Source organism: Terrilactibacillus laevilacticus (assembly GCF_006517395.1).
In the GTDB taxonomy this organism is placed as follows: Bacteria; Bacillota; Bacilli; order Bacillales; family Sporolactobacillaceae; genus Terrilactibacillus; species Terrilactibacillus laevilacticus.
In genome coordinates, this window is sequence record NZ_VDCY01000003.1 from 115,343 (window position 1) to 173,013 (window position 57,671).

Consider the following 57,671-nt stretch of genomic DNA (forward strand, 5'->3'; position numbering starts at 1 on the left):
GTGGTGTATGCAATTTTCCAAGTCTCGCCCCAGATTGCTTACAAACCTTAATTAACTCATAAGTTACAGCACTCATACTTTCCTAATCCCTTCTGTAATAAACATCGCATCTCCAAAGCTGAAGAAACGGTATCTTTCTTTGACGGCGACTTGATAAGCGTGTAAAACAAAATCTCGCCCCGCAAACGCACTAACAAGCATGACCAAAGTTGATTTTGGTAAATGAAAGTTTGTAATCATGCCATCAATCGCAAGATAAGTATAACCTGGATAAATAAAAATATCCGTCCAACCTGAATCTGTTTGAAAGGTTCCATCAAATTTAGCTGTAATGGTTTCTAATGTCCGTATAACTGTTGTTCCTACGGCAATAATTCGATAACCCGAAGCTCTTGTTTGTTTCAGCAAGTTAGCTGTTTCCTCCGACATTTGATAGAATTCAGCATGCATTTTATGTTCTTCAATGTGATCCACTTTTACAGGTCTAAAAGTACCAAGACCAACATGTAGTGTGATATAGGCGATGTTGACCCCTTTTTCTTTTATTTTTTCAAGAAGTTCTTCTGTAAAATGAAGTCCTGCGGTAGGTGCCGCAGCTGAACCCCGATGTTTTGCATAGACCGTTTGGTAGCGTTCACTATCTTCTAATGTTTCTCTTATATACGGTGGTAGTGGCATTTTGCCAAGTTCGTCGAGAATTTCATAAAACACACCTTCATACGAAAATGTCATCAGACGTCTACCTTCATCTAATTCCTTTGTACATACGGCTTTTAACTTTCCATCACCAAAGGATATGGCAACATCAAGATGCACACGTTTCGCTGGTTTGACTAGACATTCCCACGTATCCCCTTCAACTTGCTTTAATAACAAAATCTCAATATGAGCCCCTGTCTCTTCTTTTTGACCAATAAGGCGTGCCGGAAGGACTCGAGTATCATTTAAGACGAGACAATCTCCTGGATTAAGATAATCTATAATATCTGAGAAATGATGATGTTGTAATGATTGTTCATTTGGATTTAGTACCATTAATCGAGAAGCTGCTCGATCTTTTAACGGGGTTTGAGCAATTAATTCTTCAGGCAATTCATAATCAAATGATGAAACATCCATAGTTTAAGACACACTCTCTTTCAAAAATTAAACAATTAAAATTTATGTTTATGGTAAACTCATTTTGACTTAGATTCTATTGATCATGAGAACTGATTTTAACACCTATCGTTTTAAAAAAACATTGATAATATAAAGAAGGAACGATACTCCAATGCCAAGGATAATCGATGTTACTATTGGAAAAAAGAAGACTGTATTTCCTTTTTTAAAAACGATATCCCCTGGAAGTTTTCCAATAAATCTCCAGAGAAGTCCAATGAGAAAGATAATGGCACCTACAACCATCAACATTTTCCCTACAGAACTCATTTAACTATCCCTTTCTTTCTAAATTAAAATGATGATAGCCAGCATTTGTCACCATACGACCCCTTGGTGTCCTTTGAATAAAACCAATTTGAAGTAAATAAGGTTCATACACATCCTCAATCGTATGTCGTTCCTCACCAATTGTCGCTGCAATCGTATCAAGCCCAACAGGACCACCACCAAATTTTTCAATAATACCTAATAGTAATTGATGGTCAACATGATCAAGACCTAATTCATCAACCTGCAGGCGAGATAATCCTTTCCTCGTCACTTCTTGATCAATAACTCCTTTATTTGTGACTTGGGCAAAATCTCGGATACGACGAAGTAAACGGTTCGCAATACGTGGGGTTCCTCTTGAACGTCTCGCCATTTCACTCGCTGCTTGTTCGTCCAACTCAGTATTCAACACCTGGGCAGTTCGTTTCAGTATTTGAGCAAGTTCATCCACGTCATAAAATTGTAAACGACTCATCACACCAAATCGATCTCGTAAAGGCGGAGATAGAGCCCCCGCTCTTGTTGTTGCTCCAACTAATGTAAATGGTGGCAAATCGATACGAACGGAATGCGCCGTTTCTCCTTTACCTAAAATGATATCGAGGCAAAAGTCCTCCATGGCAGGATACAACACTTCCTCTACATGGCGGCTTAAGCGGTGAATTTCATCAATAAAAAGGACATCTCCTGGCTCAAGCGCCGTTAATACTGCTGCTAAATCTCCTGGTCTTTCAATAGCTGGCCCAGATGTTGTCCGTATGTTGACCCCCATTTCGTTCGCAATAATCATGGATAGAGTTGTTTTTCCAAGGCCGGGAGGACCATACAATAAGACATGATCAAGTGGTTCGCTTCGCTGTTTTGCTGCTTGAATAAAGACACGTAAATTAGCTTTCACCTGTTCCTGCCCAATATAGTTTTCCAATGTATGTGGACGAATCGTTGTTTCTTCAAATTCATCATCGGCGATTGTACGGCTTGAAACCATCCGATCGTTATCCAAAGGCTTTCCCCCTCCTATCTTATCCATTTAGCATGAGTTTCAATGCTTCTTTGATATACTGCTCAGCTGTATAATCTTTATCTTTGAGTTTTGGAACAACACGTTTAACCTCTTTGTCTGAATATCCCAAGGCCTTCAGAGCTTCTAAAGCTTCATCCAATCCATCGTTTTGAACGTCATGATCATTAAATAGACCTGTTTTAGTTTGATCAAGTTTGCCTTTTAAATCTAATATAATTTGTCTTGCTGTTTTTTTACCAATGCCAGGGAATTTTGTTAAATAGGATTCGTTTTCTGCATCAATCGCTTGAATAATACTTTCGGGCTTGCCTGATGCGAGTATTGCTAGCCCACCTTTGGGCCCGATACCTGAAACACTTAACAGTTGAATAAAAAGTTCTCGTTCTTCTCTACTCTTGAATCCATAAAGTGCCATCATATCTTCTCGAACGTAATGATATGTATAAATCGTTGTTTCTTCACCAAATACATCTTGATACAAAAAAGGATTGGCACATAGAACTTGATAGCCTACTCCTTGATTTTCAATGACAATGTATTTGCTTGAGATATATGAAATTTTTCCTTTTATATAATCAAACAATTTATTTCCCCTCAATAATGACGAATTAAAAAAGACAAGAAGTACAATATATTGTCTCACCATTATCATACCATAAAAGTTTCAAGCATGATAACTGCTTAACTTCAATGTTAAAAACGCTCTTTCTCCAAAAAAAAATAAGAGGGCATAAAATATCGCCCTCACATCTCCATTGTTTACTCTTCTTCTAAATTATGATAAATATCTTGCACATCATCGTTGTCTTCTAGCATATCAATGAGACGGTTCATTTTCGCTTGATCTTCATTTGATAATGATGTCGTGGTTTGTGGTATATTGGATATTTCGGATTCTTCAATTGCATACCCTTTTTCTTGAAGGGCATTTTTTACATCAGAAAAAGCTTCAGGGCTTGTTAAAATCACAAAGCCTTCTTCTTCCGTTTCGAGTTCATCAGCGCCTGCATCTATCGCATCGAGCATGAGTTCCTCTTCATCTATATCCTCAGATGCAAGAATGGTGATAACACCTTTTTTTTCAAACATAAAACCGACGCAGCCTGTTTCACCAAGATTACCACCATTTTTAGAAAAAGCATGTCTGATCTCGGAAGCAGATCGGTTTTTATTATCTGTTAAGACTTCAACAATGACAGCCACTCCACCAGGTCCATATCCTTCGTACGTAATTTCTTCGTACGTGACACCATCTAAGTTCCCGGTTGCTTTTTTAATTGCACGGGAAATATTATCATTAGGCATGTTGGCGGCTTTTGCTTTTTCAACGGCTAGTCTTAGAGACGCATTCATTTCGGGATCGCCTCCGCCCGTTTTGGCTGCCAGAAAAATATCTTTAGCAAGTTTCATGAATATTTTTCCACGTTTTGCATCTTTAGCATTTTTTTTATGTTGAATGGTTTTCCATTTTGAATGTCCTGACATTTATTTGACCTCCCCACTGTTGATTGGTAAATGTCATGTATCTTAGTAACTCTAGAAGGATTAACCCATTATATTATACATGTAATGAACCAATAAAAAAAGAGCTAGGAATCGATGCCCTAGCCCTTTTTTGTGATTGTCACTATTTTGCATTATTTTGAAATGGTCTTTGAATAGCATTTCCCAAATCATTTAAAATCCCAGTAATATCGGAACCCACTTCATTTGTTACATTACCACCAGCATTGATAATTCGATTATTAACATTGGTGATACGATTGACTGTTTTCCGATCAGTCGCTACTCTCACTTGTTTATTCGGTGTTATCGATTTTGCTCTATTGGATACACGATCACGTAATTGGCTTAAATCCTGATTGTTTTCAGCTGTTACACCAATGAGGACGTTATTATTATAAACCACGACATTTGCATGACGAACGCCGTCAATTTTTCCAACTGCTCGTGCAATTCGTCTAGCGTCCCTTTGGTCATTTGTTGGGTCATATGCCATATTGTTATTGTTAATGTTATTATTGTCGTTAAATCCAAGATCATTATCACGAGCTACACGGTTATTAAAGTTATCCGTATTTTGCATATTTCTTCCGTTTCGTCTAGTAACATCATTGTAGTCAGCATTTCGATCCGTGTAATACCCTACATCTCGCATATTTTGTCCATTATTGTCAAAGGCTGCATTACGATCATTATTGGCTCCACACCCTGCAAGTACACCAGTCATCATTAATGCTGTCGAAAATGTTAAAATGGTTTTTTTCATTTTTAAAAAATACCCCCTTTCACACACTATCTTGTGTAAAAGGGGATTTTCTTAGTCAGTTATTGATAGGATACATAGTTAAAATTTAGGAGGTGCAGCAGCGAGTGAGCGTTTATGTTCTGTTCGCACATGCATTTCTTCTATGATTTCTTTATCTTTTTCAGGTATTTCTTTTCCTTCTAAGTAAGCATCGATCATATTATATGTTGTACCCATTTCATTTTCATCTGTTTGTCCTTCCCATAAACCTGCAGATGGTTTTTTGTTAAGAACGGATTCTGGTACACCAAGTACTTTAGCCATTTGACCAACTTGTCCTTTTGTAAAGTTAACTAAAGGAACAAGATCCACACCACCATCACCGTATTTTGTGAAATAGCCCGTATACCATTCGTCGGCATTATCAGTACCTACAACTAAATAATTTTTTTGAGAAGCAACAGTATATAATGTACTCATTCTTAAACGGGCTCTTAAATTTCCATCACCTAACCTAGCTCTTGTTTCATCCCAATTTTCGCCAAATTGTTCTTTAACCTGATTAAAGAGAACATGATGTGTTTCAGTTAAATCAACTTCGATAAAATCGATACCCGCACTATCAATAACTGCTTTAGCATCTTTTTTATCTTGAGGGTTACTTTTACAAGGCATAATGACGCCCAGGCTATTTTCTGGAAAAGCTCGTTTGATTAAGTGAGTGACTGTTGCCGAATCGATACCGCCACTTACTCCAACAAGAAGGCCATCAGCATGGGCTTCTTGTGCTTTTTCTCTAAGCCAAGAAATCGTATTGTCGATTGATTTTTCAATATTCAAATGATTTCGCTCCCTTCTTCATCTTCCTTAGTTTATCACAATCAGGAAATGAAAACCAAAAAAAAGAGTGACGATTTCATATCGTCACTCTTTTTTTGATTTATCTTCGCTATCCTGTGAAAGCGAGGGTTGTAAAGGATGTTCTGAGTGGTTATCATAACTATACCATCGCTCTTCAGGGGATTTTGTTTGACCATCCCAATGAGTATATGACCCAGCTATTAAGGGTGTTTCTTTGCTTTCGTTTGAACGACTTACTGGATGAACATCCGCTTTTCCATAATAAGGTTGTTGATTAGAATAAGATGGAAAAGGTGTTAAAATCGGATTAAATCCTTGATCTCCGCATCCACAGGGTTGTTGTAGTTGTGTATATCCACGATATAAATCAGGACTTGGATAAGGTGACATCGGACCTTGATATGTTGGACCTGCACTACCTGATTTTCCTCCTTTTGGTGGCCGAGGTGGTTGGTAGGCTGGGCTAACATCGCTTGGATAACCTGGATTCGGCGATGCCGGTCCTTGATACGCCGGACTTACACTACCTGGTTTTCCTCCCTTCGGTGGCTTAGGAGGCTGGTAGGCTGGGCTTACACTGCTTGGATAACCTGGATTTGGTGATGCTGGTCCTTGATACGCTGGGCTTACACTGCTTGGATAACCTGGATTCGGTGATGCTGGTCCTTGATACGCTGGGCTTACACCGCTTGGATAACCTGGATTCGGTGATGACGGACCTTGATACGCTGGACTTACACCGCTTGGATAACCAAGATTTGGTGATGCTGGTCCTTGATACACTGGGCTTACACTGCTTGGATAACCTGGATTTGGTGATGACAGGCCTTGATACGCTGGACTTACACTGCTTGGATAACCTGGATTTGGTGATGACGGGCCTTGATACGCTGGACTTACATTGCTTGGATTAGCAGGACTTTCATTCGTTATAGGCATAGTAGGCATTAGATTTGAAGATATGGGGCTTTCCATTGGTTGACTTGGATTCAATTGGGTACCAGAATGTTCTCCTCGCTTCATCTCTTTTCCACTTTGTAATGGAGAAGTAGTAGGATATGGCGCTGGGTAAGGTAGATTCCAAGGTGCACCTTGATTTATTGATTCTGGATAATTTTCCAAGTTATCATAATATTTGTCGTTACCTTCTGAACCGACTGGGTAAAGTTGAGCAGCATTAGCTTCATCATTCCAACCACCAAGATATGATGGTTCTTGATGACTTTGGTTAGGCTTATTAGGAATAGAAGTTTCAGCCAATGAATACAACATTTCATTATTAACCTGCTGTGTATAGAACGGATTTGTTTGAGGCATTTGATTTATATTGGATAATTGTTCTGGCATGGTTTGATTAGTTGAAGTCATATCTGGATTAGCTGGTGAGGGAACATTTGGCCATTGATACATCGGCACTTGCTCTTGCTCAGACTCAAGCATTGGATAATTTGTTGATTGAGTAGGCATAGGACTAGGTGAAGGAGGTGTTAGGTTGGTTTGGCCTTGTTCTGTTCTAGGACTTGTTTCAATAGTAGGCTGTGTTTGGATTCCTTGTTGGGCTTCTGAACGAGTTTCTACCTCAATTCTTTCTTTAGTTCCTTTTTTTATTCCTAAAGGAACTTTTACTTTTGAACCCGGTATAAGCTCATCAGTCTCATTAAGTGAAGGATTTAATTTTTTTAAAGTTTCAATCGTAGTCCCTTGTTTTTTAGCGATAATCGCTAGCGTATCACCTTTTTGCACGACATAGATTTTCACGACATCTATACCTCCTAGGAAAATTTCATTTGATCATTATATGTGTGCATGGTCAGATTGCCACACTTTCACAAATAAAGAAATCTTCATTAAAGCCTCTGTTCTGAGACTTGCCCCGCAATCGGCAAGTTTTCTTTACACTGATTTTTATTTATATATTTTGGTAATCAGTATAAGGGCAACCAGCATCACTTCTCGAATTTGCTTCGAGTTGTCACGAAAGCGAAGCTGAAGTGACACACTAAGCCTCTGTCTGCGCCTGCGGCCCCGCAATCGGCAAGTTTTCTTTATACTGATTTAAAATTTATATATTTAAATAATCAGTATAAGGGCGGGCTAAGCCTCTGTCTGCGCCTGCGGCTTGCCAATCGGCAAGTTTTCTTTATAATGAAAGTGTGTTTGTTCGTATGAGAATATGAAGAATGAAGTATGTTTTCTTCCTCACTTTCGAACATCCTTTTCCATTATATTGTTTCAGGGGTTGTTTATATGCGTGATCATGCAAAACAAAATGGTTCAGACCGAAGAGCCTATTTATTAAGGTTATTAAAATCTCATCGTGAACCGATAACTGGCAGTGAACTTGCCAAGCGTACGAATGTCAGTCGCCAAGTGATTGTTCAAGATATTTCTTTACTTAAAGCCAAGAATCATCCCATCATCGCAACCTCACAAGGATATCTTTTTTTATCTCAATCCGATTCTACAACCAAACATCGTGTCATTGCTTGTCAGCATCAGCTTGAAGATACACAAGATGAACTAAACATTATTGTTGATTGTGGAGCCGTTGTAAAAAATGTGACCATTGATCATCCTATCTACGGTGAGATGACTGGATCTCTAATGATAAAAAATCGTCTGGAAGTGGCCCATTTTATAAATAAATTAAAAGAGACAAACGCTCCTCTCCTCTCAACATTAACAGAAGGCGTTCATCTCCATTTGATTGAAGCTCCAACCGAAGACATTCTTAATACTGTTTGTGATGCTTTGGCAGAAGCGGGCTACTTATTGTAGCCTCCTGTGCCAATTATATCGACTTGATCTACAGAATCTAAGTTTTTCAGTTCATCAATAAATTGATTGAAATTCCAAACCACAGCACTCGTATCAAGTGACAAGGTTACATTTGCTGATCCTTGTAATGGTATCGTTTGATGGATCGTTAAAATATTACACCCTGCTTTTGCAACAATTTCCAATAATTGTGTCAAACTCCCTTTTTGATCTTCTAAATGAATTAATAAAGTGACAATATTTTCTTTCATAATTTGATGAAATGGAAAAATTCCATCACGATATTTATAATAGGCGCTACGGCTTAAACCTACCATCTTTACCGCTTCCGTTACGTTTTCAACTTTCTTTCGTTCGATTAAATGCTTAACTTGCAACACTTTTTGCATAGATTCTGAAAGTACATCCTCACGAACTAAATAAAATTGTTGCTTCTCTTTCATTGTACAAATCCTCTAATCCATAAATTCAAACTCATAATCTAAAATGCGTACGATGTCTCCATCTTCTATTCCTTTTTCACGAAGAGCATCGTCAACGCCCATACCTCTAAGTTGACGGGCAAAACGCCTGATGGCTTCATCATGACTAAAGTCCGTCATTTTAAAGAGCTTCTCAATTTTTGGACCACTTATAACATAGGTTCCTTGATCATCTCTATTAATAATAAAAGGCTTTTCTTCTTCCTGCATCCTATAGACAACACGTTTTTTCTCGTTTTCCTCTGCATCATATATAGGAATGACTGGTGCCGTTTTTAGAGTTTCAGATACAGCATGAAGTAAGTCGTCTAAGCCTGCTTTTGTTAGGGATGAAATTGGAAAGATAGGAATATCTTCATTTAATTGAGATTTAAATTTCTCCAAATTCTCTTCACTTTCTGGCATGTCCATTTTATTCGCTGCAATAATTTGAGGTCTATCTAGCAAGCGCCATTGATATTCTTTTAATTCATCATTAATTTTCACAAAATCTTGATAAGGATCACGACCTTCACTTGCAGACATATCAACGACATGCACAATGACTCGTGTTCTTTCAATATGTCTTAAAAATTGATGCCCTAAGCCGGCTCCTTGACTTGCTCCTTCAATTAATCCTGGTAGATCAGCGATAACAAAGCTTTCTGTCTCACCAACAGAAACCACTCCGAGATTAGGTTTAATCGTCGTAAAATGGTATGCGGCTATTTTCGGCTTGGCTGCGGATACAACCGATAGTAGAGTGGATTTACCTACACTTGGAAACCCAACTAAACCAACGTCCGCTAATAATTTTAATTCCAATCGGATTTCTCGTTCCTCACCAGGTTCTCCATTTTCAGCAATATACGGAGCAGGATTTTTGGGTGTCGCAAAGCGCGTATTTCCACGGCCACCACGGCCACCTTTTGCTATAACAGCTTCATCCCCTTGTTCGACTAAATCAGCTATCACGCTATCCGTTGCTTTGTCTTTCACTATTGTTCCCGGTGGAACTCTCACGATCATGGGTTTTGCTTTCCTACCATGCTGATTTTTTGATCCTCCATTTTCTCCTCTTGGTGCTTTAAAATGGCGTTGAAAACGAAAATCCATTAATGTGCGTAATCCTTCATCGACACGAAAGATAACATCTGCCCCATTTCCTCCATCTCCACCAGCTGGCCCACCATCAGGCACATATTTTTCTCGCCTAAAAGCAACCATGCCATTTCCGCCATCGCCACCTTTAACATAAATATCGACTTGATCTACAAACACACTGAAACACCTCATTTATTCTAATTCTAAAACTACATTTGCCTTAGTCTCATTGATATAATGTTCAACAAATCGAACTAAACCATACATTTCGGATGAATGAATCCAATTCTCTATAACCTTAACATTCTCAATTTCGCCTGTAAAATCAAAGATTAAAATCGGTTTTTTTTGACTGACATCTAATGTTAAAAACATCCGATTGTCCTTATATTCTAAAACGTTTTTATCAAATTGACGAAGTGTTTTTTTTATTGCCTGTAACATCTTACGATCATGCTTTGATATGTCAAAATCATTTTTACCAATAACTTGAAAAGAAAGATGGAGATGATGGTCTAACCAGTTATATGTCATAATGTAAGTTGTTAAAACAGGAACTTGTAAATTAGATAATTTTGATTCATTTTTTGCTTTCGTAATAATTTGATCAATGACTCGATCAACTTCATGGTATTTTCCAAGCGATAAGTAACCTTTAACGAGTTGCACATCATTTAACCAATCATGTCGCATATGACGAAAATAGTCGATTAATTTCTTTTCATTAATCATCAACAAATCCCCTAAGGTATCACTTTTTCAAGGTAAATATATAACAGAAAGGAAATCAAACTGTGTATGCGGTAACATAATTATTGATTCATTATTGTAGCATTAAAAAAAACATCATTTAAATATTAGAATATTCCAATCTATTAAGACAATCTTCGCCCTTATGGCTATTTTATGTCTCATTTATTCCTGAACCTCTCATGACTAAAGTCACGAGTGTTCTCGGCTATTTCATAAAAGCTATAGCCCAAAAAGACGGTACCACATATTCTTCCAAATGATCGAATATGTATAAAAAAACAGTGGATGTATTATCCCGTTACAAAGGAAAACATCCACTGCCTGCCATTTACATTATAATGAAAATGGGCTTATGCTTCTTTCACTTCTGGATATACACTTACTTGTTTGCGATCACGACCAACGCGTTCAAATTTAACAACGCCAGCTACTTTAGCAAAAAGAGTGTCATCTCCACCACGACCTACGTTAACACCTGGATAAATTTTTGTTCCACGTTGACGGAAAAGAATAGATCCACCTGTAACGAATTGTCCATCGGCACGTTTAGCTCCAAGACGTTTGGCAATAGAGTCACGTCCGTTTTTCGTGCTACCTACACCTTTTTTAGATGAAAAGTATTGAAGATTTAATTTTAACATGCGAAAGCACCTCCTTAAGAATGAATTTGAATATGTTGACCGTAGGATTCTTCAATCGTTTTAAGAGAAACAATCATGCCTTCTAACAAAAGTTGAACCTTCACCCAAGCTTCTTGATCGATATCTTTAGAAAAACGGCAACTTAGAAAACCGCCATTCTCAACATCTTGGACATCTGGAGTAATTCCTGTCAATGCTTCGATGGCATTTAGTGATCCAAAGGATACAGCCGAAACACCCGCACAGACAAGATCATATCCATAGGGACCGCTATCGGCATGTCCTTTTATCGTAAATGATAAAATATCTCCTGTATTGTTACGCTTGATATCTACCTCAATCACGAATGAATACTCCTAGGCATTAATTTTTTCAATCGTTACTTTAGTAAAAGGTTGACGGTGACCTTGTTTTTTGCGATAATTTTTTCTTTTTTTGAATTTAAAAACGACAACTTTTTTATCGCGGCCATGAGCATCAACTTTTGCTGTAACTGTAGCTCCTTCTACTGTTGGGGCACCAACTTTAACATCTTCACCACCAACGAAAAGAACTTTGTCAAAAGTAACAGTTTCTCCAGCTTCAGCTTGAAGTTTTTCAATGTAAAGAACTTGACCCTCTTCAACTTTAAATTGTTTTCCACCAGTTTCAATAATTGCGTACATCTCTGCACCTCCTAATATCTCAGACTCGCCAAACTCTAAGGTAGCACTTTATCCGTGCATTTATAGGACCTCGTTTGTGCGGTTGGAGCAGGGGCTCCACGTAGTTATCATCAGTAGAAGACAGACTTTTACCTTTAAACACTACTCAAATAGATTATCATAGTGGGGGCGGGCTGTCAATCATCTATTTAAATCTTTCTTTTCTATGACAGCATCTTGAATTCCATATCTCTTTTTCTTTCTTGTAAGTTCCATAAGTCCGAGATTAGAGTAGCCAAGAACTTTTGTCGTCGTAAAATCATTTAGAAAACAAGATCTAACGTATTGAAGCAATTGCTTTTTATGATCTTCGTTTGTTAAACGGATGAAATCGATAAGAATCATACCACCAATTTGTCGCAATTTAATTTGATTTGCTATTTCAAAAGCAGCCTCTAAGTTGATCGCATAAGCTGTTTCTTCCCAGTTTCTCTTAGGTGTTACTCCAGCTGAATCAATATCTATGATGGTTAATGCTTCCGTATAATCAAACATACAAACAGCTCCTGAATGAAGAACTAATTTTCGATTGATTGCCTTGGCATAAGCCCTATCAATGATTCTTCTTTGCTCCAACCCAACTTTGCTTCTATTAATGGTGACCTCTGGTAAGAACTCTTTACTTATTTTCAGCGGATGATCGGTATATAGATTTATATCACCTGACATATGATGCTCAGAAATGATTTCTTGAAGCAGTTGATTCTCTTTTTTATGGATAGGCCCTAGACGATCCATGTCGATTGTCTTTGTCAGTTTGATCCACTTCTGCTTTAAGGTTTTTAACTCATGGATGAGATCACTTTTTTCTCTATTCGCAGCAGATGTCCGGATAATGAAACCTTCAGGAGCCTGACATTGGTCTTGAAGGTGAAATTTTAGTTTTTCACCTTGATCGATCGAGAGTTGATGTGAAACAGCCATATAATGACTATAGGGTAAATAGATGAGATGACCCCCGCGAATTTGAATATGCTGGGTTAGTCTAGGTCCCTTACTGCGAACAGCTTCTTTTTCAACTTGAACAATCATTTTTTGTCCTTTTTGAATGTTCCCCTGTTGCAATGGATTCATATTCACATCATAAAGAAGATCCTTCAAATGAATAAACCCCTTTTGAGAAGACCCTAACTCAACGAACACTCCCTGTAGCCCTCTCACCATATTGGTCACCTGTCCTAACAAAATATCCCCTATATGACCGGTGGCATATCTCGGTTTCAAATAAAACGTTTGAACGTTATCATCAATAAGGACGGTCCATTTCTCAAATTCTTTATTATTTTCCACCACAATTGTGTATGTATGTCTTTCCATTACTATTCTCCCATCAAATCATCTGTAAGTATTATTTCAAAAAAAAAGACGGGGGGCAACTCAAGTTACCACCCCGTTTTTTAGATCATTCAATGTCTTACCGTTATATTGGCCATTAAAATAGGCATTTAAAATATCTCGTTCGTCTATTTCGTTTATAGTATTGTGCGATATACCCGTAATACGGTATCGACTTTGTGAACTTTTATAGAGAAGATGAAGGGCTTTTACAATGGACAGATTACCTTGTATATATCGTGTCTGGACTTTCTTCACTTTTACCGTATTGTTCCATTTCGATAATAAAAAGCGGATAAAGATAAAACGTCGCTCGATCCAATCACGATAGATGGAGATTAAGATAAAACCACTAATAACAAAGTAATTTAATGTGAAAGGGAAATTCAAAAGGACAACTACCGATAAACAACCTAATTGTAGACACGATAAGAGGAGGGTCCATGTGTAAGCTTTCATAAAGGGAAGATAATTCTGCAAGATAATACGCAAGATTTTTCCACCATCTAATGGCCATATCGGTAACAAGTTAAATAATAGAATCATTTTATTATAATACAAAAAAAGTTGATGATTTTCAGGGTTCCATACGTCCGTTTTAAGCATTAAATAAGAAACCAATGGTAACCACAAATGCTGAATAGGCCCCGAAATGGTCACAATAAATTCCTGATAGGCCGGCTTATCGACATGATTATCCACTTTCGCAACGCCACCAAAGGGCAATAATTGAATGGATTCTACACGCCAACCAAAAATTAAAGCTGAGATCCCATGACCGCATTCATGAATAAAGACAATAAAAACGATGGTACTAACTTCCCAAAAATGCCCCGTAAAAAGGCCTATTCCAACGACTATCCAAAAAACTGGATGAATCCTGATTTTTAAGAATAAGTGGCGAATGATAGCCATCATTGAAATAAGGTTGCTGGATCAACAAATTTCCCGTTTTCTTTCAATGCAAAATAGAAAGAACCATATTTGTCATTTGTATCTTCAGAGACAATCCCTAGATCCTGCCCTTTCTTTACATTATCGTATATTTTTACGTGAACTTTATTTAACCGACCATACCAAGATTCAGCTCCATTTTGATGTTGAACTATAATGGTTTTTCCAGTTTCTTTTTTCTCTCCAACAAAAACCACCATACCATCTTTCACTGCTTCAACTTTTGATTTTGGGGTTGTTTGGACTAAAATACCTGGTTTTGAATTTGAAAACTGCTCTTTTACTTCACCAGCAACAGGTTGAGAGAACCTACTAGCGTTTGAACTGGCGCTCTTAGTTGTCTTTTGTTCAGACTGTTCATCTGTTTTCGTCTGACTTGGAAAAAAGGCCAATGGTTGTCCAAATTTAGACTCATACCATTTTGATACTTCGGTAAATTGAAAATCATTTGCGAATGATTTTTCCATAACGCTTCTTACGGTATTAAATCGACTATCCATCGATCTTTCTGCAATTATGGCCACTAATATGAGTAAAGCTGCCACTAAACATTTGAATAGAAAGCGATTGGTTTTAAAAAGTGGATATGATTCACCTGTTTTTTGACCTTCTTTCCCATAAGGAACCTTTCCTGATATAGCAGGATCATTCATTCTTATCGGTCTAATGTCGCTCTTCATCTTCTTACGATTAAGATGACGTTTTTTAATTTCTTTGAGACGACTCATACGCACCCTTCCTTTAACAATATATCTAAAAGTACAACCAGTGATTGATACATTGTATGAAAAAAAGGGACAAGTTAGAACATGTCACTTAATAGAAAAACCACTAGAGAATAATCTAGTGGTATAAACAATCCTTAATCAATATATGATTACCGCATGCCTAATAATTGTTTTACTTTTTTAAAAAAACCAGGTTTGTCATCAATCGTTAATAACGGAACTGTTTCACCTAGAATTCTTCGACCAATGTTGCGATAAGCTAAAGAAGATTTTGATGAAGGGTGTAGGGCAACCGGTTCTCCCTTATTTGTTGCTGAAATGACAGCATCATCATCAATGACAATACCTAAGAGATCAATAGCAAGAATATTGATAATCTCATCAACCTCTAACATATCTCCAGTTTTGACCATGTGACTTCTAATGCGATTAATGATCAATCGTGGTGAAGAAATGTTCTTTTCTTGTTCTAATAAACCAACAATCCGATCCGCGTCACGAACGGATGAAATCTCGGGTGTGGTAACGACGATGGCGTGATCTGCCCCGGCAATCGCATTTTTAAATCCAGATTCAATCCCGGCCGGGCAATCAATGATGACATAGTCGTAATCCCGTTTTAATTCTTCTATCATCCACTTCATTTGTTTTTGATCAACAGCGGTCTTATCACTTGTCTGAGCCGCTGGAAGTAAACTTAAATCTTCAAATCGTTTGTCCTTAATTAAGGCTTGATTCAATTTACAACGTCCTTGAGCTACATCTACAAGGTCATATATAATTCGATTTTCAAGTCCCATAACAACGTCTAAGTTGCGAAGTCCAATATCTGTATCGACAAGACAAACTTTTTTTCCTTGAAGTGCAAGAACTGTCCCCAAGTTGGCTGTTGTTGTTGTTTTACCAACGCCGCCTTTTCCTGAAGTTACAACAATCGCTTCCCCCATGAGTCAAAACACCCCTCTCGTAATTATTGCCACATAAACGCAAAATTTTTCTTTGATAGTGACTGAATACGGTCAATGACAATTTGATTAAGTGAGGAATCAATAAAAGCATACTCCATGGTATGATCTCTTTTATCTAATTCTTGATTATCGTCTGAACGACTAATAACATCATCAATACGTAATTGAGTTGGCCTCATTACGGATGCAGCAATGATCGCTGATCTCTCGGAATTAACACCGGCATGTGCAACACCTCGTAAAACTCCCATTATATAGATATTCCCAGTTGCAATAACCTGCCCACCTGGGTTAACATCTCCAAAAAGCAGAAGATTGCCTTCCACTTCAAGAATTTGACCAGAACGGACGATACGATGCATAGTCATCATCTTACTTTTTGCAAGTTTTTCCTCACACTCAGCTTTTGTCATGACATCTGATTCTATAGATGCCACAAAAAGTTTATCTTGTGAACGTATAATTTCCGTTATTTCTTTTTTTTGTTTTTGAGACAAGTAGCGATGGCCTGTTTGTACTTTGACAGAGATAAGCGGACCGTCTTGATACGGTTTTTGGTTGTTTACTAGTTTTTCTTTTAGCTCATGAACTAACCGATCATAAGCACAATTTTCATCTAACTCTAGTATTAAACCGTCTTTTTTCCCTTTAATCGTCACAAAAGGCTGTGTCTTTGACATAAGATCCGTTCACCTCAAAAAGATATATTCAACAATATGCACATAAAATCCTTCTTTTTTAGTCGCTTGATTTATCAATTTTAAGCAAAAGTCGCTGAAATGGATAATAAAAGAGGATGATAAAAACCCCATTCAGCAAAAGAGTTGCTGGAAGACGCCACTTTAAAAAATCTGTAAATGATTGATTCGTCACGCCTATGAGCGAATAGATCATATAGACTTCAAATTGAAAAACACTTATTCCAAGTAAAGTTAAAATTAAAATAATAAAGAGATTCAAATGGAATAATCTTGCTAAGTAACTGAAAAGATAAGCCGTTAGTCCCATACAGAAAGCATAGACACCTAGAATAGATGTATAAACCATGTCTGTAAGAAAACCAAATACAATAGCATACAACAGGCTAAGGTTACGGCTTAAGAAAAATGAAATAAACAGGATAAAAATAAAGACAAAGACGGGAACCATTTGAATAGGTTTCCACTGAAAATCTGGCAAAAACACAGGCATAACAGATCCTTCAATGATTAACAACAAAAAAAGGACAAGAAATAATTTTAAGTGTTTCATTTATTTATTCCCCGAATCGGTCGCTGCTGAACGAGCGGACCTTTCGACAATCACGACATGATTTAGGTCGTTAAAGTTTGCAGAGGGTTGAACTTGTGCAATTTTAGTTAATCCATATGGATCCGTTGTTATGCGGGTGATTTTCCCTATTGGGAGTCCACTTGGGAATAACTGACTATATCCAGATGTCGTAACAATTTGTCCTTTTTTCACTTTCGATTTGATCGGAATCTTTTGAAATAAAAGAGTTCCATGTTTGCTGTCATAGCCTTCAACCATACCATAAACGTGATTGCTCATAGCAGAAATCTGATTTTGTTGTTCCATATTGGTAAGTAAAATCACTTCACTCGTAAATTTACTTACTTTTCCTATTTTTCCGACCAAACCATCTGAGGTAACCACAGCCATATCTGACTTTATCCCATCATTCTCACCTTTATCTACGATAACAACTTGATTCCAACCATCATTGGAGCGACCGATAACAAGCGCATGTAGCTTTTTGAAATCCGAAAGTTCTGGCATATTACTTAAATTCATTTGTTTTTTTAAGTCTTGATAATCATGTTTTAAATCTCGATTTTCCTGTTTCACTCGTGCATAGTCACTTAAACTTTCCTTGAGAGCTTTATTTTCTTTATACGTATTTTCAATATCTTGGATAGTCCCAAAGAAACCCGCTACATAATGAGCGGGTCTATTAAAGATATATTGAAACAGTCCAACTGTATCGTGTGCAAATTGTTCAGGCCATGACATCTGTTTTCTTTCTTTTATAGAATATCCGATGAGTGCACCCAGTACAATTATACTAGCTAGAAGAACAATAAGCCTTTTATTTGAAAAAAATGAAGGCAATAGAGACACCTACTTCTTATTCACTTTACTTTTTTCTTGTCGAAGAGATTCCTACTTTTGATCTAAATAAATGTAAATTTTCTAATGATTTACCAGTTCCAATGGCTACACAGTCCATTGGGTTATCCGCAACGATAACTGGCATTTTAGTTTCTTCGCTCAATACACGATCAAGATTTTTCAAAAGAGCACCGCCGCCGGTTAACACAATTCCACGGTCCATAATATCTGCAGCAAGTTCCGGTGGTGTATTTTCAAGTGTTGTTTTAACAGCTTCTACAATTTGCCCCACCGTGTCAGATAAAGCCGAAGCTACTTCTTTGGCTGTTATGTTAATCGTTTTAGGTAGACCCGTCAGAAGATCTCGCCCTCTAATTTCCATATCCTCGTCATCGTCTGTTGGGCCTGCGGAACCAATTTGAAGTTTAAGGGCTTCAGCCGTACGTTCACCAATCATTAAATTATAGTTTTTCTTTACAAACTGTATGATATGTTCATCCATATCATCTCCGGCAATACGAATCGATTGACATGTGACAATTCCACCAAGAGAAATGATTGCCACTTCGGTCGTACCTCCACCAATATCAACAACCATGCTCCCTGTCGGTTCCCATACCGGTAAATCAGCACCTACGGCTGCAGCAAAGGGTTCTTCAATTGTATAGGCTTCTTTCGCACCCGCTTGTTTAGTTGCGTCCTCAACTGCTCGTTTTTCTACTGCTGTAATACCGGAGGGTACACAAACCATAACATTCGGTTTGCGTGAGAAATAGGATCGCTTTTTTTGTGCCTCATTGATAAAATACTTCATCATAGTTGCCGTTGTTTCAAAGTCAGCGATGACGCCGTCTTTCATTGGACGTACTGCAACAATATTTCCTGGTGTTCTTCCGATCATGTTCTTCGCTGGGTTACCTACTGCCTCAATTGTTCCAGTGTCCGTTCTGAGCGCCACAACGGATGGTTCTCGAACAACTACACCCTTTCCTTTAACATATACTAGGGTATTCGCCGTACCGAGGTCGATTCCCATATCTCTAGAAAATCCGCCAAACATCTATGTAATCTCCCTTCATGCTATAAGAGCTTGTTAAAAAGTATTAGTACTTTTTGACAACCGTTATAAAGCTCATAATTATAATTATAGACTAATATTTTATAAAAAAACAGGGCTAAAATATACCTTTTTCTTTTAAACTAACAAACCGTTTATCACCAATGATGATATGATCAAGAACATCAATTCCTATCATCTTACCACATTCTACAAGTCTTTTTGTAACAACAATATCTTCTTGACTTGGCGCCGGATCACCACTTGGATGATTATGGAAACAGATCAAAGATGCAGCCGATCTACGAAAAGCCTCCTTAAATACTTCCCGTGGATGAACAATAGACGCGTTAAGACTTCCAATGAAGATTGTTTTTCGATGAAGAACTTGATTTTTCGTATTCAAATATAAGCATACAAAATGTTCTTGAGTTAGGAAACGCATGTCTTCCATGACATAGTTTGCCCCATCTTCAGGCGAACGAATCGTAAATCGTTCATTGTTTTTTTCTTGAAACATTCTTCTGCCAAGTTCAAGGGATGCAAGGATTTGAACAGCCTTAGCCTGGCCGACTCCTTTTACCTTTTGTAATTCTTGAACTGAGGCATTTTTCAAATAGGCAAGACCTTCAAAATGACACATAATCCTTTGAGATAGTTGCAGAACCGATTCGTGCTTTGAACCTATTCTTAAAACAATCGCCAATAGTTCCGTATTAGACAGTGATTCCGCACCATCCCGTATGAGTCTTTCTCTTGGCCTTTCCTCTTTAGGAACGTCTCGAATCATCATATGATCTTGCATAATATCCATCCTCCTCCATCAACGGCTGTTTAGATCATTGACTTAACATAATAAAATGACCGTTAGTCTTTCCAAATAGCATAGGATAAGGTAATGAAGGATGGCAACTTAACAAAAGTATGATAAATGCATCGATAATCAAACAATTTTCGAGATATCAATTATATTTTCGACATGAATAAAGCTTTTATGAACTAAAATTTTAAAAAGCACACAAATTTTAAAGAAAACTTGATTATTTAGCTTTCATTCAAAATTCTTTCATATTTTGACAAAGCTTGAATGATATTTTGCTCACATTGATAACCCCTTTGATCATTCCAGTCATCCTTTAGTGCGTTAACTTGTATGATCGCGTTGGTCAAATTGTTATAAAAAGATTTTATATCCTGCTGATTTTGGGATGACATGGTTTTAAGTTTGGCAGATGACGGAAGTTCCCACTTCACTTTTGAAACTGTTATTTTCTTTACTTTTTGTGATACGTCTGTCTTCCCACCAGAAAGCCTCATGGTTTGAATAACAGACATAAGTTGCTGCACTAATCCTTTTCCTGAGTACATGAAAGATGCAACAGAGTTACTTTTTAACAAAGTTGAATTGTTATTTTTAATGGTGAACGATTTCGTATAAATAGAGATATGCTTTTTCTTGTATAGTTTGGCTAGTTGATCATTCTGTTTCTGATTCGTTGACATTTGTATCATGACGGAATATTGTCTGTTATTTTCAAATGGGGCTGCAGATACTTTCTTCCTATTTAATTGTTTGATTTTTTTATTTGCTTGAGCTGAATCACTAAAAACACCCGCTTGGATGACATACAACTCTTGGTTCAAATCATAGGTTTTTGAAGCTGCTTGTGCTTCGTTAGAATTTGGCGTCCCATTTACAGTTTGTGCCTCCAGCGCTTTTTTTGAAGCATCTTGTTGACTTGAAAAATACAAGAGTAAAGAGAAGCCTAGACCAAGACCTACAATGACGGCAGCAAAAATAGGAATCCATGAATGTATTGAAATTGAAGGTGAATTCATTATATTTTTCTTTTTGTGTGCATACCCATTATAAACCTTTTTTCGTTTGGTTAATGACTTTCTTTTTTTCTTATTTAATTGATAATGTTGGTTAAATTCGTGACTGGTCGCAAAAGGCTCTTTTTCTTTCCCTTTATAAGCATCTTGATCTTCCTTAAAAGACTCTCGCCAATTCAATGTTTTTTCAGACTGTGTGGCCGCTGTTTCCGAATTGACCCAATCAACCATGTCATGTTCTTTTCCATTGATCAAAATGGTAATATCCGATCTTTTTTTATCTTTATCGAAAGTCATGAATGAACCATCCTTTCTGTTATTTGCAATTCGTTTCTAAATCTCGAAAAATCTTCACAAATCTCGTAATATCGAAGAGACTCTTCCCAGAATCATGATTTATCATAAGTCATCTCGTATCGGATTGACCTTAACCTATCAATGGTCTTTCAAACTTTAGATAGGATGATTTAAATAAGGAAATCTAACTATTAACCAGAATTTTAATGTTGATCAAACAAGTCCGTACAATGACATCTTCATTTTATAACGAAGAATATCATAAATAGACAAAAAAAAGACAAGACTTTTGTCGTCTTGTCCATAATTCTTTTCGTCAAAGTTTTACACTTTTTGTTTTTAATCTACTTTTTAAATGAATATAGAGATAGATGACATATTGCCTGTACATTCCCACTTGACCATCCACTAATTTCTAATTTATTGATTGAAAATTCACGTTTTAAATTCTCCAGATCATGGATAAAATCTTTTATGTTTTGTTTGTTCTTAGCTTGAATCGTTAAGGTATATGTGTCCTGGGTCACATGGGACGGTATACTAGAGCTTGATTCCTGATCGTTTTTTATAATCGATAGAATCCCGATCTGATTTGCACTCGCGATGCGATGGACATCTACGAAAAATGTTTCGACATCAGGTGAGGAAGGGAGTGCCTTATTCGACGATAGATGGTTCTTTTGTTTAGAAGGTTTTTCTTTTGATAATTCGTGATAATGATTTAATGTTGACTTTGTGTAAGCTAAATCATCTTGCATCGGTATTAAATATTTAAAGTAGAAAAGGACAAAACCAAAGATGACGATACATATTGCTGCTATAGTGACCATAATCGTTTGTCTCATGTTCTACTGCTCCTTACTCTTCGGTAGTGTCAGCTCGATTTGCACAGAATAAGTTCCATCTTGATTAGGCTTTGTATTCACCGTTTGTTTCATCACAATATTTTCAAAAGATGCCTTTCTTAGCTGATCAATATACACCTTCATATTATCAAAATGATCAACAGTATAATTCAAAAGAACTTTTGTTTCGTCATAAGAAATAAAATCAATGGTACTCCCTTTAGGCAACGGTTTATCTAAAGCGACAAGGCTCGAATACAAACGAGTTCGATTTTGCTCTAATGTCATAAGCGCAGATTCTGGCGTAACTTCTTCGGATCCGATTGAAGACGGCTCTAGTGCAGATGCTTTAATAGAAGATAACTCGCTATTTGCTTCTAACAATTTGTGGTTTAATTTCCATGTATAAAAACCTAATCCTGCCGCTGTTATTAGGCAAAAAATCATAAATCCAAAAACAAAATATCTATAGCCTCTTGGAGACTTCTTTTCATAAGGTAATAAATTAATATCAATCATGATTGTACCTGCTTTAACGCTAAACCTAGCGATGTAAGATAATAACTTGGTAAATTAGAATCAAGAAATTCAACATACACTTGACCTTTATAATTCGTTACTGGAATTTGGATGACACTCTTTAAAACATCGACGTAAGCTTTTCGATTTGGATGGTTGCCAAAGACATCGATTTGAGAAACTTGTTGCTCTCCTTCTTGAATCGTAAATTGATAGAAATTTAAGACTCGATCAATTTCCGTCGCAACATTAAAAATAGCTAAATCTTCCTCTGTCGAGTCTACGTCACCCTCTTTTTCTATTGGAATCTGATGCATAAAAAGCGGGATGCCCTGATCATAGATATAAACGCTTGCTCTGTTTTTATCAAGTTGAATGGCCATTCGTTGAGTCTTATCTTTCATTTTATTGAGGAAGTTGGCATAACGTGTAAAACCTATTGCGTTAATCTCTGCGACAATCGCTCTTAAGCCCGAATCGTTTATTAAATTACGAAATATTTCCACCGAGTCTTTATCACTAGCAACAAGAAGGATCTTTGTTTGAACGACATCACGATTCAATACATGAAAATTAAACACTGAATTTTCAAAGGGGACTTGAACCTTATGACCAACTTCAATAAAAAGATAATTTTGGATATCTCCGTCCGTCATTTGTCCAGGCAGAGTCATCACGCGCAAACTCACTAGGTCATCCGGTACAGCAAACACGACTTTTTTCCCTCTGATTTTAAGTGAGCGTACAGCTTCTTTTAATCTTGATTTACAAGCGGACAAATCTATGACTTTTCCACCTTCAATCAAACCTTGCTCAAGAGAAATGTCATGGTAATGTATGAGTGACAGCTTTGTTTGCTTTTTTTTCATGACAACGAGTCTTATCGATTCATCGGAAAAGACTAGGCCAATAACCACTTGTGATTGAAATAGAGTTGTTAATCTATGAAGCATTTCAACCCATCCTCGCATTAATAATTAATATCATCCTGAACCACACATGACTAAAGTCACGAGTGTTCTCGGCTATTTCATAAACATTCGTTTTTTGAATCATTTTTTCTAAAACTGCCCAACAAATTACCACAAAAATAGGTCTAAATATAGATCGAGAAGTGTTTCTCCAAAGAAATAGGCCGTGAGCATCCCTAAAGCAATAAACGGGCCAAATGGTAGTGGCTTATTTCGTTTAAATTTACCTAACGCCATTCCAATCATACCAATCAATGCACCATAAAAAGTTGAAAAAAAGAACCCGAGTAAGATCATTTTCGTTCCTACTAATAGCCCCATTACAGCGAAAAGATTGATATCGCCACCTCCCATTCCCTTCCCGCGGCTCACAAGGAAAATAAGCATGAGTAGTCCGAATCCAACCCCCATACCAAGAAGCGAATCCCACCACGGCTCAAGTCTTACAAAACATCGGAAAATGAAAAAGAGAATGAAAAAGAACACCATGATTTTATCAGGGATCATCATTTTATTGATATCTGTGACAAGAATAATCATCAGAATCGATATGAGTAACCAGCCAACAACCATATCCGATAAAGAAGGTGCAAAAAGAAAAGCTAGTAAAAAAAGAATCCCTGTGCTGGCTTCAACGAACGGGTACAATGGGGAAATTCGACTATGGCATGTTCGACATTTCCCGCGCAATAATGCATAAGAAAAGACCGGGACTAAATCAATAAAAGAAAGCCGCCTACCGCACGACGGGCAGTGCGATGGCGGCGAAATAAGAGACTCACCCTCAAGGACACGGAGCCCAACTACATTATAAAATGAGCCGAGGCAAAGGCCGAGAATAAGAATATAGATGTCTATTAAGATCATCATATTATTGTTTATTATATTCTATTAAAGCTTTTTCTGTTTTATCACTTAAATCTCGTGGCAGTTTGCTGTCAACAATAGAGTAGTTTGGCACTCCATTTGTAAACTTGACAGTGACTTTGGCGTTATCAGGTAGATTACTAGAGCTATCATCTAGATACTCCGTTAATTCTCCTTTTCCTATTGATAAAGTACCACTATCCGAAGCTGGTGTTTTATTTTTATCTGCAACATAGAGTTTAGCAGCATGAATCATCTCCAACCCATCTTGCACAGCAGCTTTTTTATTGGACTTATTAATAATCGAAGCAACACTCGGCACTGCAATAGCAGCAATAACAGCTAAGATCACAATAACGGCTAAGAGTTCAACTAATGTAAAACCTTTTTGATTCTTTTTGTTCATGAATTTTTTTAACATATTTTGTCCTCCTCTTCTTACATATTTTGATATATTTGAAACATCGGGACGACAATCGACATCACGATGAATCCAACAACAATAGCTAAGACTAACATTAATACAGGTTCTATGAGGGCTTTCATCCGTTCAAGAAGACGAGAAACATCATCCTCATAGTACTTTGATACCTTGTCCAACATGGCGTCAAGTGTCCCTGTTCTTTCACCAATCGCTGTCATGTGATGGATGATCCCTGGAAAGATCGGTTCGCTTTTAAATGTCTCAGATAGTGAAACACCTGATTCTAGTCTGTCGGTGGAACCTTTGATGGCTCTTTGTATCGCTAGATTAGAGGTAATTCTCTCAATTGATTTGAGTGCGTCTATAACGGGAACTGAACTTGATAATAGTAAACTTAACATCCAAAGCACTCGGGATAGTTCAGATTTATAGACTAAATGACCTATAATTGGTAGTTTTATTATAGCATTATCTAGCCAATACTTACTAGATTTATTTTTATATAAAATGACAATTATAAAAATAAATAGGATAATAAACCCTAGCCAAATATACCAGTCATGCCGCATCCAGTTACTGATTGAGAGTGTTATTTGTGTGATGGTTGGCATTTGTTCGTGAAGACCGTTAAACATTTTCCTGAACATCGGAATAATAGAAATTAAAAGAAAGGCAACAACAAAAATGGAAATGGCTGATACAAAGATAGGATAAATCATCGCTGTGGTCAGCTTTTGTCTTGATTGATGTTGCTTCTCATAGAAACTAGCTAGATGCTCTAAACTTTCTTCCAAACGTCCACTTAATTCCCCTGCACGTATCATTTGCACAATCATCGGACTAAAAACGGACGGATATTTTTCAAAGGCATCAGAAAGAGCATGCCCCATTCCCAGTTCTTCTCCCATATCTTTAATGATTGATTTGAAATAACGATTTTTTGCTTCTTGATCTGCCAATATCTGCAAAGTTTCGGCAACTGTAACACCAGCTTTAATAATCGTGGCAAATTGGCGAAGAAAGATCACTTTTTCTTGTAAGTTCACCTGGTGAAATATCTCAATATCTTTCATCAAGAGATTTGGCTTCCGCTCCGAAACATCTTGAATAATTAATCCCTTGTCAATAATACGCTGACTGGCTTGTTGCCTATTTTCCGCCTCTAATCTTCCTCGTTTAAGCTTTCCAGAAGATGTCATTCCGACATATTCATAAAATGGCATGATTTTTACACCTTGCTTTCTGGCCATATATGTATCATGTTTCTATACGAGAGACTCGATCGATTCCGATGCAATCAAACGTTTCATCACCATTTCTTTAATTGTGTTAGACATTGTCTGCATCCCTTTGGCACGGTTCACTTGGAGCACACTCGGAATTTGGTAGATTTTCTTTTCACGTATTAAATGGCTAATCGCTTGATTATTGATCATCAGTTCAACGGCTGCACGTCGCCCCTTATGATCAGGAGTCGGAAACAAACGTTGTGAAACGACCGTTACCAGTTCTGATGCCAGTTGAACACGTATTTGACCTTGCTGTTCTGCAGGAAAGATATCAATAATACGATCAATGGTTGAAACAGCGTCATTCGTATGTAACGTTGCTAGGACAAGGTGACCTGTTTCAGCGGCTGTAAGGGCCGTTCGTACAGTCTCTAAATCCCGCATTTCACCGACTAAAATGATGTCTGGATCTTGACGCAAAGCAGACCGTAAACCAAAAGCGAAAGAGTGGGTGTCACTGCCTATTTCCCGTTGTTGAATAATACACTTGTTATGGCTATGCAAATATTCAATAGGATCTTCAAGTGTAATAATATGTCGGCTCACGGTCCGATTCAAATAATCAATGATCGCTGCAAGCGTTGTTGATTTCCCACTGCCTGTTGGACCTGTAACTAAAAATAAACCATGGGGTCTTAGGCAGAGAGTCTCTAATACATTTGGTAATTCAAGGGATTGAAGAGTTGGAATCTCTCTTGGAATGACACGAAAAGCCAAACTATAACAAGATCTTTGCCGGTAAGCATTCACACGAAATCGTGATACTTTAGGAATGCTGTACGAAAAATCAATTTCTCCATCGCGTTCCAATTGATCAAATTGCTTATCATTTAAGATACTTTGAACCAATAACTCTGTATCTCGTGGATTAATACTTGGTCCGTCTAGCGGCATTAACTCTCCATTAATTCGGATGATCGGAGAGACACCTATTGATAAATGTAGATCAGATGCTTGACGTTCGCAAGCAGTCCTAAGCCACTCTTCCAATTGTTTTATCATATATCTTACCTCCCGATCAACTCATAATTTTTAATAATTCATCACATGTCGTCATGCCTTGACTTACCTTACTCAAACCATTTTCTAGCATTGTTTGCGTTCCTGTTTCACGTATTACCTTTTGAATATGGCTGTAGGTATGTTTCTCAATAAGTTGTTCTGAGATTAAATCCGTCATTTCAATCATTTCATGGACAGCCGTTCGACCAATATATCCAGTATGATGGCATGATTCACAGCCGGCACCCTTCGTTAATTTTTCTGGACAAGTAAGACCTGCCTTTTCAAATAAAGCTCTCTCTACCGCATTTGGTGAATAAGACTCACTACAATCCCGGCAGACTCGTCTCACCAGACGTTGAGCTACCACACCGCTTAAAGCCGCCGCAACAAGGAATGGATCAATCCCCATATCAATGAGCCTGTAGATGGTTGTTGGTACATCCGTTGTGTGCAACGTGCTTAGGATAAGATGGCCTGTTAACGAGGCACGAATGGCAATTTCAGCCGTTTCCGAGTCTCGAATCTCACCGAGCATGATAATATTGGGATCTTGCCTTAGTATGGCCCGTAACCCTTGTGCAAACGTTAAGCCGATTTTCGCATTCATTTGAATTTGATTAATTCCATCAATTTGATATTCTACTGGATCTTCAATTGTAATAATATTTTTCGTTTCGGTATTTAAATGATTTAAGGCAGCATACAGTGTGGACGTTTTTCCGGATCCTGTAGGTCCCGTGATTAAAATAAGACCCGTTGGCCGTGAAATCATTTTTTCAAACTGCATAGCTTGTTTCTCCGTGAATCCCACATTTGGAATTTTTAATAGAAGATCTTCTGTATTAAGTAGCCTAAGAACAATCTTTTCTCCAAATAAGGTCGGGAGTGTCGAGATACGTAAATCAATCCGTCTCTTTCCAATATTCACCGTTACCCTGCCATCTTGCGGCAAACGTTTTTCTGTTATGTCAAGTTGACTCATGACCTTTATTCGAGTAGTAAGGATACTGAGTAGTTCTTTTGGAAACGTTCGAAAGATTTGGAGTTCACCATCAATACGTAATCGAACCTTAATACTATGTTCACAAGGATCAATATGAATGTCACTTGCACGTTGTTCCACCGCACTAAGTAGAATCTGGTTAATTATCCTGACAATAGGTGAATCATCTTGTATTCCATTTGCCATCGGTAAGTCATCGACTGGTGCTGCATTCACTCGGACAGAGGATAACAGTTCATCAACTGGATTATCATCGTCATAGAGACGATTGATCGTTTTTGTTATCTCACTAGGCAATGCAAGCACGACATCCACTTTAAAACCAGTCATCATTTGTAGATCCTTAATGGCGTAAAAGTCTAAAGGATTGGCCATAGCCACTCGCAATCGATCTTCTTTTCGATCGATGGGCAAGACTTCATTTCTCTTAGCAAAATCTTTGTCAATTAAATTAACTATTTGTGGATCAATTATGACATTTGACAATCTGACTTGAGGTATTCCAAGTTGAATTTCTAGTATTTCGAGAAGTTGTTGCTCAGAAAGATAACCACGTTCAATGAGGGCATTTCCCAACTTTTGCGACGGTCTCTTTTGTTCCAAAGTAGACGTTAACTGCTCTTGGTTAACTAATCCAGCCTCAACAAGCAAATCTCCTAAACGGCGGTGTTGTCTGACCATGCGTGCACCCTCCAATGATTAATGTGATAAAGAAGATCCAATCAGTATACTAGTCCTGATACTCTTACAAATTAAAACGAAAAACGATAATTTATTTCTTTTCAATAATCTATTAACATAGTAAAATTGAGACAAAAGTAGGTATACGAAAGGTAATGCAATATGACTTATAACGACAAAGGTATGACTTTAATTGAAATCCTTGCCGCGATCACACTACTCTCGGTTGTTCTTATTAGTTTTGCTTCTTTTTTTATTCAAGGCAGTCGTGTTACATCATTTAATGGAGTGAAAAGTACGGCACTCCAGCTCGCCCAAGATCAAATTTCGAAGATAACATACGCTCAGTCAGCTCCAGGGTGCCCTGCTCAGTCAATCTCTTCACCCACATCGACGCCTATTGGTCATCAGTGTATCGTCAATCATACTGAACAAGTCATCGGCAACCATACTTATCAGCTCTATACCTATCTTTTAGAGCCATCAAATAACGCTCATTTGCCGATATTTGTTGTAAGATCATATTATAACCATACTAATTATGTAGAACTATATAACTATTATACTGCAAAGCAGAATTAAGGGATATGATTAATTTATGAAACGTAACGATAAAGGAATGACATTAGTCGAGTTACTAGCCGTTCTCACCCTTTTTTCCGTTATTTCCATTTTGATATTTGGGCTCTATCAAATGGGGATCCGGTCATATCAACGAAATGTCACGACGAATATGCTCCAGCAAGACAGTGATCTTGTCCTATCTCGTCTAAAAACCGCTTTCTATCATAAAAATAGTCGCCCTTTTCATATATCGACCACTTCTGACGGCAAACTGATGATTACATATACAAGAAATAATCGGACCGACGTTATTTCAGGTGATGATTTTATTTATAGTGGAACGAGTACGCCGCAGACAATCGATCAAAGTACCGCAACAATTGAAATGAACTATACGGTCAAACCAAGAGACTCACAGGACCAAGACAAAACGTTTCACTTAATCACATCACTAAATTTTCCTTGGAAGGAAACTGAGCAGAAGGATGAATTACAATGAGACGATTACTTCTTCAATGGCATAATGAAAAAGGTTCAGCCCTTCTCATGACTCTCCTTGTCCTCATGGTATTCTCCATACTAGGAATGGCTCTTGTCACCATGAGTTTCAATCATACGAAACAAGTCGGACATCAAATCGAACAAACTCAAGCAACGAGTGCCGCTGAAATGGGACTCAAAGCTTTTAACATTCAAATAGAAGAAACAATAGACGATATTAATCATCAGTTGCCAGAAACATTTAATCAATTTCTGAGTTTGCTTCATACAGAAAAACCGAGTCAACTTTCAAGTGATTTATCAGACCTTCAAGGACATCCATCCTATCAGGTTTCAATTGAAAATGTCACAACAGCTGGAAGTAAGGTCACTTGGACCATTAAAAGTACAGGGAAAGTGCAAGGTATTGAAAAGAGTATTACCCAAGACAGAACCTTTATATATGGTCAAGAAACGAGCTCTGAAGGAAGTACAGACGGTAATCTATCGAATAGGACTCCAGAATATATGGGGCTGTCACTTCCATACATGGAGGGGAGTGTCATTATTGATGGAAATTGGACTTGTAAGAAAAATGATAATGTCTTTATAAATGGGGCTCCAGAATGCATCGGCGAAACTCATCAGCCGATAGATGTATCACCTATTAAGAGTCTATTTGAAAATATGCCAGTAACATTACCTTCTGGGAATCCTTTACCTCAGGCACAGACCATTAACAACCCAAATATCATTGAAGACCACTTTCCTAATAACGTTAATATTACCGATGGATTAGACATTAATCATGATACGACCTTCGAGAAAAGTGTATACGTCAAAGGCAATTTAAACATAAATGGGAAGACTACATTCAAAGGTGATCTATATGTAGACGGTCAAGTCACACTATCATCTGATACAACTATTCATGGAAATGTGTATATCAATGGGCCTTTAAAATTAAATAAAGACGTCGATGCAATGTTTAATGGCCATGTAAAAATGACTCAGCAAATTGACCTCGGTAAGGACAGCCATATAACTTTTATGAAAAATACGATGATTTATGGTGACTTAAACACCAATGGAAAGGTAACGTCTATGGGTAACCTCTATTTAGGTGGTTCACTGGATTATAGAGGTGGAGATCATTTCGAAGGTTATGTCTTTATTAACCATTCCATAGCTCGAAGTAACGACGGGACTGGATGGGAAGATGAAGTGACTTTTACACGAACGGTCTATTCAAATGGAGACTTTGATCTCAAAAGCAACAAATCCACTGTTTATTTTAATCAAGGCGTTGTTATTAAGGGCGACGTAACAACTAAAACAAGTAATCACGGGAAAATCGTTTTTGGTCCTTTAAAACGCGGAGTTTCCACCCCAACCGCCAAACCTACTCTTACTGTCACCACAACTCATACAACCTATCAATAGTCCTAAAAGCCCCTACTAAACTTGATTTTAGTAGGGGCTTTTTCGCTTTAAGAAAGTATAAAAATTCAGGGTATAAAGTGTAAGTGCAACTAGCATAATCTTCTTCGATTAAGCATCGAGTTGTCACGAAGGCGGAGCCGTAGTGACACATTCTAGGCCTCTGTCTGCGCCTTTTAGGCTGGCCAATCGGCAAGTTTTCTTTATCATCCTATATATTGTGCCACTCGATTTTTACCTTTCTGCTTGGCTCCTAAATACATTGCACGATCAGCATTACGAATTAACGCAAGAGCGTCTTCCCCTTGTGAAGGGGCTGTAGCATATCCTATACTTACAGTCAATTTTATCATATGATTAAATTCATCTTCTTCGTTATAAATCACAAAATCTTCCAATGATAGATGATGACGGATATTTTCAGCAATCGAAGCACATTCCTTTTGATCATGATCAAACAACAAAATAATAAATTCTTCTCCGCCATAACGTGCGGCTATCCCTTTATTACCGACTATAGACTCTAGAATATTAGCTACACCTTTGAGAACCATGTTTCCATTTTCATGTCCATACGTGTCATTAATTGCTTTAAAGTCATCAATATCAATCATGATCAGTGAAAAAGGGGCATCTTCTATACTTCTCTGACGAAATCGATACTCTAAGATGGTCATGAAATATCTGTAATTATAGAGATTCGTGAGCGGGCATCGTTCACTTTCTTGTTTAGTTTTTTCGAAATTTAGAGCATTTGCAACTGCTGTCCCATAGATGCTGCAAATGATGTCAGTCCCAGTTTTCCATTGTCTAAAAGAAGGAAAGGGATTTTCAGATATACCTGTAAATACGCCGATGACTTGCTGATCTCGAATGACGGGTGTGATTAAATAATACTTCGCTTTCCAATCTGTGTACTCATCAAGAAAATGTCCTTTATCTAATTTGATTTTACCTTGTTGGCTTTTTCCTTGCTTATAGGCTAGATAACTAATGTCTTCTAGACCATTAAACTTTTTAGGTAAAAGTTGTTTATGTTCTCGGTTCATAACATAATCAAGTTGAGGGTCATTTGGATTTTCATAGGTGACAAGGTATACAAAGTTGACTGGAAAAATATCAAAAATATTCATGAAGTACGTCTTTCGAATATGGTTAACAGATAATTGCTCAGATAATTTTTGACCAAGCCGACTTATTTGTTGTAAAAAATGATTATTCTTATAAGCTTCATTAATGAGACGAACAATGACTGAAAGAGAAACTAAAGGAACAGAGATCATGATAATAGACAACTTACCAATAAAACCATACATTAAACACAAGATGATGGAAAGCGGGAATTGCAATACAACTATCAAAATTTCCCACAATGTATCTTGCTCAATAAATTTCATATTGACCTTTAGAATCCATTTCCGGTAAAGGTAAATACAAATGTGATTAGTCAAAAAAGAGGTTACATAATAAACAAGAGCTTGTACAAAATTCAGCCCGGTCCAGTTTTTTATGATGCCAATTTCTCCACCTATAGCATCGTAAACTAAGCCCGAAACAAGACACACAAGCAGAAATATAATAGAATTCAGCGGTATGCGGTAAAGTTCTTTTTTACTCATGCGTTTAGATATGAGGTAGGTGAATATACCTAATTGCATAATAATAATGTTTATAAATAAACCAAACATGAGAAGAGCAGCAAAAGAAACTGCATCAAGCAAAATGATGTTAATTCCCTTAACTTGAAAAGAGGAAATTGATGATAACATCATTAAAATGGACATACCTATCATCGAATAAAATGAGTAATGAAATTGTGGTGGCTCGAAATGATAGATTAAAGGAATTATCGTTATAATAACGATTAACCATGTTACCCAAATTCCTATTTTTAGTTTCCTGCTCAAGTCTTTTTGCCCCTTCCTACTTTAAAACCCCGCCTTTTCTCCTATTCCTTATTTTAGCAATAAACTGATAGTTTAATAAAGTCTTTTTTATAATAAAAATGAAAAAGATGGCTTTTTTGTGAATAGACTCTTATTATTTGACAATATTCTGCTTACTGAACCTCTCCTGACTAAAGTCACGAATGTTCTCGGCTATTTCATAAATTGTCGGACTTGAGAAATAAAGTAAAGAGAACCGGTTATTAAAAGCACCGAACCTTTTTCTATCTTTTGAACGCTTTCTTGAATACTAGCTTTCCAATCGTTGTTAATACACTTAACTGGATGTGATGAACATTGGTAGAGACGTTCGGCAGTTTCAGCTCTTGGATAATCAAAAGTGGTGAAAATGATGGATTCGGACACCGATTCAATATCATGAATCATGTCACGATATTGCTTGTCTTTAAGTGCTGAATAAATCGTATGGATACGATAATGACTGTAATAACGTTTAAGAGCTTTAACTAGGGCTTCCGTTCCTTGGATATTGTGTGCACCATCTATGAGAATAAGCGGGTTTTCCGAAATCATCTCAAAACGCCCTGGCCAAGAAGTATTTAGCATCCCTTGACGTAAATTCTCTTCATTAACGTAAAAGTGATGTTTCGAATTTAGATAGGTGACAACCATAAGTGCGAGACTTGCATTTTTTATCTGATGTTCACCACGCATCCTTATACGAATATTACGATAATCACCAAGATTTGAATAGAAAGTTAATATTTCTTCAAGATAAGAATGAGAGATTTTGTCTGTACGAAACTCTCTACCTATTAAAAAAAGGTCCGCTTTCTGTTCAAAAGCTTTGTCTTGAATAACCTGAATGGCTTCTTCATCTTCAGCAGATGTGACTACTGCTACACCTTCTTTGATGATACCTGCTTTTTCATAAGCAATCTCAGCGATTGTATGGCCTAACTGAGCCATATGATCCATCCCCACATTCGTAATAACAGAGACAAGAGGATGAATGACATTTGTTGAGTCAAGTCTTCCACCAAGCCCAACTTCGTATATGACAAGATCACAAGGCTTTAAGATACCAAAGTAAACAAAGCTGATCATGGTAACCACTTCAAATTCGGTCGGAGCGCCTAAATCACTTTGGTCCAATTCTTGAACATATGGATAAATTATATCAGTCGCTTTGATGAGATCTTCATCAGATATGTAGTCACCATTGATCATTAACCGTTCATTGAAACAGGTGATATACGGCGAAATAAAAGTCCCTACCTTATAACCAGCAGCTTGATAAATATGTCTTAAAAAGCTAACTGTCGAACCTTTTCCATTTGTTCCTCCAACATGGATCGTTTTCATTTTTCTTTCTGGATGATCTAATTTTTCAAGCACCCATTTCATTCTTTCTGTACCTGGCTTGATCCCATGAGGTAGGCGTTCATGTATCCAGTTTAACGTTTCATCAATTGATTGAAACATACGAGGCTCCTCCTATAATGAAATGAACGATGGCGGATGAGAAATCATCCGACCATCGTCATAGATTGTATTTACCCCACCTTAACGGGCAGTAGCCCTCCCACTGATGGAAGTTTCCTTTATTGAAATTATTTTTAGCTTTGCAATTCTTTAATTCGTTCCTCTACCTTTAATTTTTTATCAAGATAGTCCTTCTGTTTGGCTTTTTCAGCGTCAACCACTTTTTGTGGTGCTTTATTCACAAACCCTGGATTACCCAGTTTCTTTTCAACGCGTTCAACTTCAAATTGGTATTTCTCTAATTCTTTTTTCAAGCGCTGAATTTCTTCGTCTAAATTAATTAACCCTTCAAGAGGCAGATAAATTTCAGCCCCTGTCACAATAGCAGAAACTGATTTTTCTGGTATAGCTAATTCCGTTGCGATCGTTAGTTTTTCTGGATTACAGAAACGTTCGATAAATGCTTGATTATTATTTAAAATGATTTGCTCTTGATCAGATGCTGTTTTTAGGTAGATATCAATTGGTTTACTTGGTGCTACATTCATTTCAGAACGGATATTACGGATTGATCGGATAATACTTTGAATAAGTGTCATATCATGAATAGCTGCATCATTATCAAAGTCGGGATTAACTTCGGGCCAGTTTGCAAGAAGGATCGTTTCACCTTCATGCGGAATGTGCTGCCAAATTTCTTCAGTCACAAATGGCATAATTGGATGAAGTAATTTTAAAATGTGATCTAGAACAAATGACAAGACAGATTTGGTTGATTGTTTGGCTGTTTCATTCTCTCCATAGAGCGATAGTTTGGCCATTTCAATATACCAATCACAAAAATCATCCCAAATGAAGGAATATAGGTAACGTCCAGCCTCACCAAAGTCATAGGTTTCATAGAGTTCTGTCACTTTAGTAATCGTTTGATTCAAACGAGCGAGAATCCATTTATCGCTGACATTTAGTTCACCCGAAAGATCAATATCTTCAAATTTAAAATCACCCAGATTCATGATGGTAAACCTTGCAGCATTCCAAATTTTGTTTGCAAAATTCCAATTGGCTTCGACTTTTTCCCATTGGAACCTTAAATCTTGACCCGGTGTTGTCCCAGTAGCGAGAGTATAACGAAGGGCGTCAGCACCATAACGTTCAATAACATCCATCGGATCAATACCATTTCCAAGTGATTTACTCATTTTACGACCTTCTGCATCCCTAACAAGCCCATGTATAAGGACATCTTTGAAAGGGCGTTTGCCAGTAAATTCAACTGACTGGAACATCATACGAGCCACCCAGAAAAAGATAATATCATAGCCTGTGACAAGCGTAGTGGTTGGGAAATATCTCTTATAATCGCTACTTTCTGTGTCTGGCCAACCCATGGTAGAGAAAGGCCACAGTGCGGAACTAAACCAAGTGTCTAAAACATCTTCATCTTGTTTCCATTCATTTGTATTTTCCGGTGCCTCAAGTCCGACATAGATTTCACCTGTTTGTTTATGGTACCAAGCTGGAATCCGATGCCCCCACCATAACTGCCTTGAAATACACCAATCGCGAATATTCTCCATCCAGCGACTATGTGTTTGTTCAAAACGTTCTGGCACAAAATTGACACCTTCATCTGTTTTTTGTAGATCCAAAGAAGCTTCAGCGAGTGGAGCCATTTTAACAAACCATTGCGTTGACAAATAAGGTTCAACGACCGCACCACTGCGTTCGGAATGTCCAACTGAATGAAGATGATCTTCAATTCGAATCAAAATACCTACTTCTTTTAAATCTTTAACGATTTGTTTACGACAGGCATCACGATCTAATCCCTGATATTTACCTGCGTTTTGATTCATGACACCTGCTTCATCCATAATGAGAATTCGTTCAAGATTATGACGGTTGCCCACTTCAAAGTCATTAGGGTCGTGAGCTGGCGTAATCTTAACTGCCCCGGAACCAAACGACATATCAACGTAATCATCCGCTACAATGGGAATTTCACGGTTAACGAATGGAACAATAGCTGTTTTTCCAACCAAATCCTTATATCGATCATCATCAGGGTGGACTGCAATAGCCGTATCACCAAGTAATGTTTCTGGTCGGGTTGTGGCAATTTCAATATGGCCTGAGCCATCTTTTAATGGATAAGCAAGATGATAAAGATGTCCAGGTACATCTTTATAGATAACTTCTATATCAGACAAAGCTGTTTTTGTAGCAGGATCCCAGTTAATAATGTACTCACCGCGGTAGATGAGTCCTTTGTTATATAACGTTACGAAAACCTCTTTTACGGCATGAGATAAGCCTTCATCGAGTGTGAATCGCTCACGTGAGTAGTCGAGAGATAAGCCTAGTTTGGCCCATTGTTTACGGATAAAATCGGCATACTCTTCTTTCCACTCCCAAGATTTCTCGAGAAACTTTTCACGTCCAAGATCATATCTGGATAGGCCTTGCTCTCTTAATTTTGCATCAACTTTCGCTTGTGTTGCGATACCGGCATGATCCATTCCTGGAAGATATAAAGCATCATAACCTTGCATTCGTTTAAAACGAATAAGCAAATCTTGCATCGTTGTATCCCACGCATGTCCAAGATGTAATTTACCTGTGACATTTGGTGGTGGGATAACAATAGAATAGGGCTTTTTCTTTTGATCTGAACCAGCTTTAAAATAGCCATTGTCTCGCCAAGTCTTATACCACTTTTCTTCTGTTTGTTTAGGATCATATTTTGCAGCTAACTGTTCTTCTGACGTTTCCATCTATATTTCCTCCTTATGCACCTATGTGCTCTTTTCCAATTAAAAAAGAGCTTCCCCTATCGCCTTTTTATAAAAGGGCGAAGGATAGCTCCGTGGTACCACCTTAATTTGCATGTTTATTATGCACACTCAATTCGGATAACGGTCCTTTAACCGTCTTTTCTTACTTTTTTTCAGAAAAGCTGCATCAAGGGCGACTTCCAAGCTTTTAACTAAAGAAACTTTCAGCTAATGTTTCTCTCTCTTAAGTAGTTAAAATAACACGTACTACTCCCTCATCATCACATTTATTTATGTTTTCTTAACACTAAAATCTATTCCTACTATAAGTATATGAAGATCATTCGAATTCGTCAAGAACAGTCTACCCAATTGGGTGGACTTAATATACACGTCCAACCAAAAGGCATCATAAACTATACTATCAAAGATCATTTTAGAAATCCTCATGATAAAAAAGTTAAGAGGGAACTATGTCTGGTAAGACCATGTCAGTATATCAGTCAATCAATAAATTATCTTCATAAAAAGTCTATTTTATGTTTATGTATAGAAAATCCCCATGATATGATAAGGGATTTTGAATGAATATCGATTTAGTCGAGGAGGAACGATATGTTTAAAAAATTTCAATTTCCAACTGCTTTTAAAAAATTACGTGAGGGACTAGAAATCATCGTAGCTCCTTTAGCGGTTTTTCAATTAATACGAACGATTTTTTTTCCAACAACATTTGATGTTGTCATACTTGCCATACTTGCTTTGATTTATATTGCCCTGCTCAAAAAAATATTTTAGAAGAAGGTAGTGAAAGCGGTCCTTTCATTTCAGAACACTCTAGGATTCTTCTTTTTCATTTTTAGGTTGAAATACTTTACAGGCGCCAGTCAAGCAATCATAAAATAGGACCTCTTTGATCCATTGTTGAGTAAAATGTAACTCTCTACCTGATCCAGAAGCCTCTTCATATTTCTTAACTAATGCATAATATCGCCTTTGACATTGCAATATCATGACGAGTAATTCTTTCTCTTTTGTATTAAGAGGACAAATCGATTGATATAACGTTAAACCTTTGACTAGGGTTTGCATATCAATTTGAGAATGATTTAACTGCATCAAAATATTGGCTAACTCAAACGTAAAAATATCGTAGTCTGCATGTTCAAAATTAATAAGGAATTGTCGTTCACGTTGAGTTATCAAATGATTGAAAGTGGGTTTATTATGGCAAATAGCCTGCCTAATGACCATTTTCTTTTCATGTTCATCATCTTGATTATTTTCTTGCTTTATACTCTCTAAATAAGTAAATAAATTTTCATAACTAGACATGATTGACGAGAAGTTTTGCAAGTACAGCTGCTCAAAGGGGGATAAATAAACATGTTGTTCAGCTTTACTTGCAAATTGTTCATGGAATTCATATTCTTTTACTAGTTCCTCTTTGTACAACTCGATGTTTGTTTCATAAGACTCTCCATCTCGAATGGTCTTAACATGCAATCGTGACATTTGCGAAATAAGTCCTTCCATTTTCATTTCGAAGGATAGAGATGAGGATTCTGCAACCCAAGGTGTCAAAAGATATTTTATCCCATCAATAGAGGTTATGAGATCCCCATATTTCGTTGGAACGAGAGGGACTGTATCGATCATTAGATGCATGGCCATTTGATGAATGTTTCTTATCATTTTTTCCTGTTTTGCATCTAGCTTAGTCTGTTTTAAAGCAAAAATCCCTCGCGACGTAAAAATCTTCATGACTTTTCCTATTTGTTCCCACTCCGAAGGAACAAGATCATAATGAAAACACGCCCGTAGCCAGTTCTCTCTCTTTTTAATCATCTTCATACTCCCGTTCAACCCATTTTCTTCTCAAATCCTCCATACAGGTGAGGACTTCATTCGTTAAATCCCACTGTTTCTTGAAAAAATGGATCATTCTCTCTTCTTTTTCTTGACTATTAATCTTATTAGAGGATTCTACCGCATAGATCCATTCATTTGGATAATACATTTCTGCGGTAACCTTATCGAATATTTCTTTTTCAAATAAACCATAAGGCACCAAGGCGTGAATAAAATGATGAAATTGGTTCTCTGATAGTTTTGTATACCAGTGTTTAATTAGATTGGAAATAGCACCATAACCAATAGTCGGTTCTTCTTGACCTAATTCAACAAATAATTTCCCATAGACGGACTTCGTTTTAATTAATTTCGTCATTGGAGGCGTAAGTAGAACATGATCGAATGGTAAATAAGGAGTTATGCGTAAGTCAGCCTGGTGCGATCGACTTACTACTGCCGGATAGCTTTTTGTTAATAATTTTATTAACCTTGGCGCCTGATTTGCCAATGTCGTTAACTTTTGATACTCACGTTCAATATTAAATAAACTAGGTTTAATTTTGATGTTTGAATGATCATTTGTGGAGAACACACTTTTTGTCAATAATTGACCAATCCATTTTACATAATCATGTTGAACATCTTTAATATCTACCTCTTTTTCAATTTCATCATGACATGTAATCCAATATGACCCATCTGATACCGCTTCATTGCCTGATTGTGTGATATACATTCGATCCATAAAAAAGGCGTCACAAAATAGTCTGTGTCGCCATTCTATATGCCATTTCATAAATGCTTCATTCGGCCAAATACGAATTCTTTTTAATCCTGTATCTGTGCTTATGACGAATTTTGATTGGCGATATGGTTTAATTTCTTTAAAGCCATAGCTATTTTGGATAAGTGCCAAAATATAGGCTATCTGACGATCCATAGCCCCACCTATTTCCCTTTTGTTGGAATATACAGAATTTGACCTTCACTTAAAGTATTGGAGTCAATCTTATTCCTTCTTAAAATACTGGTGATCGGAACACTAAATCGTTCTGATAGCCCTTCTAGAGAATCACCATGTTGAACAATACACAATCTTACCTTTGTAAATTGTTCATCTTCGTTACCTGCTAACATTTTTGTTAAGTAGAGGGCATTTGCTTCTTTTTTTGTTGGCTCCATTTCAGTATCTTCCGTTTCGGCCATCGTGCTTTCTTTAGACTCCTCAACTATCGGTTCAACTTGAGCTGGAGGCGTCGTTGGCGCTGGCACAGGTTGGACTTGTTGAGTCATTGGAGCGGGCTTTTGAGTTGATTCTTCAGAAACAGGGATGACTGGAGCAGGTGTAGGTATTGGTATATTCTGGCCTGCTTGCTCGCTGCGAGAAACTTCCAATTCCTCTGTTTGATTAACATCTGATTCTTCTTGTTTTTTTAATTCAATTCGAGAAACTTCTGCTTCCTCTGGTTGATGGTCCTTTGATTCGTCTCGTTTTTTTAATTCAATTTGAATATTTTCTCGTTCTTTTTCTTTTTCAGGCTCACGATGACTTTCAAAATGAAAGGAATCTTGATAAGAGAAGGAATCATCTTTTGTTTGTTCTTCTTCTCTCTCTTCTTTATCAACTTCATGATCCAAAGATAGATTGAATTCATTTAAAAACGGATTATCTGAGTCACCTCGAGATAATGATGTGTAGGATGATTCACTAGATTCAATATCTACAGGTTTATCATCAAAGGGAATGCTAGACACATAGTCTTGTTTTTCTTCTTGTTCTATTTCCGGATAACGGTTTGTAACCGATTCCTGTGGTGCCTTCACTTCAGATGGTAATGAGGCCTCTGGAATTTTTTCTTTTTCATTCATTAATCCAGTGATAGCAATATCTCCTTGTAATAAAATACGGCGATTTTCTTCTAGTGTATAATCAAACGTTTCGATAACAACATAGAGATCTTCAATATTCGCAACTTTTTGTACGGGAACGATAATATCTACAGGAAATCGATGTTCAATTAATGCTGTTCCCTCATCCGTTTCATTTATTTCATCAATTGTTCGAAATGCCAAGTGACTGTTTGAATCCTCTTCCTGTGCATCTATTGCAGGTTGATCCAGCGGCTTATATTCACCAGTTAACCTGAGCGCCCCCTTGATGGCAACGAAATCACCGTTCTCTTCTATTGCTACATCAGGTTCTAAAGCCATTGATAATATATCCTCTGCACGTTCTCCATCTTGAAGCCATATGGATTCATTAATCGAAAATTGCAGGCGCTTGTTCGAAGATTGAGACATCCCATTCATCCTTTCAAAAAGGTTTTCTATTCATGTTTATGCTAGAAGCTAGTCTCCTATGATTGAAAGACAAAAGTTCTTAATTTTAAATTTATACTGCTATAAGATATGTATGTGATCTTTGCCAATTTATACAGAATAAATATTAAAAACCGTCTATCCAACCTCATCATTAAAATGAGAATAAGAGTCATTTCCTAATTAATCAATTCTATGTATAAATAGATAAAGCTGAGAAGTTCCACTGTTCTTCTCAGCTTTATCTGCTTTATGTTTTATAATATTATTTGATTTAATGTGACAGAGTCATATCTTCTGGTTTAATCTCAACTATTTTTGCATTATTAGGTAAATAAACAAATCTCATGAGAAAAGCACTTATGAAGTAAAGGCCTGCTAGTATCCATATAATGCCCTCACTTCCTACTAAATTAATAAAAGTTCCTACAAGAGCAGGACCAACAAACACACATAATCCTGCACCTAGATTTAAAATTGACATAGCAGCCCCTTTTTCAGTTTTAACAAGAGATGGGACAAGAGCCGAAAGAGGGACAAAACCAGCTAGACATCCTCCCCATAGTATTCCAATAATTTGGATGACCCAAATATGGTCACTAAAATAAACGGGTGAATAATATAAAAGCAACGTAAAAACGCCACATCCAACGCCACCAAACCACATAACCGTGTTTCGCCACCCAAACTTATCACCAACAAAGCCAAAAATAAGATTAAATCCAATATTTCCAATAAATATACTCCCCCAAATATGAAGCCACGTTGATGTTTGTATTCCATATTGCTCCATATATATAGGTAAAAAAACTGGGAAAGCATATTGAGCGGTTTGATTAATAATTCTTACGATACCTGCAATACCGACCTTTGGTTCCTTTTTTACGATAGTTAATCCATTTAACATTTCTTTCACATGTTGTTTTCCACTTAACTTATTCTCTCTTTCCAATTTATCACGATTAATAACAAGAGCAAAAACAGCCCCTATTAAGACCCAAACAAGTGCACTCCATAAAGTATTAATATGACCTATATGTTGAATAGCCCAACTAGAATAATAGGCACCAAGAACGTTCATTCCTCCTGTAAATACAAACCAGAACCAACCAACTGCTGCACCCAATTGATGTTGTGGACTACGATATGCAATCCAAACAAGGAAGGAATACGCAAATAGTGGATAACCAAATCCCCGTAATGCATAAGTTGGAATCATAGTAGCGAATGACAAGTGGGATATCCCAATCCCTACAAAACCGATTGTCCCTAATATATATAGAAATAATCCTGCTAGCATGGTTTTCTTTGCTCCAAAAGTATCAACTAATACCCCTGAAAACCATGAGGAAATGGCAATAGTGACACCATACATTGTAAATAATGCAGCTGATTGCTCCATACTCAAACCATGATGAAGAAGATAGGGACTGAGCCATCCTTGTTCAAGCCCATCCCCCATCATAAAAATCAATATTCCAAGATAGCCCCAACCTAATCGAGATGGCATGCCCACTCGATCCAACAAATTCCCACTTGTTAACGCTTTCATTTATCCACCTCTTAATTAGGATATTTGCATAGAATGTGGTTAGGAGAAAAACAAAACTTTCTCCTAACGTTTTTGATCTAACCAACCTCACTACAGGATAATCATACAAATTTTTAATCATAACACATCAAATAATGTAACATTGATCAATTTTAGTTACAAAATAGTATACCCACCATCTATAACTAAAACTTAACCAGTTTAAATGAGGCTGCATCAGACGCTAAAAAGAGAATTGCACCGCCTAATTCGTATGATTCACCCTCGACCAAGACCCACTTTCCCGCCCATGATTAGAGCTATTTTACCATCAAGTGTAAATAATCTTTTATAATCCAAGACATTTTTTTCCTAGAACATTACGGTATTAGAACAATTTTTAACGAATCTTTACCTGATTGCATCAGTTCAAATCCCTTTTTAAATTCTTCAAGAGGGAGTTTATGAGTCACGACACCATCAGTTGGTAAATCACCATTTGATATCCCATCAATAACAAGATTGTAGCAATAAGGCCCTAAATGAGATCCAAGTAGATCAAGCTCTTTGCGATCGCTTATTATACTCCAATCTACCGTAACTGGATCTTTGAAAACGCTAAATTCAACAAACCGGCCTAATTTTCTAATCATACTGAGTCCTTGTTCTACAGAAGCTGGGTGACCTGTTGCTTCAATATAAATATCACATCCATATCCTTCCGTCATAGATTTAATTTCTTTTACAACATCCACTTTTTTAGGATTTAAGACAATATCTGCTCCAAATCTTTTTGCAAGTTCTAATCGCTTGTCATTCAAATCCAAAACAACAAGGGTTCCAGCGCCTGCCTTTTTAGCAGCTCCCACCATACCTAAACCAAGTGTTCCAGCCCCCGATAGTACGACAAAGTCTCCTAATTGAATTTGTGCACGTTGAACAGCATGAAGCGAACATGCATATGGTTCAATTAAAATAGCTTTTTCAATTGGCAAATCGTCAGGAACATGATAATTTATGCCTTCTTTAGTGAATTTCATGTATTCAGCCATGCCACCATTTACATTATTTTGGAATCCATATAAATCGTGTTTTTCGCACATCCAGTATTGTCCACGCTTACAGAATCGACATTTTTCACACGGAACAATTTGTTCAGATATAACACGATCGCCAATTTTGAAACCTTCAACATCATCTCCCATAGCGACAATATGCCCAATAAACTCATGACCAGGTATCATAGGTGCTTTAATATATGCAGGTTGACTTTCGTCTCCCCAGAAACTTGGTGCCCCGCCATAAGCCTTTACATCACCAGCACATATCCCACAAGCTTCTACCTTTATGATAATTTCCTTTCCATTCTCTATTTTAGGTGTATCTACTTCAACTAATTGATAATCGCCTGGTTTATAAGCCATAACCGCTTTCATAGTTTTGGGTATGATAGGTTGATTCTCTGTATTTAATAGATTTTCATTAATACTCATTTTGTTTCCTCCTCAATAAATTGTTTAAAATAGACCTTCTTAATTTCATCTTTAAGATGAAAAGATTCAACAAACTGATATGTTGGTCGATCACTTGATCTTCTAGAGGCAATTAACAACGAATGTGTGATCAACTTACCTTTTTCTTCATGTACCCCTTTTAATAAGCGTCCATTTGTTATCCCTGTCATGGCAAAATAACAATTTCCATCTCTTACAATGTCATTTATTCTCAGCGATCGATGCGGTTCAGTTATGCCCATTTTTAAACAACGTTTGTACTCAGCTGTACTAGATAGAATCAATTGAGCTTGAAAATCACCCCCTAAACATTTAATTGCCGTTGCAGCAATAACTCCTTCAGGTGCACCTCCGATTCCTACAAAAAGATCAACCTTTTCACGGTATAATGAAGGACTTATCGCACCAATAATATCCACATCCGAAAAGAGTGTCACTTTTGCGCCATTACTCCTTATTTCTTGTATGAGGTCTTTATGGCGGTCACGATCTTGTACCATAACGTGAAGATCTGACAACGGCTTACCAAGTTTGTTAGCAACCGCTTTCATATTAAATGTCAATGACTTATCTATATCAATGACAGGTCCCACTTTAGGTCCGACGGCTATTTTTTTCATATACATATCAGGTGCGTGTAGGAGCGCTCCTCTATCTGATGCAGCAATGACCGTAACTGCATCACCATCTCCCGCTGCAACATTCGTTGTTCCATCAATTGGATCTACAGCTATATCTAATGTTTTGCCTTTACCCGTCCCTACTTTTTCTCCAATAAATAACATTGGGGCTTCATCCATTTCCCCTTCACCGATGACAATTCTACCATCGATATCCATTTGATTTAATAACAAACGCATCGTATCGGTACTCGCTTTATCTGCGTTATTTTTGTCTCCTTTTCCGATATATGGATAAGTTGAAAGAGCCGCATGTTGCGTGATATTTAGTAAATCAGATTGAATATGCCTCATTTCTATCTTCATTTTCATGACTAAATTCCTCGTTTTGAATTTAACGACGTTAAAAAAGTATTTAGTAAGAGATAAGCCGAGGCAGCACCTGGATCAATGACCCCAAGTGAACGTTGCCCCAAACGACTTGATCTACCTTTACGAGATAAGAGTTCTTGTGTCGATTCCATACCCATTCGCCCCGCATCAACGGCATATTGAAAGGCTTCTATAAAATTACCTGTTTTCTCAAACTCTTCTTTAAGTATATTTGCAGCTGGCTCTAATGTATCTACCATTGTCTTGTCACCTACTTTTGCCATTCCTCTTTCTTTAACACCATCAACAAAAGCAAGCCAGAATTTAGTTAGCGATTCATCATCTAATGTTCGTTTATTCTTTATCACCTTTGCCCCTTTAAGAAACCCTGTAGCATATAATGGACCTACGGATGAACCAACCGCACTAAGAAATGTTCTAGCCACAACAATACATATCTTAGAACAATCTTCTTCATCAAGGAGTTCATGGTCTAGCTTATCCTTTACTGCTTGAAATCCTATGGACATTGTTACACCATGATCACCATCGCCTAATTTTCTATCAAGCTCTGATAAATGATCTTTCTCTTTTTCTATCATTTCAACTACCTGTTGAAAATAGTTTATAAGATTCCTAGAATCAATGTTCATTTCCATTCCTCCTATTTTTGAACAAACATGGCACAATCCGCAGGGTGATCTATCATTGTTGTCAATTCATCATCCAGTTTCATTAATGAAACAGAACATCCTCCCATTTCAAGTGACGTTAAATAATTTCCAACATATGAACGATAAATAATAATACCTTGGTCCTCAAGAATTTTGGCTACACTACGGAACATGATATAAAGCTCCATTTGAGGCGTAGATCCAAGTCCATTTACCAATACAGCGACTTTTTCCCCTCTTGAAATCGGCATATCTGCCAATATATGTTCCATAAGTTCGTTTACAATTGACTCTGCAGGACGGATCTCTCCTTTATAAAGACCTGGTTCACCATGAACCCCTAAACCAATTTCCATCTCATGATCAGCTAATTCAAAACTAGGTTCACCAGTTTGTGGCAAGGAACATGGAGACAATCCAACCCCCATTGAACGTGTTGAATCATTGGCTTTATTTGCAATTCTTACTACATGATCCAAACTATAACCTAAATCGGCTGCTGCCCCTGCTGCTTTATATACAAAAAAACTTCCGGCTATCCCTCTCCTCTCTTCCAACCTATCTTTAGGTGCTGAAACAACGTCATCGGTTACTCTTACTGTCTCAACACGTATATCTGCTTCTAGATCGGCTAAATCAGCAGCCATGCCAAAATTCATAATATCTCCTTGATAATTACCGTATAAATAAATAACTCCTGCACCTTTATCAATTTCCTTCGTAATATCTAAAATCGGATCTGGAGGCGGTGATGCAAAAATATTTCCGACAGGAACTCCATCAGCAAATCCAGTTCCAATGTAGCCCATAAAACCTGGCTCATGCCCGGCCCCTCCACCTATAATGACACCTACTTTATTTTCTTTAGTTTCTTTAGCTGTCACAAGTGCACGAAGATTTTCTCCAACAGTCTTTATATAATTTGGATAAGCTTTTACGTAACCCTCAATCATCTCATCTACTGCTTTGATTGGATTATTGACTAGTTTCTTCATCTTTTAATCCCCCCATTTAAAAATTCAGCTTCTTTTTCATTTATTTTTTGAACTTTATGAGCAGAACGTCCACCTTCATAATGGGAATTTAAATAGGCTTCAACCACTTTTTTAGCATGTTCAATACCAATAACCTGAGCCCCCATCGTTAAGATTTGGGCATTGTTACTTTTTTGTGCTCTTTCAGCAGAATAAACATCATGACATAAAGCCGCTCGAATCCCAGGTACTTTATTTGCTGCAATATTAACACCGATTCCAGTACCGCAAATTAGAATACCTCGTTCAAAGTTCCCATCAGCAACAGCTTGTGCGACCTTAAAAGCGACATCCGGATAATCAACAGATTCACAAGCATGACACCCATAGTCAATAACGTCATAGTTTTGTTCGATGAGTAAAGTCTTTATCTCCTCTTTCATTTCAAGTGCATTGTGGTCACACCCAATAGCTAACTTCACTCTTATTCAACTCCCTTTTCAATTAAATATTCCGAATACACGATAAATAGTAAACGCTTTCAGAGGAAATGTCAATAAAAATGTTTTCATTTGTTTTCATTTAGTTATTTTTAATGTTATTTTATTTTCATTTATTTTCTTTATAACTTCTATTTCATTTTCTTTTTTTATTATTTGATAAAAAATATTTTTTAAAATACAATAATATAAACTCTCCAAATGAAGGTGAAGTCCGATGAAAAAAATGTTTGTCGCTGAAAGGCGTAAGAATATATTAGACATTCTTAACCAAAAACAACGAATCACTGTAAAAGAACTCTCTAAGTTACTGACTGTTTCAGAAGCTACACTTCGATCTGATCTAAATAAAATGGAACAACAAGGTTTATTGAAAAGAACATTTGGGGGAGCTGTCCTAAATGATTACTCAGAAAGTGGTACAAGTTTTTCGACTCGAGCAAACCGTTATAAAGAAGAAAAAATAAGAATTGCTCAATGTGCATTGTCTCTTATTGAACATGGTCAATGCCTGCTCATTGATGCAAGTTCAACTGGATTAGAATTAGCCCGTTTACTTAAAAATGAAAATAAACGTCTAACTATCATAACGAATGGAATCTACACTGCGATGGAATTAAGCGAGAATCCCGAAATAACCGTAATTCTTATTGGTGGTCTTGTGTCAAAAGGTTCAAGTTCAATAAAAGGAACATTAGGTGTTAATGTCCTAAACAACATACATGTTGATATGATGTTTACATCTGGAAATGGCTTTACAAAAGAATCTGGCTTAACAGACTTTAATTACTATGAAGTAGAATTAAAAAGGGAGATGGTAAAGCGTTCTGATCGCATTATTGCACTTGTGGATCATTCAAAGTTGGGAAGAAATTCGATTGCTTCATTTGTTAAACCTGAAGATATCGATATATTTATTTCTGATCAATCTGTCGAAAAATCACTAGAATCTTTTTTTCTTAAACATAATATTACTTTTATTGGTGGAAGCATCCTATAACTTAATTGTTATAGAGGAGGTTCAAAAAGTCACCAAATGATAAGCTACGAATCTCGGCGCCCGCTTGTTTTTTCGGTCCTCATGTAGTAGTGGATACAAGAGGATCGCTGGCTAAAATCGCTCACGCTGGCGCCTGAAGCCACCACAACGCGAGGAATGCCGGTCCTAAGAAAAACTTGCCCGCTCTTTGCCTCCGACGCCCAGGACGGGCTAGTACTGGCGTTTCTTGCAGGATTCTAGCGTACTTAGCCAGTAACCCTTTTCATTTGTCACCTTTTTGAACACGCACTTATAGCTGGGGATTTTTTTATATCCTAGAGGCCTTTTACTTGTCAAAATGAATTTCTTACTGTACGATAGTTCCATGAATATTAAACTAAAAAATGAAGATGAATTCAGAGTACAAATTTTTAAAGCCTTGGCTGATGAAACACGATTGGAAATTGTCCGTTTGTTAAGAGATTCGAAAAAAGAACTAAGTTGTGGTGAAATCGGTGACCGTGTTGATATGTCTAAATCAACCGTTTCCTATCATTTTAAAACGCTTCGTGAAGCGGGATTAACGACAACAAGAAAAGATGCTCGTACAAAATATGTACAGCTACGGATGGAAACATTTGAACACTATTTACCCGGATTCTTGGATTCATTATGAGTCCAAGAAAAATATTATCTCATAGTTCGATAATATTAAAACTATAAAATCAAAAGGAGTTAAATTACTATGAGAAAAATCTCAGTTTTATTCTTTTTCATCACATTTGTCATAGGCACCGATACTTTTTTGATTTCGCCGCTATTACCTACACTAAGACATACATATCATATCTCAGCGGATATTTCAGGTTGGCTAGTGAGTGCCTATGCATTAGGTTATGTCTGTTTTGCTCTTATCGCGGGGCCAATTTCAGATGGCATTGATCGAAAAAAAATCATGATTTATGGATTGATGGCTTTTGTTATATCTACTTTTCTATGTGGTCTAGCTCCAAACTTTTGGTCAATGGTTATTTTCCGATTCATCGCAGGTATTAGTGCCTCGTTTGTGACACCACAAGTATGGGCATCAATCCCCCATCTTGTTAAGAAAGAGAACATTGTCCGATCAATGGGTTATGCCACAGCGGGTCTCTCGATATCCCAAGTGATTGGGGTACCGATAGGAAGCTATCTTGCCGTTTCATCTTGGCGCATCCCCTTCTTTTCGATTGCAGGCGCTGCCTTCATTTTATTATTTACGATCATATTCATGCTTCCGTCAATTCCGTCTGTCAGACAAGGAGAAAAACAATCCCTTGTATCGACATATACCCAACTGTTCGTTGCACCTAGAGCAACAAAGTACTTTATGGCTTACTTCTTGTTTCAATTAGGAAATTTCGCTTCTTTTTCATTTATTGGATCTTGGTTTACGAAAGATTTTTCGCTTGGCGTTGCAGAAATCGGGACAGCGATGTTTGCACTTGGAGTTGGAAATACCATTGGGTCACTATTCGGCAGTTCAGTTGTCAAAAAATTAGGTGAGGCAAAATCACTCTTTGTATCATTAGTCATCTTAATTGTCCTATATGCGGTTTTGCCCTTTTCACCCAATTTAATAACGGCAGAAATCGTTTTAACCCTTGTCTTTTTAATTGGTGGTTTCGTTTTTCCTGTCTTTATGAGTACGATGCAAAGTTTATCCACCACTGCTCGAGGGACTATTTCAGCATTATCTAGTGCCACCATGTATTTTGGAACAACAATAGGAGGTATTTTAGGCGGAATTTTATTAAATCATGTTTCAGGGTTCATCGGTGTCGCCTGGTTTACGACTATTTTGTACATCTTTTCACTTTTCGTCTATCGTTCAAGTGGATTGTTTCAAGGAACCCCAAAACCGATCGATCACCATAAAATGAAAGAAAATACCCACTAATAGATTTACCGGCATAAAATAGGCACCCTCAGTTTTATTAGAGGGTGCCTATAATTTATTCTGTTTCTCGTATTGATTTAAAAGCTTTTTCAGCAGCTTGTATCGTTAATTCAATATCATCCATTGAATGTTCAGTTGATAGGAACAATCCTTCAAATTGTGATGGAGGAATGGAAATTCCTTGTTCAATCATGGATTTAAAATAAGTTTTAAAATAATCCAGGTTTGCCGTTTTTGCAGCCTTATAGTTAATGACATTTTCGTTTGTAAAGAAGATACCGATCATGGAACCTGCTTGATTAACGGTAAGGGGAATGTCGTATTTTCTCGCCGCTTCATAATATCCTTCCGCTAATCTATCGGCTTTTTGTCTAAATAACAGGTCATCTTCAGGTTTAAGTTGAGACAGTGTCATATATCCCGCTGCCATCGCTAATGGATTACCCGACAAGGTACCGGCTTGATAAATGGGACCATCTGGGGCGATGTTCTCCATAATTTCTCTCTTTCCGCCGTAAGCCCCTACTGGTAGACCACCACCGATGACTTTTCCAAGGCATGTTAGATCAGGAGTGATGTTATAGTAACCTTGGGCGCAGTGGTAAGCGACACGAAAACCTGTCATCACTTCATCAAAAATAAGAAGGGCGCCATGGGTTTCCGTTAATTCCCTAAGTGTCTCAAGAAATCCTGGAATCGGTGGGACAACCCCCATATTCCCTGCAACAGGCTCAACAATGACACCAGCGATTTGATCTCCATATTTTTCAAAAATAGTTCTAACTTCATCAATTCCATTGTAAGGTGCGGTTAATGTATTTTGAGCAATTCCTATAGGAACGCCAGGACTATCTGGTAAACCGAGTGTCGCAACACCAGAACCCGCTTTAATGAGGAGAGAATCACCATGACCATGGTAACTTCCTTCAAATTTCAAAATAAGATCTCGGCCAGTATAGCCTCTTGCTAATCGAAGCGCACTCATCGTTGCCTCTGTTCCAGAGTTCACCATACGTACAACTTCCACAGAAGGAACACGATCGATGACAAGCTTTGCAAGCTCCGTTTCATATTTGTGCGGGGTACCAAAGCTTGTCCCTTTTTCAGCGGTTTCTTTTATAATAGACACGACTTTATCGTTAGCATGCCCTAAAATGAGGGGACCCCAGGATAGAACGTAGTCGATATATTCGTTGCCATCAATGTCTGTCACTCTTGAACCTTTTCCTTTTTCCATGAAAATTGGATTCATATCAACAGATCGAAAGGCACGGACAGGACTATTTACGCCACCTGGCATCAGCGGCCTCGCTTCTTTAAATGCCTCAATTGATTTAGAAAAATTCATGATGATCTCCTTTCGCTATTAGTCATTTAACCATCTTACCGCATCTTTAGCATGATACGTAATAATTAAATCACTGCCTGCACGCTTCATCCCAATTAACGACTCTAACACGACACGCTTTTCATCAATCCAGCCGTTCAATGCAGCAGCTTTGACCATGGCATATTCACCACTCACATTATAAGCCACAATTGGACAATTGAAACGATCTCTCACATCTCGAATAATATCAAGATATGGTAGGGCTGGCTTCACAATCAAGAAATCGGCTCCTTCTTCAATGTCTGATGTGGCTTCGCGAAAGGCTTCAAGGCGATTGGCTGGATCCATTTGATACGTTTTACGATCTCCAAATTGTGGTGCACTTTCTGCCGCATCGCGGAAGGGACCGAAAAAGGCCGAGGCATATTTTACCGCATAAGACATAATGGGGATATGTGTGTATCCTGCTTCATCTAATGCACGGCGGATGGCAAGAACAAAACCATCCATCATATTAGAAGGGGCGATAATATCAGCTCCAGCTTCGGCTTGTGATACGGCCGTTTGTTGTAGTAAGACTAAGCTTTCATCGTTATCAACATCCCCATCTTTGACGATACCACAATGTCCGTGATCCGTATATTCACACAGACACGTATCCGCAATAACAACTAAATCTGGGTAATTTTTTTTAGCCAGACGAATCGCTTCCTGAACAATACCGTGTTCATGATAAGCCCCTGTTCCAACCGCATCTTTATCTTTTGGCACACCGAAAAACATGACAGATGGAATTTCAAGTGCCGTGATCTCATCTAATTCTTCATGAACTCGATCTAGGGAGTACTGAAAAACATTTGGCATAGAAGGAATCTCTTTTTTATAATTAGACTCCCCTTCAACTACGAAAATGGGATAGATAAAATCAGATGGTGATAGGGATGTTTCACGAACCATTTTTCTTATTGTTGAATTTTGACGTAACCGACGATGACGGTCAAATTGTAATTCTGACATTTTCATTCCTCCATATAATATTGGCAAACAGCATCAATCATGGTATTTGTTGTATATTTTTTTGGCACAATGATGGGGGCCAATCCATATTTTTTAGCTACGGCTGCGGTTTTTGATCCAATGCAAGCATAAATAACACGTGCCGAAAACTTATCAAGATTTAATTCTTGAACCATTTGCACAAAAAAAGTCACCGCTGACGAACTAGCTAACGTCACAACATCGACAACCTTTCGATGAAAACAATCTCGAAGTAACTGTTTAGATGCCTCATTTTTGACCGTATGATAGATTGTTTTTGATTTAATTTGATAACCTTTTTTGCGCAAATCTTGAATCCATTGTTGATTGGCCATTTGACTCACCGGAATAAAAAAAGAGGTTTCTTGGCCATTCACTTCTTGAAGAATTTGTTCATATAAGGCTCGACTCGTAAACCTCTTGGGTGATAGATCCGGTTCTAGTCCAAATGATTTAAGATATGCCGCCGTTTTATCTCCAACAACAGCGATGTGTTTATCTTCCAAAATACTTAAGTTAGGCACTAATTCGATAAAAAAATGAAAGGCATTTTGACTCGTAAAAATAACCCATGTTGCTTGTTCCACATCGGCCAGAAGTTCTTCTTTTTCTTTAGGTGAAAAAGAGACAGGGGTATAGCTTATCAGCGGAACTTGGATGCATGTTCCACCGTAGTCATGAATTCTTTTGCACATACTTTGCGATTGCTTTTTCTCTCTAGTCACGATAATACGTTTACCTTTAAGAACTTGATTGATCGCATAAGTTTCACATAGGTTGGAATTCGTCATCTGCCTCTCATCCTTTATCTATCAATATCCTTCACGAAAAGGAGCAATCAACTTTTCAGCTCCTTGGGCTAATAATATGTCTGCTAGTATTAATCCGATGGACTCCGGCTTTTCACCTTTCACAATTTCTTTTAAAATCGTTTTTCCATCGGGTGAACCAACTAATCCCGTGAGTGTATAAACACCCTCTTTTTCTGTACAATGAGCTGCAATTGGGACTTGACAACCCCCATTTAATTTTCTTAAAAATGCACGCTCAGCTTCTACAGTAGCTGCCGTTTGTGTATCATGAATCTCTTTTAATACTTCAATTAATTCATGATCATCTTCTCGGCATTCAATGGCAAGAGCTCCTTGACCAACAGCTGGTACAGAGAGGTCGTCCGATAGATACTCCGTTACCACCTTTTGTGACCAACCCATCCTGTTCAATCCAGCAGCAGCGAGAATAATTGCGTCATATCCATCTTCTTTTAACTTTCTTAAACGTGTGTCAATATTGCCTCTTAGTGATCGAATGGTCAGATCCGGTCTTTCGTGTAAGATTTGTGCAGCTCTCCTTAAGCTACTTGTCCCAATGACAGCCCCTTCCTTTAAATCACGGAAACCGATATGATCATTTGAAATCAATGCATCTCGGCAATCTTCTCTAACAGGAATACCGGCTAATTTCAAACCCGGCGGTAGTTCACTCGGCATATCTTTCATACTATGAACGGCAAAATCAATGTCTTTATTTAATAAAGCAGATTCGATTTCTTTTACAAATAAACCTTTCCCACCTACTTTTGACAAAGTGACATCTAATATACGATCGCCTTTTGTCACGATATGCTCAACAGAATAAGTAAAACGAGCGGATGTTTTTTTTAATTGATCAATAACCCATTCTGTTTGTGTTAGAGCAAGTTTACTTTTTCTTGATCCAACGTGGATGTTCCTCATGCTATCTCACCTTCAATCTGCTCGTGTATCATTTAATCGGAATCGACGGATATGAACCATCTTTATTTTTATCTTGATGAACTTGTGATTTCATTGATTTTTCATCTTCCTGATCAAGTTCAATTTGAAAAAGATCTTTGAAAAATTGAAATGCATACTCAGCGTCCTCTTGTCCGGCACTTTCTTTTATTTTCTGGATAGGGTCTCTGAGCAATTGATTAATAATACTTTTTGTATGTTTTCGAATCACTTTCTTTTCTCTGTCAGTTAAGCTTGGTATTTTTCTCTCAATACTGCTTACCGTTTCAGATTGAATTGAAAGAGCTTTTTTTCTCAATGCTGTAATTAATGGAACAACACCTAATGTTTGCATCCACTGGCAATATACATCTGTTTGCTCATGTATTATCTTCTTAACATCATAAGCTAAGCGCATCCGCTCTTCCGCATTCTGTCGACTCTGACTTTCTAACTTATCAATATCAAAGAGATATACATGGGATAAGCGTTGAACTTTTGGATGAACATCTCGAGGAACGGCCATATCAATAATAAAAAGTGGTTTTTCAGCCCTTTTTTTCATGATCGTCTCCATGGTATTTATATCAATTACATAATTCCTAGAACTTGTTGATGTAATAACAATGTCTGTTTGTACTAATAAATCATTCAGTTCCGTCATCCTTTTGGCTTCTGCATCAAACCGATCAGCTAGTCTTTTCGCTTTTTCATACGTTCGATTAACTATGGTGATATGTCTTCCACCAATGGCTTTTAAATGTTTTAAGGCTAAATCACTCATCTTTCCAGCCCCAACAATGAGAATATGCCGATCCTCAAAATTCGAAATATGTTGTTTAAGCATTTCTACTGCGATATAACTAATTGAAAGTGGTGTATCATTTATGCCTGTTTCCGACTGTGCTCGTTTGGCGACTGTGATGGCTTCTCTAAATAGTTGATTAAAAAAAGTTCCCGTTGTTTCATAGTCTTGGGCAAGCAAAAAGCTATCACGGATTTGACCAAGAATTTGCGTTTCTCCAAGTACCATTGAATCTAATCCACAGGCAACATGAAAAAGATGCTCAATGGCATCATGATTTTCTTTAATATAAATATAAGGAAGAAAGTCTTCTTTATCAATGTCAAACCAATCTGAGATAAAACTTTTTGTGAAATGAATTCCTGTATGCCGTTGATCACTAACCACATAAATTTCTGTCCGGTTGCATGTCGAAACGATGACATCTTCAAAGATACTCTTCGTATTCCTGAGTTTTGTCAACGCATCAGGCAGTGTTTGTTCATCAAATGCTATTTTTTCCCTTATTTCGACAGGGGCGGTGCGATGATTAACACCAATAACAAGAATATGCATTTTTACCCTCCCCTGATTAATATCTTTTCATTATTTACATAATATCCATCATTCATGCTCTTAAATCATACATCATTGTTTAGATTAGAATAATTATTACTTAATCAACTTTAGCAAAGAAATAAGGTAAAATCAAAAACTTAAGCTAGCTTGTCGCAAATATTTAATAAAAAGTTCACAAAATGTACATATATGAGTTAATGTGTTATATGAGCTGAACGTTTCTTGTCGGTGATTGTGTAGACAATCTTTAAAAGATATCGTCATTCAATAGAAACTCGCCTATCTACATGAAAAAACATCTAAACCTATGGCTTAGACGTTTTTCATGTAGTATTGAAGCGTTTTCCACAAGGTGTCTTTTCCTTGTCCTGTAAAAGACGAAAAAAGAATGAATGGATCATCTGATGTCAGCCGTAGATCTTTGGCAATGACACGTTTGTGTTTTTCTTGTTTGCCTTTTGATATTTTATCTGCTTTGGTTGCTACGGTAATTGTTGGGTGACCAAAGTACATCAAATATTCATGCATATGAATATCCTCTTTGGAAGGCGGGTGCCGTAAATCAACGAGTTGAACAATGGCTTTTAATGGTTGATTGGCTTGAAAATACGTATCCAGCATCGTTCCCCAAGCTTCCTTTTCTTTCTTTGACACTTTGGCATACCCATAGCCAGGGACATCTACAAAATAAAAAGCATCATTGATTTTATAATAATTTAATGTTTGCGTTTTACCTGGTCTTTGGGATGTTCGCGCTAAGTTTTTTCGATTTAAAAGTGTATTTATTAATGATGACTTGCCAACATTAGAACGCCCGGCAAGTGCTATCTCGGGCAGTCCATCAGTTGGATATTGCTTTGGACTTACTGCACTAATAATAAATTCTGATGAATTAATCTTCATTTGACACATCCTTTAGTGCATATTTTAGCACTTCATCCAGATGACTAACAGGAATAAATTTCAAATCTTGACGTACACTTTCCGGAATGTCTTGAAGATCTCTTTCGTTGTCTTTTGGGAATATGATGGTTTTTAGCCCTGCACGGTGAGCACCAAGAGATTTTTCTTTTAAGCCACCAATAGGCAAGACACGTCCTCTTAACGTAATTTCGCCAGTCATTCCAACTTCTCTTCTTACTGGTCGATTGGTCAAAGCGGATATTAAAGCCGTCGCCATTGTAATTCCAGCTGATGGCCCGTCTTTTGGTGTTGCACCTTCGGGAACGTGGATATGAATATCACGAGTTTCATGAAAATCTTCAGCAATGTGCAATTCCTCGGCATGTGATCGAATATAACTAAAAGCAGCTTGTGCCGATTCTTTCATGACATCGCCTAATTTCCCAGTCAAAATT

The 57,671-nt window shown here is 37.4% G+C and carries 60 protein-coding genes and 2 other annotated features (2 of these 62 running past the window's edge); of the genes, 8 read left to right on the forward strand and 52 right to left on the reverse strand.

Translation table 11 applies throughout. The annotated features are described in order from the left end of the window. The 9 genes from tgt to FG390_RS05510 form a co-directional block, all read right to left on the reverse strand. On the reverse strand, positions 1–76 hold the beginning of the coding sequence (gene tgt / locus FG390_RS05470) for a tRNA guanosine(34) transglycosylase Tgt (protein WP_141190032.1). 1,064 nt of this gene lie to the left of the window's left edge; the window shows 76 of its 1,140 coding nt (coding positions 1–76); the start codon lies at positions 74–76; its stop codon lies beyond the left edge, outside the window. Beyond that, a complete protein-coding gene (queA, locus tag FG390_RS05475) occupies positions 73–1,119 on the reverse strand; it encodes a tRNA preQ1(34) S-adenosylmethionine ribosyltransferase-isomerase QueA (protein ID WP_141190033.1) in 1,047 nt (348 codons plus the stop codon). Before queA ends, tgt begins: the two co-directional genes overlap by 4 nt. A gap of 105 nt (positions 1,120–1,224) precedes the next feature. Continuing rightward, complete coding sequence (locus FG390_RS05480) at positions 1,225–1,431, reverse strand: DUF2905 domain-containing protein (RefSeq protein ID WP_141190034.1); 207 nt, start codon at positions 1,429–1,431, stop codon at positions 1,225–1,227. 4 nt (positions 1,432–1,435) lie between these two features. Beyond that, a complete protein-coding gene (ruvB, locus tag FG390_RS05485) occupies positions 1,436–2,422 on the reverse strand; it encodes a Holliday junction branch migration DNA helicase RuvB (RefSeq protein WP_246092722.1) in 987 nt (328 codons plus the stop codon). A gap of 34 nt (positions 2,423–2,456) precedes the next feature. Continuing rightward, positions 2,457–3,041, reverse strand: coding sequence for a Holliday junction branch migration protein RuvA (gene ruvA, locus FG390_RS05490; protein ID WP_141190036.1), 585 nt, complete (start codon positions 3,039–3,041; stop codon positions 2,457–2,459). A gap of 176 nt (positions 3,042–3,217) precedes the next feature. Next, complete coding sequence (locus FG390_RS05495; protein WP_141190037.1) at positions 3,218–3,943, reverse strand: YebC/PmpR family DNA-binding transcriptional regulator; 726 nt, start codon at positions 3,941–3,943, stop codon at positions 3,218–3,220. 142 nt (positions 3,944–4,085) lie between these two features. Further along, positions 4,086–4,727 (reverse strand): YhcN/YlaJ family sporulation lipoprotein, encoded by a 642-nt coding sequence (locus FG390_RS05500; protein WP_141190038.1) that lies wholly within the window; start codon positions 4,725–4,727, stop codon positions 4,086–4,088. Positions 4,728–4,805: 78 nt separating this feature from the next. After that, the gene (nadE, locus tag FG390_RS05505) at positions 4,806–5,540 is read right to left on the reverse strand and encodes an NAD(+) synthase (RefSeq protein ID WP_141190212.1); all 735 of its coding nucleotides are present in this window, start codon (positions 5,538–5,540) and stop codon (positions 4,806–4,808) included. 90 nt (positions 5,541–5,630) lie between these two features. Continuing rightward, complete coding sequence (locus tag FG390_RS05510) at positions 5,631–7,325, reverse strand: LysM peptidoglycan-binding domain-containing protein (protein WP_181406390.1); 1,695 nt, start codon at positions 7,323–7,325, stop codon at positions 5,631–5,633. A 489-nt stretch (positions 7,326–7,814) separates the two neighbouring features. Between FG390_RS05510 and FG390_RS05515 the strand changes: the two genes are divergently transcribed. Continuing rightward, a complete protein-coding gene (locus tag FG390_RS05515; protein WP_141190040.1) occupies positions 7,815–8,345 on the forward strand; it encodes a transcription repressor NadR in 531 nt (176 codons plus the stop codon). Here the strand turns inward: FG390_RS05515 and thrR are convergent. The 24 genes from thrR to FG390_RS05635 form a co-directional block, all read right to left on the reverse strand. Beyond that, complete coding sequence (gene thrR / locus FG390_RS05520) at positions 8,333–8,788, reverse strand: transcriptional regulator ThrR (protein WP_141190041.1); 456 nt, start codon at positions 8,786–8,788, stop codon at positions 8,333–8,335. The two genes, FG390_RS05515 and thrR, sit on opposite strands and share 13 nt — an antisense overlap. 12 nt (positions 8,789–8,800) lie before the next feature. Next, positions 8,801–10,087, reverse strand: a complete 1,287-nt coding sequence (gene obgE / locus FG390_RS05525; RefSeq protein ID WP_141190042.1) for a GTPase ObgE — start codon at positions 10,085–10,087, stop codon at positions 8,801–8,803. Between the two features lie 15 nt (positions 10,088–10,102). After that, entirely contained in the window at positions 10,103–10,642 is a 540-nt protein-coding gene (locus FG390_RS05530; protein WP_141190043.1) for a Spo0B C-terminal domain-containing protein, read from the reverse strand. Positions 10,643–11,013: 371 nt separating this feature from the next. Beyond that, positions 11,014–11,304: a 50S ribosomal protein L27 gene (gene rpmA / locus FG390_RS05535; RefSeq protein WP_141190044.1), complete on the reverse strand. Its 291-nt coding sequence runs from the start codon at positions 11,302–11,304 to the stop codon at positions 11,014–11,016. 14 nt (positions 11,305–11,318) lie between these two features. Continuing rightward, positions 11,319–11,648 (reverse strand): ribosomal-processing cysteine protease Prp, encoded by a 330-nt coding sequence (locus FG390_RS05540; RefSeq protein WP_141190045.1) that lies wholly within the window; start codon positions 11,646–11,648, stop codon positions 11,319–11,321. Positions 11,649–11,660: 12 nt separating this feature from the next. Beyond that, entirely contained in the window at positions 11,661–11,969 is a 309-nt protein-coding gene (rplU, locus tag FG390_RS05545; protein ID WP_141190046.1) for a 50S ribosomal protein L21, read from the reverse strand. Between the two features lie 11 nt (positions 11,970–11,980). Beyond that, positions 11,981–12,063 (reverse strand) — a sequence feature (ribosomal protein L21 leader region). 86 nt (positions 12,064–12,149) lie between these two features. After that, a complete protein-coding gene (locus FG390_RS05550) occupies positions 12,150–13,325 on the reverse strand; it encodes a ribonuclease E/G (protein ID WP_141190047.1) in 1,176 nt (391 codons plus the stop codon). A 60-nt stretch (positions 13,326–13,385) separates the two neighbouring features. Further along, on the reverse strand, positions 13,386–14,261 hold the full coding sequence (locus FG390_RS05555) for a M50 family metallopeptidase (RefSeq protein WP_141190048.1): 876 nt from the start codon (positions 14,259–14,261) through the stop codon (positions 13,386–13,388). Then, positions 14,258–15,025, reverse strand: a complete 768-nt coding sequence (locus tag FG390_RS05560; protein ID WP_141190049.1) for a M23 family metallopeptidase — start codon at positions 15,023–15,025, stop codon at positions 14,258–14,260. Before FG390_RS05560 ends, FG390_RS05555 begins: the two co-directional genes overlap by 4 nt. A 149-nt stretch (positions 15,026–15,174) precedes the next feature. Next, on the reverse strand, positions 15,175–15,972 hold the full coding sequence (minD, locus tag FG390_RS05565; protein WP_141190050.1) for a septum site-determining protein MinD: 798 nt from the start codon (positions 15,970–15,972) through the stop codon (positions 15,175–15,177). A gap of 23 nt (positions 15,973–15,995) precedes the next feature. Then, complete coding sequence (gene minC / locus FG390_RS05570) at positions 15,996–16,673, reverse strand: septum site-determining protein MinC (protein ID WP_141190051.1); 678 nt, start codon at positions 16,671–16,673, stop codon at positions 15,996–15,998. 58 nt (positions 16,674–16,731) lie between these two features. Continuing rightward, the gene (gene mreD, locus FG390_RS05575; RefSeq protein WP_141190052.1) at positions 16,732–17,244 is read right to left on the reverse strand and encodes a rod shape-determining protein MreD; all 513 of its coding nucleotides are present in this window, start codon (positions 17,242–17,244) and stop codon (positions 16,732–16,734) included. Further along, complete coding sequence (gene mreC / locus FG390_RS05580; RefSeq protein ID WP_141190053.1) at positions 17,245–18,105, reverse strand: rod shape-determining protein MreC; 861 nt, start codon at positions 18,103–18,105, stop codon at positions 17,245–17,247. A 25-nt stretch (positions 18,106–18,130) separates the two neighbouring features. Then, complete coding sequence (locus tag FG390_RS05585; protein ID WP_141190054.1) at positions 18,131–19,165, reverse strand: rod shape-determining protein; 1,035 nt, start codon at positions 19,163–19,165, stop codon at positions 18,131–18,133. 115 nt (positions 19,166–19,280) lie between these two features. Then, positions 19,281–19,967, reverse strand: a complete 687-nt coding sequence (radC, locus tag FG390_RS05590; protein ID WP_246092713.1) for a RadC family protein — start codon at positions 19,965–19,967, stop codon at positions 19,281–19,283. 239 nt (positions 19,968–20,206) lie between these two features. After that, positions 20,207–21,295 (reverse strand): SPOR domain-containing protein, encoded by a 1,089-nt coding sequence (locus tag FG390_RS05595; RefSeq protein WP_141190055.1) that lies wholly within the window; start codon positions 21,293–21,295, stop codon positions 20,207–20,209. 344 nt (positions 21,296–21,639) lie between these two features. Further along, a complete protein-coding gene (locus FG390_RS05600; protein ID WP_141190056.1) occupies positions 21,640–22,140 on the reverse strand; it encodes a hypothetical protein in 501 nt (166 codons plus the stop codon). A 3-nt stretch (positions 22,141–22,143) separates the two neighbouring features. Then, positions 22,144–22,659 carry a PilN domain-containing protein gene (locus FG390_RS05605; protein WP_141190057.1) on the reverse strand — a complete coding sequence of 172 codons (516 nt, stop codon included), beginning with the start codon at positions 22,657–22,659 and terminating at the stop codon, positions 22,144–22,146. Further along, positions 22,656–23,612 carry a type IV pilus biogenesis protein PilM gene (gene pilM, locus FG390_RS05610; RefSeq protein ID WP_181406391.1) on the reverse strand — a complete coding sequence of 319 codons (957 nt, stop codon included), beginning with the start codon at positions 23,610–23,612 and terminating at the stop codon, positions 22,656–22,658. The genes FG390_RS05605 and pilM overlap by 4 nt, the downstream gene beginning before the upstream one ends. A 126-nt stretch (positions 23,613–23,738) precedes the next feature. Further along, positions 23,739–24,500 (reverse strand): prepilin peptidase, encoded by a 762-nt coding sequence (locus FG390_RS05615; protein WP_141190059.1) that lies wholly within the window; start codon positions 24,498–24,500, stop codon positions 23,739–23,741. Position 24,501: 1 nt separating this feature from the next. Next, positions 24,502–24,918, reverse strand: coding sequence for a pilin (locus tag FG390_RS05620; protein WP_141190060.1), 417 nt, complete (start codon positions 24,916–24,918; stop codon positions 24,502–24,504). A 17-nt stretch (positions 24,919–24,935) separates the two neighbouring features. Beyond that, on the reverse strand, positions 24,936–26,144 hold the full coding sequence (locus FG390_RS05625) for a type II secretion system F family protein (protein ID WP_141190061.1): 1,209 nt from the start codon (positions 26,142–26,144) through the stop codon (positions 24,936–24,938). A gap of 42 nt (positions 26,145–26,186) precedes the next feature. Then, a complete protein-coding gene (locus FG390_RS05630) occupies positions 26,187–27,212 on the reverse strand; it encodes a type IV pilus twitching motility protein PilT (RefSeq protein WP_141190062.1) in 1,026 nt (341 codons plus the stop codon). Positions 27,213–27,228: 16 nt separating this feature from the next. Beyond that, entirely contained in the window at positions 27,229–28,899 is a 1,671-nt protein-coding gene (locus tag FG390_RS05635; RefSeq protein ID WP_141190063.1) for a GspE/PulE family protein, read from the reverse strand. Between the two features lie 162 nt (positions 28,900–29,061). Between FG390_RS05635 and FG390_RS05640 the strand changes: the two genes are divergently transcribed. The 3 genes from FG390_RS05640 to FG390_RS05650 are packed head-to-tail and all read left to right on the forward strand — an operon-like array spanning position 29,062 to position 31,386. Continuing rightward, positions 29,062–29,481, forward strand: a complete 420-nt coding sequence (locus FG390_RS05640) for a type IV pilus modification PilV family protein (RefSeq protein WP_141190064.1) — start codon at positions 29,062–29,064, stop codon at positions 29,479–29,481. Between the two features lie 16 nt (positions 29,482–29,497). Continuing rightward, entirely contained in the window at positions 29,498–29,962 is a 465-nt protein-coding gene (locus FG390_RS05645; protein ID WP_141190065.1) for a PulJ/GspJ family protein, read from the forward strand. After that, complete coding sequence (locus FG390_RS05650; protein ID WP_141190066.1) at positions 29,959–31,386, forward strand: bactofilin family protein; 1,428 nt, start codon at positions 29,959–29,961, stop codon at positions 31,384–31,386. The genes FG390_RS05645 and FG390_RS05650 overlap by 4 nt, the downstream gene beginning before the upstream one ends. 203 nt (positions 31,387–31,589) lie before the next feature. Here FG390_RS05650 and FG390_RS05655 read toward each other — a convergent pair whose 3' ends face one another. From FG390_RS05655 to FG390_RS05665, 3 genes are all read right to left on the reverse strand, one after another. Continuing rightward, the gene (locus tag FG390_RS05655) at positions 31,590–33,290 is read right to left on the reverse strand and encodes a sensor domain-containing diguanylate cyclase (RefSeq protein ID WP_141190067.1); all 1,701 of its coding nucleotides are present in this window, start codon (positions 33,288–33,290) and stop codon (positions 31,590–31,592) included. A 192-nt stretch (positions 33,291–33,482) separates the two neighbouring features. Continuing rightward, positions 33,483–34,775: a bifunctional folylpolyglutamate synthase/dihydrofolate synthase gene (locus FG390_RS05660; protein WP_141190068.1), complete on the reverse strand. Its 1,293-nt coding sequence runs from the start codon at positions 34,773–34,775 to the stop codon at positions 33,483–33,485. A gap of 134 nt (positions 34,776–34,909) precedes the next feature. After that, a complete protein-coding gene (locus FG390_RS05665; RefSeq protein ID WP_141190069.1) occupies positions 34,910–37,552 on the reverse strand; it encodes a valine--tRNA ligase in 2,643 nt (880 codons plus the stop codon). Positions 37,553–37,622: 70 nt separating this feature from the next. Continuing rightward, positions 37,623–37,843: a binding site (T-box leader), on the reverse strand. 324 nt (positions 37,844–38,167) lie between these two features. Here FG390_RS05665 and FG390_RS05670 point away from each other — a divergent pair. Beyond that, positions 38,168–38,350 (forward strand): YszA family small membrane protein, encoded by a 183-nt coding sequence (locus FG390_RS05670; RefSeq protein ID WP_141190070.1) that lies wholly within the window; start codon positions 38,168–38,170, stop codon positions 38,348–38,350. A gap of 39 nt (positions 38,351–38,389) precedes the next feature. On the opposite strand, the gene FG390_RS05675 is transcribed toward FG390_RS05670, so the two are convergent. The 9 genes from FG390_RS05675 to rpiB all read right to left on the reverse strand — a co-directional run bounded on the left by FG390_RS05675 (position 38,390) and on the right by rpiB (position 47,892). Then, positions 38,390–39,400, reverse strand: a complete 1,011-nt coding sequence (locus FG390_RS05675) for a hypothetical protein (protein WP_141190071.1) — start codon at positions 39,398–39,400, stop codon at positions 38,390–38,392. Continuing rightward, positions 39,393–40,346, reverse strand: a complete 954-nt coding sequence (locus FG390_RS05680; protein WP_141190072.1) for a hypothetical protein — start codon at positions 40,344–40,346, stop codon at positions 39,393–39,395. Before FG390_RS05680 ends, FG390_RS05675 begins: the two co-directional genes overlap by 8 nt. A gap of 8 nt (positions 40,347–40,354) precedes the next feature. Further along, on the reverse strand, positions 40,355–41,707 hold the full coding sequence (locus FG390_RS05685) for a LysM peptidoglycan-binding domain-containing protein (protein ID WP_181406392.1): 1,353 nt from the start codon (positions 41,705–41,707) through the stop codon (positions 40,355–40,357). A 292-nt stretch (positions 41,708–41,999) separates the two neighbouring features. Next, positions 42,000–43,277 (reverse strand): MFS transporter, encoded by a 1,278-nt coding sequence (locus FG390_RS05690; protein ID WP_141190074.1) that lies wholly within the window; start codon positions 43,275–43,277, stop codon positions 42,000–42,002. Between the two features lie 359 nt (positions 43,278–43,636). After that, the gene (locus FG390_RS05695; RefSeq protein WP_141190075.1) at positions 43,637–44,749 is read right to left on the reverse strand and encodes an MDR/zinc-dependent alcohol dehydrogenase-like family protein; all 1,113 of its coding nucleotides are present in this window, start codon (positions 44,747–44,749) and stop codon (positions 43,637–43,639) included. Further along, positions 44,746–45,762, reverse strand: coding sequence for a class II fructose-bisphosphatase (gene glpX / locus FG390_RS05700; RefSeq protein WP_246092714.1), 1,017 nt, complete (start codon positions 45,760–45,762; stop codon positions 44,746–44,748). The genes FG390_RS05695 and glpX overlap by 4 nt, the downstream gene beginning before the upstream one ends. A gap of 2 nt (positions 45,763–45,764) precedes the next feature. Continuing rightward, positions 45,765–46,415, reverse strand: coding sequence for a dihydroxyacetone kinase subunit DhaL (gene dhaL / locus FG390_RS05705; protein ID WP_141190076.1), 651 nt, complete (start codon positions 46,413–46,415; stop codon positions 45,765–45,767). Positions 46,416–46,426: 11 nt separating this feature from the next. Continuing rightward, positions 46,427–47,431, reverse strand: a complete 1,005-nt coding sequence (locus FG390_RS05710) for a dihydroxyacetone kinase subunit DhaK (RefSeq protein ID WP_141190077.1) — start codon at positions 47,429–47,431, stop codon at positions 46,427–46,429. Beyond that, positions 47,428–47,892, reverse strand: coding sequence for a ribose 5-phosphate isomerase B (gene rpiB / locus FG390_RS05715; protein WP_141190078.1), 465 nt, complete (start codon positions 47,890–47,892; stop codon positions 47,428–47,430). Before rpiB ends, FG390_RS05710 begins: the two co-directional genes overlap by 4 nt. A gap of 235 nt (positions 47,893–48,127) precedes the next feature. Here rpiB and FG390_RS05720 point away from each other — a divergent pair, with 235 nt between their 5' ends. From FG390_RS05720 to FG390_RS05730, 3 genes are all read left to right on the forward strand, one after another. After that, the gene (locus FG390_RS05720) at positions 48,128–48,910 is read left to right on the forward strand and encodes a DeoR/GlpR family DNA-binding transcription regulator (protein WP_141190079.1); all 783 of its coding nucleotides are present in this window, start codon (positions 48,128–48,130) and stop codon (positions 48,908–48,910) included. A 364-nt stretch (positions 48,911–49,274) separates the two neighbouring features. After that, the gene (locus tag FG390_RS05725; protein ID WP_141190080.1) at positions 49,275–49,565 is read left to right on the forward strand and encodes an ArsR/SmtB family transcription factor; all 291 of its coding nucleotides are present in this window, start codon (positions 49,275–49,277) and stop codon (positions 49,563–49,565) included. A 69-nt stretch (positions 49,566–49,634) separates the two neighbouring features. After that, entirely contained in the window at positions 49,635–50,828 is a 1,194-nt protein-coding gene (locus tag FG390_RS05730) for an MFS transporter (RefSeq protein ID WP_141190081.1), read from the forward strand. 55 nt (positions 50,829–50,883) lie between these two features. Here FG390_RS05730 and hemL read toward each other — a convergent pair whose 3' ends face one another. The 7 genes from hemL to lon form a co-directional block, all read right to left on the reverse strand. Then, positions 50,884–52,176 (reverse strand): glutamate-1-semialdehyde 2,1-aminomutase, encoded by a 1,293-nt coding sequence (gene hemL / locus FG390_RS05735; protein ID WP_373681534.1) that lies wholly within the window; start codon positions 52,174–52,176, stop codon positions 50,884–50,886. A gap of 18 nt (positions 52,177–52,194) precedes the next feature. Continuing rightward, a complete protein-coding gene (gene hemB, locus FG390_RS05740; RefSeq protein WP_141190083.1) occupies positions 52,195–53,175 on the reverse strand; it encodes a porphobilinogen synthase in 981 nt (326 codons plus the stop codon). A 2-nt stretch (positions 53,176–53,177) separates the two neighbouring features. Further along, positions 53,178–53,987, reverse strand: a complete 810-nt coding sequence (locus tag FG390_RS05745) for a uroporphyrinogen-III synthase (protein WP_141190084.1) — start codon at positions 53,985–53,987, stop codon at positions 53,178–53,180. Positions 53,988–54,008: 21 nt separating this feature from the next. Next, complete coding sequence (hemC, locus tag FG390_RS05750) at positions 54,009–54,932, reverse strand: hydroxymethylbilane synthase (RefSeq protein ID WP_141190085.1); 924 nt, start codon at positions 54,930–54,932, stop codon at positions 54,009–54,011. Between the two features lie 28 nt (positions 54,933–54,960). Beyond that, a complete protein-coding gene (gene hemA, locus FG390_RS05755; protein WP_141190086.1) occupies positions 54,961–56,310 on the reverse strand; it encodes a glutamyl-tRNA reductase in 1,350 nt (449 codons plus the stop codon). Positions 56,311–56,625: 315 nt separating this feature from the next. Beyond that, a complete protein-coding gene (gene yihA / locus FG390_RS05760) occupies positions 56,626–57,216 on the reverse strand; it encodes a ribosome biogenesis GTP-binding protein YihA/YsxC (protein ID WP_141190087.1) in 591 nt (196 codons plus the stop codon). After that, positions 57,206–57,671: the end of an endopeptidase La gene (lon, locus tag FG390_RS05765; protein WP_141190088.1), read on the reverse strand. 1,865 nt of this gene lie beyond the right edge of the window; 466 of the gene's 2,331 nt are visible here — the last part of the coding sequence; the start codon falls outside the window, past its right edge — the gene reads right to left on this strand; the stop codon is at positions 57,206–57,208. The genes yihA and lon overlap by 11 nt, the downstream gene beginning before the upstream one ends.

What these genes read in the sequence shown, in the direction of transcription:
- queA (WP_141190033.1), bottom strand. Translation starts at nt 1,119, where the DNA reads ATGGATGTTTCATCATTTGATTATGAATTGCCTGAAGAATTAATTGCT.
- FG390_RS05480 (WP_141190034.1), bottom strand. Translation starts at nt 1,431, where the DNA reads ATGAGTTCTGTAGGGAAAATGTTGATGGTTGTAGGTGCCATTATCTTT.
- ruvB (WP_246092722.1), bottom strand. Translation starts at nt 2,422, where the DNA reads ATGGTTTCAAGCCGTACAATCGCCGATGATGAATTTGAAGAAACAACG.
- FG390_RS05495 (WP_141190037.1), bottom strand. Translation starts at nt 3,943, where the DNA reads ATGTCAGGACATTCAAAATGGAAAACCATTCAACATAAAAAAAATGCT.
- FG390_RS05500 (WP_141190038.1), bottom strand. Translation starts at nt 4,727, where the DNA reads ATGAAAAAAACCATTTTAACATTTTCGACAGCATTAATGATGACTGGT.
- FG390_RS05515 (WP_141190040.1), top strand. Translation starts at nt 7,815, where the DNA reads ATGCGTGATCATGCAAAACAAAATGGTTCAGACCGAAGAGCCTATTTA.
- thrR (WP_141190041.1), bottom strand. Translation starts at nt 8,788, where the DNA reads ATGAAAGAGAAGCAACAATTTTATTTAGTTCGTGAGGATGTACTTTCA.
- FG390_RS05530 (WP_141190043.1), bottom strand. Translation starts at nt 10,642, where the DNA reads ATGATTAATGAAAAGAAATTAATCGACTATTTTCGTCATATGCGACAT.
- rpmA (WP_141190044.1), bottom strand. Translation starts at nt 11,304, where the DNA reads ATGTTAAAATTAAATCTTCAATACTTTTCATCTAAAAAAGGTGTAGGT.
- rplU (WP_141190046.1), bottom strand. Translation starts at nt 11,969, where the DNA reads ATGTACGCAATTATTGAAACTGGTGGAAAACAATTTAAAGTTGAAGAG.
- FG390_RS05550 (WP_141190047.1), bottom strand. Translation starts at nt 13,325, where the DNA reads ATGGAAAGACATACATACACAATTGTGGTGGAAAATAATAAAGAATTT.
- FG390_RS05555 (WP_141190048.1), bottom strand. Translation starts at nt 14,261, where the DNA reads ATGATGGCTATCATTCGCCACTTATTCTTAAAAATCAGGATTCATCCA.
- FG390_RS05560 (WP_141190049.1), bottom strand. Translation starts at nt 15,025, where the DNA reads ATGAGTCGTCTCAAAGAAATTAAAAAACGTCATCTTAATCGTAAGAAG.
- minD (WP_141190050.1), bottom strand. Translation starts at nt 15,972, where the DNA reads ATGGGGGAAGCGATTGTTGTAACTTCAGGAAAAGGCGGCGTTGGTAAA.
- minC (WP_141190051.1), bottom strand. Translation starts at nt 16,673, where the DNA reads ATGTCAAAGACACAGCCTTTTGTGACGATTAAAGGGAAAAAAGACGGT.
- mreD (WP_141190052.1), bottom strand. Translation starts at nt 17,244, where the DNA reads ATGAAACACTTAAAATTATTTCTTGTCCTTTTTTTGTTGTTAATCATT.
- FG390_RS05585 (WP_141190054.1), bottom strand. Translation starts at nt 19,165, where the DNA reads ATGTTTGGCGGATTTTCTAGAGATATGGGAATCGACCTCGGTACGGCG.
- radC (WP_246092713.1), bottom strand. Translation starts at nt 19,967, where the DNA reads ATGCAAGATCATATGATGATTCGAGACGTTCCTAAAGAGGAAAGGCCA.
- FG390_RS05595 (WP_141190055.1), bottom strand. Translation starts at nt 21,295, where the DNA reads ATGACTTTCGATAAAGATAAAAAAAGATCGGATATTACCATTTTGATC.
- FG390_RS05600 (WP_141190056.1), bottom strand. Translation starts at nt 22,140, where the DNA reads ATGAGACAAACGATTATGGTCACTATAGCAGCAATATGTATCGTCATC.
- FG390_RS05605 (WP_141190057.1), bottom strand. Translation starts at nt 22,659, where the DNA reads ATGATTGATATTAATTTATTACCTTATGAAAAGAAGTCTCCAAGAGGC.
- pilM (WP_181406391.1), bottom strand. Translation starts at nt 23,612, where the DNA reads ATGCTTCATAGATTAACAACTCTATTTCAATCACAAGTGGTTATTGGC.
- FG390_RS05615 (WP_141190059.1), bottom strand. Translation starts at nt 24,500, where the DNA reads ATGATGATCTTAATAGACATCTATATTCTTATTCTCGGCCTTTGCCTC.
- FG390_RS05620 (WP_141190060.1), bottom strand. Translation starts at nt 24,918, where the DNA reads ATGTTAAAAAAATTCATGAACAAAAAGAATCAAAAAGGTTTTACATTA.
- FG390_RS05625 (WP_141190061.1), bottom strand. Translation starts at nt 26,144, where the DNA reads ATGCCATTTTATGAATATGTCGGAATGACATCTTCTGGAAAGCTTAAA.
- FG390_RS05630 (WP_141190062.1), bottom strand. Translation starts at nt 27,212, where the DNA reads ATGATAAAACAATTGGAAGAGTGGCTTAGGACTGCTTGCGAACGTCAA.
- FG390_RS05635 (WP_141190063.1), bottom strand. Translation starts at nt 28,899, where the DNA reads ATGGTCAGACAACACCGCCGTTTAGGAGATTTGCTTGTTGAGGCTGGA.
- FG390_RS05640 (WP_141190064.1), top strand. Translation starts at nt 29,062, where the DNA reads ATGACTTATAACGACAAAGGTATGACTTTAATTGAAATCCTTGCCGCG.
- FG390_RS05645 (WP_141190065.1), top strand. Translation starts at nt 29,498, where the DNA reads ATGAAACGTAACGATAAAGGAATGACATTAGTCGAGTTACTAGCCGTT.
- FG390_RS05650 (WP_141190066.1), top strand. Translation starts at nt 29,959, where the DNA reads ATGAGACGATTACTTCTTCAATGGCATAATGAAAAAGGTTCAGCCCTT.
- FG390_RS05660 (WP_141190068.1), bottom strand. Translation starts at nt 34,775, where the DNA reads ATGTTTCAATCAATTGATGAAACGTTAAACTGGATACATGAACGCCTA.
- FG390_RS05665 (WP_141190069.1), bottom strand. Translation starts at nt 37,552, where the DNA reads ATGGAAACGTCAGAAGAACAGTTAGCTGCAAAATATGATCCTAAACAA.
- FG390_RS05670 (WP_141190070.1), top strand. Translation starts at nt 38,168, where the DNA reads ATGTTTAAAAAATTTCAATTTCCAACTGCTTTTAAAAAATTACGTGAG.
- FG390_RS05675 (WP_141190071.1), bottom strand. Translation starts at nt 39,400, where the DNA reads ATGATTAAAAAGAGAGAGAACTGGCTACGGGCGTGTTTTCATTATGAT.
- FG390_RS05680 (WP_141190072.1), bottom strand. Translation starts at nt 40,346, where the DNA reads ATGGATCGTCAGATAGCCTATATTTTGGCACTTATCCAAAATAGCTAT.
- FG390_RS05685 (WP_181406392.1), bottom strand. Translation starts at nt 41,707, where the DNA reads ATGTCTCAATCTTCGAACAAGCGCCTGCAATTTTCGATTAATGAATCC.
- FG390_RS05690 (WP_141190074.1), bottom strand. Translation starts at nt 43,277, where the DNA reads ATGAAAGCGTTAACAAGTGGGAATTTGTTGGATCGAGTGGGCATGCCA.
- FG390_RS05695 (WP_141190075.1), bottom strand. Translation starts at nt 44,749, where the DNA reads ATGAGTATTAATGAAAATCTATTAAATACAGAGAATCAACCTATCATA.
- glpX (WP_246092714.1), bottom strand. Translation starts at nt 45,762, where the DNA reads ATGAAAATGAAGATAGAAATGAGGCATATTCAATCTGATTTACTAAAT.
- dhaL (WP_141190076.1), bottom strand. Translation starts at nt 46,415, where the DNA reads ATGAACATTGATTCTAGGAATCTTATAAACTATTTTCAACAGGTAGTT.
- FG390_RS05710 (WP_141190077.1), bottom strand. Translation starts at nt 47,431, where the DNA reads ATGAAGAAACTAGTCAATAATCCAATCAAAGCAGTAGATGAGATGATT.
- FG390_RS05720 (WP_141190079.1), top strand. Translation starts at nt 48,128, where the DNA reads ATGAAAAAAATGTTTGTCGCTGAAAGGCGTAAGAATATATTAGACATT.
- FG390_RS05725 (WP_141190080.1), top strand. Translation starts at nt 49,275, where the DNA reads ATGAATATTAAACTAAAAAATGAAGATGAATTCAGAGTACAAATTTTT.
- FG390_RS05730 (WP_141190081.1), top strand. Translation starts at nt 49,635, where the DNA reads ATGAGAAAAATCTCAGTTTTATTCTTTTTCATCACATTTGTCATAGGC.
- hemL (WP_373681534.1), bottom strand. Translation starts at nt 52,176, where the DNA reads ATGAATTTTTCTAAATCAATTGAGGCATTTAAAGAAGCGAGGCCGCTG.
- hemB (WP_141190083.1), bottom strand. Translation starts at nt 53,175, where the DNA reads ATGTCAGAATTACAATTTGACCGTCATCGTCGGTTACGTCAAAATTCA.
- FG390_RS05745 (WP_141190084.1), bottom strand. Translation starts at nt 53,987, where the DNA reads ATGACGAATTCCAACCTATGTGAAACTTATGCGATCAATCAAGTTCTT.
- hemC (WP_141190085.1), bottom strand. Translation starts at nt 54,932, where the DNA reads ATGAGGAACATCCACGTTGGATCAAGAAAAAGTAAACTTGCTCTAACA.
- hemA (WP_141190086.1), bottom strand. Translation starts at nt 56,310, where the DNA reads ATGCATATTCTTGTTATTGGTGTTAATCATCGCACCGCCCCTGTCGAA.
- yihA (WP_141190087.1), bottom strand. Translation starts at nt 57,216, where the DNA reads ATGAAGATTAATTCATCAGAATTTATTATTAGTGCAGTAAGTCCAAAG.